34 protein-coding genes and 1 tRNA gene are annotated in these 44,169 nt (G+C 40.7%); 26 read left to right on the plus strand and 9 right to left on the minus strand.

Translation table 11 applies throughout. The features are described 5' to 3' along the window. Positions 1 to 1,294: 1,294 nt before the first annotated feature. Positions 1,295 to 2,014 carry a hypothetical protein gene (locus AACW45_RS03650; RefSeq protein WP_313933757.1) on the plus strand — a complete coding sequence of 240 codons (720 nt, stop codon included), beginning with the start codon at positions 1,295 to 1,297 and terminating at the stop codon, positions 2,012 to 2,014. A gap of 627 nt (positions 2,015 to 2,641) precedes the next feature. Continuing rightward, positions 2,642 to 3,844, plus strand: coding sequence for an FtsW/RodA/SpoVE family cell cycle protein (locus AACW45_RS03655; RefSeq protein ID WP_190631238.1), 1,203 nt, complete (start codon positions 2,642 to 2,644; stop codon positions 3,842 to 3,844). Between the two features lie 453 nt (positions 3,845 to 4,297). Here AACW45_RS03655 and AACW45_RS03660 read toward each other — a convergent pair whose 3' ends face one another. Together AACW45_RS03660 and aroB are read right to left on the minus strand one after the other, a co-directional pair. Beyond that, positions 4,298 to 4,873: a Uma2 family endonuclease gene (locus tag AACW45_RS03660; RefSeq protein ID WP_190631239.1), complete on the minus strand. Its 576-nt coding sequence runs from the start codon at positions 4,871 to 4,873 to the stop codon at positions 4,298 to 4,300. Between the two features lie 24 nt (positions 4,874 to 4,897). Next, positions 4,898 to 5,989, minus strand: coding sequence for a 3-dehydroquinate synthase (gene aroB / locus AACW45_RS03665; RefSeq protein ID WP_190631241.1), 1,092 nt, complete (start codon positions 5,987 to 5,989; stop codon positions 4,898 to 4,900). Positions 5,990 to 6,183: 194 nt separating this feature from the next. Between aroB and petL the strand changes: the two genes are divergently transcribed. Continuing rightward, positions 6,184 to 6,279: a cytochrome b6-f complex subunit PetL gene (gene petL / locus AACW45_RS03670; RefSeq protein WP_190631243.1), complete on the plus strand. Its 96-nt coding sequence runs from the start codon at positions 6,184 to 6,186 to the stop codon at positions 6,277 to 6,279. Positions 6,280 to 6,531: 252 nt separating this feature from the next. Here the strand turns inward: petL and bioB are convergent, their stop codons facing one another. After that, positions 6,532 to 7,545 carry a biotin synthase BioB gene (gene bioB / locus AACW45_RS03675; RefSeq protein WP_190631246.1) on the minus strand — a complete coding sequence of 338 codons (1,014 nt, stop codon included), beginning with the start codon at positions 7,543 to 7,545 and terminating at the stop codon, positions 6,532 to 6,534. Positions 7,546 to 7,970: 425 nt separating this feature from the next. Between bioB and rimJ the strand changes: the two genes are divergently transcribed. Then, entirely contained in the window at positions 7,971 to 8,546 is a 576-nt protein-coding gene (rimJ, locus tag AACW45_RS03680) for a ribosomal protein S5-alanine N-acetyltransferase (RefSeq protein ID WP_190631247.1), read from the plus strand. A gap of 367 nt (positions 8,547 to 8,913) precedes the next feature. Continuing rightward, positions 8,914 to 10,371, plus strand: coding sequence for a protein adenylyltransferase SelO (locus AACW45_RS03685; protein ID WP_190631249.1), 1,458 nt, complete (start codon positions 8,914 to 8,916; stop codon positions 10,369 to 10,371). Positions 10,372 to 10,469: 98 nt separating this feature from the next. Here AACW45_RS03685 and AACW45_RS03690 read toward each other — a convergent pair whose 3' ends face one another. Continuing rightward, on the minus strand, positions 10,470 to 11,501 hold the full coding sequence (locus AACW45_RS03690) for a glycerate kinase (RefSeq protein WP_190631251.1): 1,032 nt from the start codon (positions 11,499 to 11,501) through the stop codon (positions 10,470 to 10,472). Between the two features lie 197 nt (positions 11,502 to 11,698). Next, a complete protein-coding gene (locus tag AACW45_RS03695) occupies positions 11,699 to 12,031 on the minus strand; it encodes a DUF565 domain-containing protein (RefSeq protein ID WP_190631253.1) in 333 nt (110 codons plus the stop codon). A gap of 739 nt (positions 12,032 to 12,770) precedes the next feature. Here AACW45_RS03695 and AACW45_RS03700 point away from each other — a divergent pair. Then, complete coding sequence (locus AACW45_RS03700; RefSeq protein ID WP_190631255.1) at positions 12,771 to 13,397, plus strand: hypothetical protein; 627 nt, start codon at positions 12,771 to 12,773, stop codon at positions 13,395 to 13,397. A 321-nt stretch (positions 13,398 to 13,718) separates the two neighbouring features. Next, complete coding sequence (locus AACW45_RS03705) at positions 13,719 to 15,566, plus strand: ArnT family glycosyltransferase (RefSeq protein ID WP_190631257.1); 1,848 nt, start codon at positions 13,719 to 13,721, stop codon at positions 15,564 to 15,566. Positions 15,567 to 15,657: 91 nt separating this feature from the next. On the opposite strand, the gene AACW45_RS03710 is transcribed toward AACW45_RS03705, so the two are convergent. Continuing rightward, complete coding sequence (locus tag AACW45_RS03710; RefSeq protein WP_190631259.1) at positions 15,658 to 15,825, minus strand: hypothetical protein; 168 nt, start codon at positions 15,823 to 15,825, stop codon at positions 15,658 to 15,660. 65 nt (positions 15,826 to 15,890) lie between these two features. Next, the gene (locus AACW45_RS03715; protein ID WP_190631298.1) at positions 15,891 to 19,256 is read right to left on the minus strand and encodes an ATP-binding protein; all 3,366 of its coding nucleotides are present in this window, start codon (positions 19,254 to 19,256) and stop codon (positions 15,891 to 15,893) included. A 675-nt stretch (positions 19,257 to 19,931) separates the two neighbouring features. Between AACW45_RS03715 and AACW45_RS03720 the strand changes: the two genes are divergently transcribed. The 7 genes from AACW45_RS03720 (at position 19,932) to AACW45_RS03750 (ending at position 27,308) form a co-directional block, all read left to right on the plus strand. After that, complete coding sequence (locus AACW45_RS03720) at positions 19,932 to 20,519, plus strand: KaiA family protein (RefSeq protein WP_190631300.1); 588 nt, start codon at positions 19,932 to 19,934, stop codon at positions 20,517 to 20,519. Between the two features lie 104 nt (positions 20,520 to 20,623). After that, complete coding sequence (gene kaiB / locus AACW45_RS03725; RefSeq protein ID WP_096641765.1) at positions 20,624 to 20,938, plus strand: circadian clock protein KaiB; 315 nt, start codon at positions 20,624 to 20,626, stop codon at positions 20,936 to 20,938. Positions 20,939 to 21,208: 270 nt separating this feature from the next. After that, on the plus strand, positions 21,209 to 22,771 hold the full coding sequence (gene kaiC / locus AACW45_RS03730; protein WP_190631261.1) for a circadian clock protein KaiC: 1,563 nt from the start codon (positions 21,209 to 21,211) through the stop codon (positions 22,769 to 22,771). 103 nt (positions 22,772 to 22,874) lie between these two features. Continuing rightward, complete coding sequence (locus tag AACW45_RS03735; RefSeq protein WP_190631263.1) at positions 22,875 to 25,076, plus strand: TolC family protein; 2,202 nt, start codon at positions 22,875 to 22,877, stop codon at positions 25,074 to 25,076. Between the two features lie 169 nt (positions 25,077 to 25,245). Continuing rightward, a complete protein-coding gene (locus AACW45_RS03740) occupies positions 25,246 to 25,623 on the plus strand; it encodes a hypothetical protein (RefSeq protein WP_096641762.1) in 378 nt (125 codons plus the stop codon). A 184-nt stretch (positions 25,624 to 25,807) separates the two neighbouring features. Beyond that, positions 25,808 to 26,305: a hypothetical protein gene (locus AACW45_RS03745; protein WP_190550625.1), complete on the plus strand. Its 498-nt coding sequence runs from the start codon at positions 25,808 to 25,810 to the stop codon at positions 26,303 to 26,305. Positions 26,306 to 26,528: 223 nt separating this feature from the next. Beyond that, on the plus strand, positions 26,529 to 27,308 hold the full coding sequence (locus AACW45_RS03750; protein WP_190631265.1) for a photosystem II S4 domain protein: 780 nt from the start codon (positions 26,529 to 26,531) through the stop codon (positions 27,306 to 27,308). Positions 27,309 to 27,426: 118 nt separating this feature from the next. On the opposite strand, the gene AACW45_RS03755 is transcribed toward AACW45_RS03750, so the two are convergent. Next, positions 27,427 to 27,576 carry a hypothetical protein gene (locus AACW45_RS03755; protein WP_339385073.1) on the minus strand — a complete coding sequence of 50 codons (150 nt, stop codon included), beginning with the start codon at positions 27,574 to 27,576 and terminating at the stop codon, positions 27,427 to 27,429. Positions 27,577 to 27,857: 281 nt separating this feature from the next. Further along, positions 27,858 to 28,634 carry an SDR family NAD(P)-dependent oxidoreductase gene (locus AACW45_RS03760; RefSeq protein ID WP_190631266.1) on the minus strand — a complete coding sequence of 259 codons (777 nt, stop codon included), beginning with the start codon at positions 28,632 to 28,634 and terminating at the stop codon, positions 27,858 to 27,860. Positions 28,635 to 28,809: 175 nt separating this feature from the next. Here AACW45_RS03760 and AACW45_RS03765 point away from each other — a divergent pair, with 175 nt between their 5' ends. The 12 genes from AACW45_RS03765 (at position 28,810) to AACW45_RS03820 (ending at position 43,945) form a co-directional block, all read left to right on the plus strand. Beyond that, positions 28,810 to 30,303, plus strand: coding sequence for a hypothetical protein (locus AACW45_RS03765; protein ID WP_190631301.1), 1,494 nt, complete (start codon positions 28,810 to 28,812; stop codon positions 30,301 to 30,303). Between the two features lie 54 nt (positions 30,304 to 30,357). Continuing rightward, positions 30,358 to 30,431: transfer RNA gene (locus AACW45_RS03770), tRNA-Val, on the plus strand. A gap of 201 nt (positions 30,432 to 30,632) precedes the next feature. Next, entirely contained in the window at positions 30,633 to 32,486 is a 1,854-nt protein-coding gene (locus AACW45_RS03775; protein WP_190631268.1) for a response regulator, read from the plus strand. 399 nt (positions 32,487 to 32,885) lie between these two features. Further along, entirely contained in the window at positions 32,886 to 36,482 is a 3,597-nt protein-coding gene (locus AACW45_RS03780) for a PAS domain-containing protein (protein WP_199331036.1), read from the plus strand. 305 nt (positions 36,483 to 36,787) lie between these two features. Then, a complete protein-coding gene (locus AACW45_RS03785; RefSeq protein WP_190631270.1) occupies positions 36,788 to 37,165 on the plus strand; it encodes a response regulator in 378 nt (125 codons plus the stop codon). 243 nt (positions 37,166 to 37,408) lie between these two features. Continuing rightward, positions 37,409 to 37,807 carry a PAS domain S-box protein gene (locus AACW45_RS03790; protein ID WP_190631271.1) on the plus strand — a complete coding sequence of 133 codons (399 nt, stop codon included), beginning with the start codon at positions 37,409 to 37,411 and terminating at the stop codon, positions 37,805 to 37,807. A 3-nt stretch (positions 37,808 to 37,810) separates the two neighbouring features. Further along, positions 37,811 to 37,897 carry a hypothetical protein gene (locus AACW45_RS03795; protein WP_373462074.1) on the plus strand — a complete coding sequence of 29 codons (87 nt, stop codon included), beginning with the start codon at positions 37,811 to 37,813 and terminating at the stop codon, positions 37,895 to 37,897. A 55-nt stretch (positions 37,898 to 37,952) separates the two neighbouring features. Continuing rightward, the gene (locus AACW45_RS03800; protein WP_190631272.1) at positions 37,953 to 38,369 is read left to right on the plus strand and encodes a response regulator; all 417 of its coding nucleotides are present in this window, start codon (positions 37,953 to 37,955) and stop codon (positions 38,367 to 38,369) included. Between the two features lie 4 nt (positions 38,370 to 38,373). Continuing rightward, positions 38,374 to 41,355 (plus strand): ATP-binding protein, encoded by a 2,982-nt coding sequence (locus tag AACW45_RS03805; RefSeq protein WP_242045599.1) that lies wholly within the window; start codon positions 38,374 to 38,376, stop codon positions 41,353 to 41,355. Positions 41,356 to 41,362: 7 nt separating this feature from the next. Further along, on the plus strand, positions 41,363 to 42,412 hold the full coding sequence (locus tag AACW45_RS03810; protein WP_190631276.1) for a response regulator: 1,050 nt from the start codon (positions 41,363 to 41,365) through the stop codon (positions 42,410 to 42,412). Positions 42,413 to 42,957: 545 nt separating this feature from the next. After that, positions 42,958 to 43,173: a gas vesicle structural protein GvpA gene (gene gvpA / locus AACW45_RS03815; protein WP_010996411.1), complete on the plus strand. Its 216-nt coding sequence runs from the start codon at positions 42,958 to 42,960 to the stop codon at positions 43,171 to 43,173. A 604-nt stretch (positions 43,174 to 43,777) separates the two neighbouring features. Continuing rightward, positions 43,778 to 43,945 (plus strand): NblA/ycf18 family protein, encoded by a 168-nt coding sequence (locus AACW45_RS03820; RefSeq protein ID WP_096641703.1) that lies wholly within the window; start codon positions 43,778 to 43,780, stop codon positions 43,943 to 43,945. Positions 43,946 to 44,169: the final 224 nt, after the last annotated feature.

Here is a 44,169-nt window from a genome sequence, read left to right on the forward strand (position 1 = left end):
AATTGCACTTGCCAAATCGTAAAGCACAGCAGAAATAAAAATACCATTTCCCTTGAAGGAAAAGCTAATAATATCAAGCTTTTGACTTACTCGGTAGCTGTACTAGCCTATTTTAAATTTTATTCATGATGAGTATCCATGTTATAAAAACATTGCGCAATAAGCGCTTACATACTACATCAATTATCTTCATTTCAATAATTGTAAGTTTATTCCTACCTCTATATTTGTAAATATACAGCTAATTTAATGAGTCTTATTCTATAAGTAAAATTTGGTAATTAAACTAAATATAGTAATCTTTATTAATTCCACACAATACTCATAGCATAAGGAAACTCTTCCGAGAAACAGTAGACAAGGTAGCAAAATATCTACTGAATATTTGTCCCGTGAAATGGGAAGTATATAATCAGTATGCAAGTTTACATAATATCAAAAATAAATCAAACATTTTGCCATCAATTTTATTTTGCTAAAAAATTATTCTTAGTGAGTTTGAGGGCAAATTGACTTGTTAAATTGTCAGTTAATTTAATCAGTCTGATGCACTCCTACTATATATACAGCAGTTATCCAGAATTTATGCAATTCTTTGGTGTTGATATGGGAAAAAGCTTTTTCCGGATAGGAGGGAACTTGTGATGACAGTTACTACTCTTGGAAAATACCACCCAAGAGCATCTACAGATTTAATGACTGAACTGGCTGACTCAGCTTCCTAGCCAGGAATTGTCAACAAATAAAAACATTCACTAGCAGTTCTTTGTCGTCGGCAGTAAGCATTGCTCCTAGACAGTCTGCTAGATACAATAGTAAAGCATAACCATTTCTCTGTCGATAAGGAGCTAATTGTTCAGCTAAACTTTGTCCTAGAAGAACATCCTAGTAGAACAAGTAAAAAGTAAAAGGTAAAAAGTAAAAAGAAATAATACTTATAACTCAAGCTTTTTAGGCATTTTACATAGTAGGTTAATTGCCGTCGCAACATACTAGATATTTTCGCTAGCGTCAAGTGTAAGCCGAGAAAAAACAAATTAATTTGATTAAATGTAACTTGAAAAACTCATATATTTATTGCATAGTAGAGCCGCGCAATTCAAGATAGTTGGTAAAGGCTATCATTGGTCATTGCCAAGGGTTTTAATAGTATCTGATTGTACAAAAACTCTTATTCGCTCGATGTAAATATTTATTTAACAGATGAGTTATCAATAAAACTTCTGACTTAACATTCCAAAAATTAGCTTGCTATATTGTACTAAATAACTATTCTGGCAAGGTGGATAAAACTGTGCGAGATGATTTACAAGGATTGGAGATTACTGCCAAAGAACTACAAAATTTGACTAATCTGCCTGTTAAGGATGAACTCATAAATATTATTGTTCCGGTAGGGCAATTTGTAAAGCAAGTTCTAGAAAAGATTAAAGGAACTGAAGGCGCTACAGTAGTTTTTATCAGCTTTTCTATATTAGTTGGCTGTTATATAGCTTTTGATTTCATCGTCAAATTATTCGATTTGTGGCTGACAGTTCCATCTTGGTTAGTATTGATGGTTTTGGGGTTATGGCTGGGGGGAGTTACCCAAATAGGTTTATACGTAATGTGGAGAAAACGTAGTAAACTGCTAAAAGCAAACATGACACATTCTTTGCAAATTTTATTAAACGATGTCGATAGATATAATGCAATTATTAAAGCCATCGATATTAACGATCAAATAGAAGATGCTGGTAATTCAGATGTCAGCATTCGCGAACGAGAGAGAGTGTTAGCAGCACTGCGACTGACGCGAAATGATTTAGTAAGGGCGCTCAAAACCGAGAAAATTTTGCGAGAAAATAAAAACTTTATTATTAATCATAGTGATTTCTTTGCTGATAATTTGGCAACTTTAACAGCAATGCAGGTTACCGAACAGGCTACTGAACATGGCCGTATACTCAATGAAGCATTGCAGATTGCCTTAGATGTGCAGCATGAAATGAAAAAGTTGCAGAGTCAGCCTTAAAACCAATAAGCTAAATCCTGCAATCAGGTTTCAGGTTAAGCCTGAGGTGATAAGCTATTCTGCTTTTAAGTTGTACAATCCATTGTCAGAACTGTTGACTGTTGACCGTAGGGGCGGGGTTATTTATATTTTTGTTAATCAACGAGGATATCTGTGAACCCGCCCCTACAACAATGAACAGCCCTAATTAGTATTTAGACAATTTAGACGCACATTAGCTTACGAACTCAATACTATAGGGTTTCAACTAGTCCGCAGAAGCGGACTTTTTTTGTAGAATCTCATCCTTTCTAGATCTCAAGTCAACGTCAGGGACTTCCAAATACAAAATATTCCAATCATTAACTTACCAAACCCGCAACTCGTAGGGGCGGGGTTACCCCGCCCCTACAATTTGGCATAATTTATTTTTTGGAGTTCCCTAAAACCCTAATTTCATCTAGTTTCCATGCTTTGCTTGGGAGGGAAAATCCTCAGGCTCCCAAAAACTGTAAAATCAGAAACATCTATCTTCGGGTATTGGTAATTTATTCAGGGTACATATTATACAAGTTAATTACTGTTTTACCCTTCCCAAATCTAAAATATCAAATCTAAAATCTAAAAGTTCTTATACCTATACTGATTGTGAATCTAAGTCGCCTGATTCCGATTTTTGATAATTCCGTTTCCAGCTGGGCTTTGGAGGCGCGCCTGTTGCGCTGGTTAACATTGATTTGGCTGTTTGTCGGTTTAATTATCTTATTTTCAGCATCTTATACGGTTGCTGCTGTTCGTCAGAATGATGGGTTGTATTACTTTAAGCGTCAACTGCTTTGGGTGCTGGTTTCGCTAATTTTATTCAATATAATTGTCCATCTCCCCTTAAAAAAAATCTTAGGGGTCAGCCATTGGTTTTTAATATTGTTTCTCTTGTTAATTTTCTGTACACTCATACCAGGATTAGGCAAAAAAGCTTTTGATGCGGCGCGTTGGATTGCGATTGGCCCGATTCCTATTCAGCCTTCAGAACTGATTAAGCCTTTTTTAGTACTCCAAAGTGCGCGACTATTTGGTCAGTGGGAAAAGTTAAGTTGGCGGGTTCGCTTTACTTGGTTGGGTATTTTTGGGCTGGTACTTTTAGGAATTATTGCTCAACCTAACTTGAGTACTACAGCACTGTGCGGGACAACTATTTGGTTAATTGCTTTAGCAGCAGGGTTACCTTACAAGTATTTGGGGGGAACAGCTGTAGGTGGAGTTTTGTTAGCTTTATTGAGTATTAGCATTAAGGAGTACCAGCGCAAGCGGGTGATGTCGTTTATGAATCCTTGGGCTGATGCTACAGGGGATGGCTATCAATTGGTGCAAAGTTTGCTAGCTGTTGGTTCTGGTCAAACTTGGGGTTCGGGGTTTGGCTTGTCTCAACAAAAGCTGTTTTATCTCCCAATTCAGGATACTGATTTTATTTTTGCGGTGTTCGCTGAAGAATTTGGTTTTGTGGGGAGTATGGTTTTGCTGTTGATGTTGGCTATGTTCGCTACTTTGGGTTTAATGGTGGCGCTAAAGGCGAAAAATCCTGTGTCTCGATTGGTCGCGATTGGGGTGACGATTGTGATGGTAGGACAATCTTTGCTACATATTGGGGTAGCTACAGGGGCTTTACCAACTACGGGCTTACCTTTACCTATGTTTAGTTATGGTGGTAATTCGATGATTGCTAGTCTTGTCGGTGCGGCGTTACTGATTCGCGTAGCTAGAGAGAGTAGCGAGGCTGATGTAGTCCCTTTGCGTACAAATCAAAAGGAATTTCAGCGTCGGCGTCAAATGTTCAAGAAAACGAAAGTTTAATATAGTGTTTCTCGGTTGAATGCAATACAGTACGCGCTTCGGGGCATGGCAGTGCCAGTGCCCCTACAATCTGTCGCATTCACGTTTTTTTAAATTGGTATGAGATGCTTTGTGAATGATGAGCGATCGCGAAAATTCTATCACCTACCCAGAGTAGAAAGTCAATTTTGGCAATTTGCTGTATTTGCTGCGAGTGCAAGTTGTAAATCAAGTATACGATTCGTAAATCAAGTTTTCTAATTCGTAAATCAAATATACGAGTTGTAAATCAAGTATACGATTCGTAAATCAAGTTTTCTAATTCGTAAATCAAATATACAAGTTGTAAATCAAGTTTTGTAACTACAAAATCAAGTATACGATTTGTATATTAAGTTCACAATTGATAAATCCGCTAATTTAACCAAATTAGGCTATGTGTATATTTAATTCAGCTTTTAGCTCATCCCCACACTACTTTAAGGGAATTTTCGCTTTTTGAAACAATTGCTCAACGGTAAATTCCCACCCCTCAAATAAGGAATCTGTAAGTAATTCATCCCCCATAAATGTCTTGGGTGGCGCGTCTGGGTAAAACACAGTAATACTTCTGGCTTTACTGTCTACCACCCAAACCCGCAAGACTTGAGCATCTAAATAATCTTTGGCTTTAGCCGTCATTTGTCCGAAGGTTTGTCCGGGGGAAATAATCTCAATTACCAAATCGGGAGGAACAGAACAAGTTCCCTCTTCATCCCAGTCTGCGGGTAAACGTTCATTAGATATATACAACAGATCCGGCGTTGGTAGCCAATCTTTTCCTTGGCGGGTTAATGCTATAGCCAATTCTGGACAAACTTCTCCTTTACCTGCGGATAATTCCTCGATTAAATTGAGAAGGGCACGAGTTAGTTTAGAGTGAAATTTCTTTGGTGACATTTTCGCAATTGCTTGGCCATCAACAAGTTCGTAGGTGATATCTCCCTCATCTGGAGGAAGATTTAAGAACTCTTGCAAGGTCAGTTTATTATTAGCTTCAAGTTTGACCATGTTCGATTAAAGATTTGAGATTATTTACATTTTCTGCAAGACTTGACGAATAATATCTGCGGGAACTTCATCGGTAACTGTGACTACACCTATCTGTGTGGGTAGAACAAATCTGACTTTACCTGCTTTGACTTTTTTATCTAGTTGCAATGCGTCAATAATAGCTTCAATATCTAGCCCAGATGGTAATTGTGTGGGTAAACCTGCTTTTTGAATTAAGGCGTTTTGACGTTCTGTCTCTGCTGTTTGCCACATTCCCAGTTCTACCGCAATTTGTCCGGCGGCTACCATGCCAATTCCTACAGCTTCGCCATGATTAACTACACGGTAACCGGTTAAGCTTTCTACAGCATGACCGATTGTATGACCGTAATTTAAAATCGCCCTTAATCCAGCTTCTTTTTCATCTTTGCTGACGACATCGGCTTTAGCTTGACAAGACCTAATTAATATGCTTTCAATCAGTTCCGGTTTAATGTAGCGCAGTTGATTGAGGTGTTTGCTGGCTTCCATTTGGGCAAATAATTCTGCATCCCAGATGACGCCGTATTTAATTACTTCTGCCATACCGGCACGAAATTCGCGCACAGGTAGGGTTTTTAAGACTGTGGGATCGATTAATACTAGGCGTGGTTGATGAAATGCGCCAATTAAGTTTTTACCTTGGGGATGGTTAACGCCTGTTTTCCCGCCAATTGCGGAGTCTACCATTGCTAGTAATGTGGTGGGAACTTGGACGACATGAATTCCGCGCAGCCAAGTTGCGGCTGCAAAACCAGCCATATCGCCAATGACACCACCACCCAAGGCGACAATGGTGGCGGAACGTTCTAAGCGGTTTTCTAAAGCTGCATCGTAAATTTTTTGAATTGAGTTGAGGTTTTTGTAGCGTTCCCCAGGTGGCAGAATACAAGTAGAGACTGTAAATCCGGCATTTTGTAAAGATGCGATCGCTTTTTCGCCATAATGTTTAAAAATCGTCGGGTTAGAAACCAGCAGTACCTTTTTACCTAATTTGAAACTGCTCATTTTTTCACCCAGTTGTTCTAAGCTTCCAGGTGCGATCGCAATCTCATAAGATTGCTGTGGTAAATTCACGCTAATTACAGAAGTCATTGCCCAGCCCTAAAAACACGCCCGTGGGCTGTATTTTACCGCAATCTGGGATTGAGGAGGCAGGGGGGCAGGGTGCAGGGGGAAGAAGAAATAAATTTTGCCCAATGCCCAATGCCCAATGCCCAATGCCCAATGCCCAATTACCACTAACTAATGATTCAATAGATTTAGTGAAGTATTGTGGAGAAAGATAAATGTTTGCAATTGTAGCTTATATTGGTTTCTTGGCTTTGTTTATTGGCATTGCTAGCGGTCTATTGTTTGGTCTGCGTGCTGCTAAAATTCTGTAATCGTAATTACTAATTCGTAATTTACAGCAGATTTCAGGTAAATGAGGTATGCGCTTCGGGGCATGGCAGTGCCAGTGCCCCTACAATCAACGATATAATCTGTACTTCACCAACTGGCAATTATGCTGTATCTGCTTGGTTTTGTTAGGGATTTGCAAATAAAAACATCATCCCAATCGTTAACTTACCAAGCGCAAAACTCGTAAGGGCGGGGAAACCCCGCCCCTACGATTTGGCATAATTTGTTTTTAATTATCCGACAATGGCAGGTGTTGTTACTTTCGCTTCTCTTTTGGTTGGGGGACGCATTTCTAAGCCAAGCAAGTTCAACATTTCTTTGTCAGCATCGTAATCTGGACAGGGTGTTGTCACAGTTAACATTTTGTTGTCGTCGCTGGAAAAGATAGAATTGGCTCCAGCCATGAAGCATAAGGCTTGTTCAACTTGAGAAAGTCTCGCCCTACCAGCGCTAAGACGAACATCGGAGGCTGGCATAATGATTCTGGCTGTGGCAATCATTCGCACTACATCCCAAATGGGGACATCTGGCTGATTTTCTAGGGGCGTACCTGGAACTTGGGAGAGAATGTTAATCGGTACAGATTCGGGATGGGGGCTGAGATTTGCTAGAGTATGTAACATGGATACTCTATCTTCAGGGGTTTCACCTAAGCCGAGAATTCCGCCAGAACATACGGTAACATTGGTTTGACGCACATTTTCGATAGTATTTAGGCGATCGCTATATGTTCTGGTGGTAATAATAGTACTGTAATGTTCCCGCGATGTATCTAAGTTATGGTTATAAGCGTAAAGTCCCGCATCTTCTAAGCGTTTTGCTTGATCTGCGGTTAACATTCCCAAGGTACAGCAGACTTCTAAACCCATTGCTGTGACATCTTTTACCATGTCTAGCACTGTCTCAAATTGAGAATTATCCCGTACTTCCCGCCAAGCTGCACCCATGCAAATGCGGCTGACACCTGTTTGTTTAGCTTTTTCGGCTATACTAACTACTGCCTCTTTTTCTAACAGGGCTTCGGGTTTTACTTCTGTTTTGTAGCGGGAAGATTGGGCGCAATAGTTACAATCTTCTGGACAACCTCCGGTTTTAATGGAGATTAGCTTACAAACTTGAATTTGTTTTGGGTTGTGAAATTGGCGATGTACGCTAGCAGCTTGATAAATCAACTCTAGCAATGGCGTATTGTATATCGCCTGAATTTCTGCTTCTTGCCAATCGTAGCGGATTCTTCCCACGGACATCGCTTATCCTTCTTATAGTCTGGATTTACCAAGAACTGTCTTTTTGTTGAATATCCTAAGATACTGCATTTGGTAGAGCGATCGCACTTTTGTAACGCTGCCTATGTGCTTGATTGGCGATCGCTTTTCCATTGATTTGCTTATAGATATTAGAAATCAGCTTATCAAGATTTTGGTTTTACAGTAGATTAAGCGTCAATAAAGTTATCTCATCAACAGCTACGATGCTAATCTTTGGGTATAACTTCCTCAAGCTGGAAACTATACCCAGTTTGACAACTGCTAAATTTATCCATTCTGGAGGTTGCTGATTAAATTTCTGTAAATTAAATTACACTTATCTGCTTATTCATTTGTAATCGGCATTAACTAGTTAAAAAAACCTTAAATTTTGACTTAAATAATCCAGTTAATGATATTTGTCTATGAAATCAGAACTACCATTGATAACGAGCGATCGCCTGTTATTAAGAATCGGTATCCAAGAGGATATTCCCCAAATTCTCAAATTTTTTACTGAAAATAAAGATTATCTGACGCCATTTTATCCCCTATGGGCTGAAGGTTTTTTTACAGTTAAATATTGGCAGTATCAAGTTGAAGGTAATTTATTAGAATTTATTAATGATAATTCTCTAAAATTGTTTATTTATCCGAAAAAAAGCTTAACTGAAATCATCGGTACTATTAATTTCACTAATTTTGTCCGGGGTGCTGCTCATTTCTGCTATGTTGGCTATAGTCTGGCGGAAACCCAACAAGGTAAAGGCTATATGACAGAAGCACTGAAAGCCGCCACTGATTATGTATTTACCGAGTTAAATATGCATAGAATTATGGCAAATTATATGCCACACAATCAACGTAGCGGTAATGTACTTAAAAGGCTGGGCTTTGTTGTGGAAGGATATGCTAGGGACTATTTATTAATTAATGGAGAGTGGCAAGATCATATTCTTACCAGTCTCACCAATTCTCAGTGGACAAAACTCAACTCTTAGCTAAAAATTATTTTTGACAGTTGACAGTTGACAGTTGACTGTTGACTGTAATGAAAAATTTCATGGCAAATCCATACAGAATACACAACAACTCCACAATTAACTGTGATAGTAGTTAGTGTTCATACTAAGTTGCTTCAGCAACACCAGGTGATGGGGAAAAGGATCATCAAATATCCAATTCCCCGCTTTTTTTGGTGAATTATAGCCGTAGCCAGATAGATTAGGACATCAAGCTAAGATAAAATCCTGACAATAAAAGCCTTTCGAGTCAGTCAACAGTCAAAAGTCAACAGTCAACAGCTATAACTCCACAACTCGCAAAACTTGTAGTATTAAGAGAAGAATTCATCAAGCTTTACTTGTAATGACTCTGGCTGAAACTTCCAACCAAACAAATTCTCGCAATCCGTTTGTTAACCTGAAATATGAACCAGCCTTAGAATCTTTAGGCAATGACTACTATGACGAAGTCGCAGCAGCAGAATTTCCGCAACATATCCTGCGCTGGCGCAACGATGCATTACTACCCCGTTTAGGATTAAATCCTCAAACAGTCACCGATGAAGATTTTATCACCGCCTTTGGCAAATTTGCAGAGCGTCAACCATTATTAGCTCTACGTTATCATGGCTACCAATTTGGCGAATATAATTCTGGCTTGGGTGATGGTAGAGGCTTTTTGTACGGACAAGTACGCGGGATTGATGGGGAATTATACGATTTTGGTACTAAAGGTTCGGGGAGAACTCCCTATTCCCGTGGTGGTGATGGGATGCTTACACTTAAAGGTGGTGTGCGCGAAGTTTTAGCTGCGGAAGCTTTGCATTACATGGGTGTGCGCACCTCCCGTTGTTTAACTATGATTGAAACAGGTTTATCTCTATGGCGCGGTGATGAACCTTCTCCAACTCGCTCATCTGTGATGGTAAGAATGAGCAGTTCTCATATTCGCTTTGGCACTTTTGAGCGATTACATTATTTACGCCGTCCCGATTTAAGCCGAAAGTTATTAAACCATGTAATTGAGCAATATTATGCACACTTAATTACAGAGGTAGATAAATATGCGTTATTTTATGCAGAATTAGTTAAAAGAGTCGCAGAACTTGTAGCGCAATGGATGGTAGCTGGCTTTTGTCATGGAGTGTTAAATACTGACAATATGTCCATTACTGGGGAGAGTTTTGATTACGGCCCTTATGCTTTTATTCCTACCTACGATCCCTATTTTACTGCTGCATATTTTGATTATTATCGCCGCTATTGTTACAGCCATCAGCCAGGAATTTGTAAGTTAAATTTAGAAATGCTCCAGGAACCTTTAAAAGAAATCATTGATAAAGGTGTGATGGAGCAGGGATTAGCTAAGTTTGATGAATATTATCGTGCCGAATATCGTGCTTTAATGTTGAAGAGGTTAGGCTTTGAAGATTTACAAGCGCCGGAACTTGATGAACTCTTTCCCCTAACAATTGAATTCTTACAAGATAGTCGAGTCCCTTATCATCAATTCTTCGCAGAAATGGCGCGGACTTTTGCTGCAAATTGGCGCGACGATCCGGCATTTGTTTTACATGATAGTGATATTGTCCCGGCTACGGGAGCGTCAGCCATGTTTGATAATTGGTGTATTTTGTACCATAAAGCGTTAAATAATTTTGATATCGATAAAATTGATGTCATTGCTCAAAATTTACGTCGATATAATCCCAAAACGGCTTTATTAAGACCTGTGATTGAATCAATTTGGGAACCAATTACCCAAGATGATAATTGGCAACCATTTTATCAATTAATTGAGAAGATTAAATGTGGGGATTAGGGCATTGGGCATTGAAACAATTTTGGATTTTGGATTTTAGATTTTAGATTGGAATCCAAAATCGCAAATCTAAAATCTAAAATTCCTTGTCTCTCTTGTCAGTAGATTTTGCCCAAAGTGCGATCGCTATTTATCTCAATTACCAAATCAACATGGGGTGACTCGATTAGGGGTTTGAGGAATAATTCTGGATGTAGCGATCGCCAAAAGTAATTGACAAATTCTTCTATTTGTGTATCACTCATCCCCGATTTACCAGCAGCTATCATTTGCTGTTCGGCTTGTTTGCGCCATGCTAAGGAAGAATGGTAATCCCTGGGATATAACACTATTAAACTATCTAAGCGTTGCCACAGGGGTAGATAGTTCTCTAATTGACGATTCATATCGCGGGCAAATTCCCGATCCTCTGCTGTGATAATTGGTGGTGGTGGATTATCAAAAGCTTGGGGATCGATTGGTTGCACTCCCACAAACCAGCCTTCAAAGAGCAAAATATCTACATCTGTGACAATTTCTGGGGTAGTGCGATCGCCTGCGCCGTTGTAAGCTGATTTATCAAAGCGGGGAATAGTTACCGGACTTTGGGATTGATGAATTCCATCGAGTACATTTAAGCCTAAATCAATATCGTGGGTTCCTGGGGGGCCTCGCCAAATTAACCGGGGATCTTGTTGAATTAAAAGTAAGCGATCGCTATAGGTTTTGTATAAGTCATCCAATGATAAATTCAGGGTACGGTATCCCATCTGCTGCAAAATCAACGTCAGCGCTTGACACATGGTAGTTTTACCCGTTCCCTGTACGCCTAAAATTCCTTGGATGAAGGGATATCCCAATTTTTGGCGCTGTAATCTGATGTTGATTGCTAAAGGTAGCCACAAGTCCCACAGTACAGGTAACATCTGTTGGGGTCGCTTTTGCAGGGTATTTTGGCAAAATTCCCGAAAAGCTGGGAGTATAGATTCGAGTAATTGCGATCGCGTTTCGATGACTTCATCCACGTTTCTTGGGTTGATATCCCAAGCAGGCGATCGTAAATTATCAGCTAAAGCTGCTTCCTTAGCCTTTTGTCGCCAACTTTCCGAAGCTTTCCCCGTACTCAGAATTTCATCCAGCCACGAACCCATATTCTCATCCCCATAACAATTGATACCAAACTGCAATCAAAAACGTAACATTGAACCTCTCACCAGGGCGGGGAAACCCCGCCCCTACGAATAACGATCTAAAATAAACCCGCCCCCAATGCCCCAATGCCCCATGCCCAATGCCCCATGCCCAATGCCCCATGCCCAATGCCCAATGCCCCATGCCCAATGCCCAATTACGATCCCAACTTAAAGGCTTCAATAAACAGGCTGTAGATAAACCCTATTTTGAGAATATTTAGCGCTTCCACCCACAGCGATCGCTTGGAGAAAAAATTCCGGTTATAAAATATTCTGCTAGTGATTTCCGTCAAAAAGACTAGAAACGCCGCTACCACAATATCTAATTCGGCTTTTTGTCCCGCAGTGGTAGAAATTGCTGTACCCAGAAAGGTACCAAAGAAAAAACTGATTACCAGTAGAGACAATCGCCGCCAAGGGTTGAGGAACCATTGACTCAAGCGGCTAGCAATGGTATCTAGCAAGTTATTCAGCCTAGTGTTTTGCATGATTAAGACTGGAATCAAAAGTCACGAAATCTTCAAATATTCCTCTTCTTGAGGATATCGGTTATAGCTTAAGCTTATTTTAGGGAAGTACAAAAAATAAATTATTCCACTGATTAAGTTGTTAATGGTTAGCAGTCAACAGTCAACCGTCAACAGTCAACCGTCAACAATACCATTGGAATATTTGTTACTTAGAATTCCCTAAGTAGTAGCTTAATTATCTATTTGGTTGTTCAGTGGCGATCGCATTTTATACATTGTCTCATCTTTGTGAAACCAAGACGCTCAAAAAAATTTTCTGCTGTGAGGTGTTACCCCTCAACCAGAAGAGTTATCTTAAAAGATGAAGGGTGAGATATTAAGAAAAATGAAGTTCATTCCCCAGATTTATCTGAGGGTTTATCGCCATCATCTTAGTTGCGATCGCTACTTCTAAAATCAAAATTGCTCTTTGTGTTTTTACGAATAAATTTGCTAATTATGTATCATAATTATAGTTTGTATTTCCCAGGCACTCAAGAATAAAGCCTTGATTCATCAGGGTTCTACCTGATTTTTCCCGCGAAACTCAAGGTAATTCTTTTTGCTAGTATGTTTCCTGAAAATGCTACTTATGATACATAGCATGACTTGGTTTCAGGAGACTCTATAGTAGGCAGTTTCAGTACTTGCCTCTTCAAGGAATAGGCTACTATTTGGTCAAGCCTAGACAAATACTTATTTCTAATAACTAATCAAAATGAAAACGTCAGTGTATCGTAACGCTGCTGTTCTAGCCTGTTCTGTAGGACTGTTAGGGTTACTGGTGGGGTGCTTTGGTATGAGTGTTTCTTTTGAGACTACAAATCCAGATTCAGCTACTTCACCACCTAACGGAACTTCTGAGGTAGCCAGCAATGTATCTTCAGCCGTGGCTCATGAAACATTAACTTCTACTAATGTTTCCGATTCAGTAACAACCGCAAGTAACAAAGTAGAAGATAGCACTAGCCAAATTACTACCCGCCTAGCATATCGTCAAGACTCAATTGGAACTGCTAAGGATCGGGGAACTTTGCGCCTGAGTAATCAAACAAATCAGCCTGTGCGCATAGCTTTATTAGCGCGAAAGTCTCAGGGTAATTCAGCGCCAAAAAACCAACAAGAAATTCCCGCACATTGGGATTTTGCACCCCAAGAAGGAAGTGAAAAGGGGTTGTTACTATCTTTACCAACCGGGAATTTAAAGTTAGAAAAGGGAGATGTTGTAGTCGCTTTTGCGCAAGATGGTTCTCGTCGCTACTGGGGCCCTTACGTAGTAGGAGAAACATCTCTGCCTAAATGGGATTCCCAAAAGCAAGAATGGCTACTTATACTGAATCAGTAATTCAGCTAATGCGCGTCTAAATTGCATAACTACTAATAAGGGCTGTTAACTGTTGTAGGGGCGGGTTCACAGATATCCTCGTTAATCAACCAAGATCTAAATAAACCCGCCCCTACAGTCAACGGTCAACTGTCAACAGCCCTCATGATGGATTGTGCAACTTAAAAGCAGAATAGCTTACTAACTTGTAATTCGATCGCCTTTTAGATCCCCGACTTCTTCAATAAGTTGGGGATCTAAAGTTAGCAACAGCTACCAAGAACAAAATATCACCAGTCAGCGACTAAAGAATGTAGGCTATTAACCATTGACTGATTACTAATGAAGATGAAAGTGAGCTTTCCCCAAACTGTTGACCAGTGGTTCAAGAATATACTACAGCGTCCAGCCCTTGCTGTGACTGTATCAGTTCTGTGGTTGATTGTAATTGGTTGGATTGCTTATGGTTGGAATTTAGGCAACATTGGCTTAGTGGATGAAACAGAACCACTGTTTGCTGAAGCTTCCCGACAAATGTTAATTACTGGGGATTGGATCACCCCCTATTTTAATCAAGAGACGCGCTTTGATAAGCCAGCATTAATTTACTGGTGTCAGGCGATCGCTTATGCAATCATGGGTGTAAATGAGTGGGGAGCGCGGATTCCATCAGTCATCGCTGCAATGGGAACGATTGGTTTAGCCTTCTACACAGTACATTGGTCATTAACTAAACAGGATGAATTAGAACAGGTTTCTCGTCCAGCACGCCGTTACTTAACAGCAGGACTAGCAGCAACTATCATGGCGCTAACCCCAGAAATGATCGCTTGGGGTAGAATTGGCGTTTCCGATATGCTGCTAACTGGGTGTATAGCCTCAGCTTTACTTTGCTTCTTTCTCGGTTATGCAGGGAATTCGCCATCACCAGCAAATTCTAAATTACCTAATAAATGGTATTTAGCTTGTTATGTCCTTGTAGCTGGCGGAATTTTAACCAAAGGGCCTGTGGGGATTGTCTTACCAGCCATTATTATTGGTGCTTTTGTTATTTATCTGGGAAAACTCAGAGAAGTATGGCGAGAAATGAATGTATTGCTAGGGATAGGGATTATTTTACTGTTATCAGTTCCCTGGTATGCCCTAGTAATTTGGCGTAATGGCTGGAATTATATTAATTCTTTCTTTGGTTATCACAATATAGAACGCTTCACGGAAGTAGTTAACGGACACTCCGCACCTTGGTATTTTTACTTTCTGGTAGTGTTGCTAGGCTTTGCCCCATATTCAGTTTATCTGCCTGCTGCCCTGATTAGACTGAAATTTTGGCAGCGATCGCGCTGGCTATCTCAAGAACGTTCTCAGCAATTAAGTTTATTTGCTTGTGTCTGGTTTCTCAGCATTTTTATCTTTTTTACCATCGCTGTTACCAAACTACCTAGCTATGTGTTGCCATTAATGCCAGCAGCAGCGATTTTAGTCGCCCTATTATGGAGTGACTTTATCGGTGAAGGCGAGACAGAGAAGCGATCCCCAGCATCCAAATCATTTTTGGGGAGCGCTTGGGTAAATGTGGCATTTTTATCAGCACTAGCGATCGCATTGTGGCAATTAACTAAATTAGTCGGCTACGATCCCGCCGCACCCAACTTATATAACCGGATTCAAGAATTAGGTTTACCAGTCTTGGGGGGGATTATTTGGCTACTGACAGCAATTTTTATCGCCGCTTGTATTATCAATCGCAGTTGGCAAGGTATTATTAATGCCAATTTACTCGGTTTTATTGCCTTTTTTATTGTAGTTTTGATGCCTGCTTTATTAGTCATGGATCAGCAGCGTCAGCTACCTTTACGAGAATTGTCTGTCATGGTTAGTCAAGTCAAACAACCCAATGAAGAAGTCATCATGTTGGGCTTTAAAAAGCCGACGGTAGTGTTTTATAGCCATCAGCATGTTAAATATTTATCATCATCCGATGAAGTTGTAGACTATATTCACAAGGAAAATACCAAGCCAGCCAAAGCCACTTCTGTACTTTTGTTAGCCGAACAAGACAGATTTGTCGCAATGGATTTAGAACCAGATGAATATCAACATCTCAGCAGTAAAGGCGCTTATTATCTCACACGAATTGCTGTGAAGAAAATCAAAAATCAAAAGTTAGATATATCGTCAAATAGTCAGTAGTCAGTTGTCAGTAGTCAGTTGTCAGTTGTCATATTCATCAGCATTTGTTTATGTAATTTTTAATTTTCGTAGGGGCGGGGAAACCCCGCCCTTATGCGGGTTTGTACAAATGTAGGTTGGGTTGAGGAACGAAACCCAACACCCCAACGCCATGTATATGTTGGGTTTCACGAACTTCTACCCAACCTTGTATATTAGAAATACTAGAGACGGCTTGATTAAGAATCAACTCTTCAAAAAGCACTATAACAACAGTCAACCGTCAACAGTCAACCGTCAACAGTCAACCGTCAACAGTCAACAGTCAACCGTCAACCATCTCCCTCATTTATGTTGATGACTAATAACCAAAGCCTGATTAACTTCGTTTAATAAATCTTCCATTGAGATTGAGCGGGGTAAAATTTGCGCCGAAATTTCATTGGCTATACTTTCTATAGTTTCTAAGCCAGTTTTTCTCTGTTTTTCGATGACGGAACGGGTGGTTTTAGTTTGCGCGATCGCTCCATTATTATGTAATCTTTGGTCAAGGATTAAAATTGGGGGTAAATTAAACGGTAAATCTGTTAATGCTTTTAATGCTTTGAGCAATTCTGGAGAAATTGGCGATTCTCCTAAACAAATCAGCAATACATCAACGCTTTGATGGCGAATTTGTTGTAAGATTTCTGTCCAACCATTACTAATTGCAGCTTTTAACCCAGCAGTTTGTAAATACTGAATTAACGCTTGAAACCACTCAGATCCCCGTTCTGTATTTTCTCCACTAATTGCTGATGGTTTAGCACAACGCTGTCTGCGCATTTGCTTGCGTCTTACCTGGGGTAAATCTTTGAGGGTAGTAGCATCTACTACTAAAATATTTGGCGGACAGCAAATACCAGAAGCAATTTGCAGCACTGATAATAAAGCTTCGGTTTTACTATTACTGCTACTATTGTCTTTCCCCAATGGTTGTAAGCAAGGAAACACAGATAGCCCCGGTATTTGAGAAGCTGCTAAAGTAGTCCCGACATCGCAAGTCACCAGTGGTAGGGCGGCTAATCGGGGGTGCTTTGTCAGTTGTTGCAGATACATTTGGGCTGTAGGGTTCTCTACATCCAACAAAACTACATCAAATTGCCAAACTCGCGCCAACAGTTCCGCCTGATCGAGATCGTCTACTTCGATGACTCGATGTTCTCTTAATAAAGCTTGATGATTAACTGTTTCTACTTCGGAATTAACTAATCTTAAAATTCGCAATGGCGTTCTGCTGCTACTAATTTCATTACTCTCTACGCCGGATGCAGAAATTTTGGGTGTAGCACATATACTCTCTAATAATGGCGCTAATGCCTGAGACTGTACTGGTAAACTTAAAAAACCATCGGCTCGATTGGCAAATGCTTGCTCCTTTTCTGCACCGGTTGCGGTGACAATTAAGGGGATATGGCGAGTTACCGCATCAGATTTGAGCAAAGTTAGCACATCCCAACCAGACAATAACGGTAGCAAGGGATTTAAAAATACAGCTTTTGGCTGTAAGCGACGAGCTTTTTCTACTGCTTCTGTCCCCGATCGCGCTATAACTACGCGATAACCTAAAGCTTTGAGTTGGTCTGTTAAGTCTTCAATATAGCGGGCGACAGCTTCAACTATCAACACCAACCTTTGAGAAGAAACAGAATGTTGCTGTACGCTGGCGTTGAGACGCTGGGCTGTAGATGAGGAAAGTTCTCGATTACTGGTGTTATTTATTGCTTCTTCCTCTCCCATATCTTCATCAAACTCGCTAAAACCTGTTTTTGGCGGACTAGGCGGTAAAAGTAATGTAAATTGACTACCTTTACCTTCGCGAGATAAGAAGCTGACATCGCCACCGTGGAGTCTGGCTAGCGCCCTAGTTAATACTAGTCCTAAACCGGTGCCTTCAAATTGGCGCGTGAGGGGATTTTCTAGTTGTTGAAATTTTTGGAAAATTAAATGTTGCTGATGTTCGGGAATGCCAATTCCTGTATCCCAAACTGTAAATGCAATCCACCCTTCCCAACGACTTACCCGCAAGCCAATTTTACCTGAGACTTCGGTAAACTTAAAGGCATTAGAAAGCAGGTGTACCAGCATTTGCCGCAGACGTAGTTCATCAGCTACCATCTGCTCTAAGCCTGATTCAATAGCAATGGTAAATCGGCGATCGCTAGGATTATCTACAGCAGATGAACTAGGGGATTTAGTTTTGGCGACTTGGGTGTGTAAAGCGGTGGCTTCCGAGAAAGCGCGATCGCATACTGCACGAATATTCACAGGCGCTAGGGTTAATTCCATTTGTCCTGTTTCCATCCTGGTTAAATCCAAGATGTCATTCACCACACTCATCAAGTGGCGTCCGCTTTGATGAATTAACCCGGCGTACCGGGCTTGGCGTTCGTTTAATTCTCCTAATTGGCGATCTACTAGCAACCGTGATAACCCTAACACCGCCGTTAATGGCGTTTTCAGTTCATGGCTAATACAAGCTAAAAATTCATCTTTTAAGCGATTGAGTTGAATTAAATCCGCATTTTTCGCGGCTAATTCTTTATAAAGTTGTTGTTGTTCTGTGACATCAGTGGCTAACATGAGCCACAAATCTTTATTTTTCTTGGCTGAGTTGGCATTAGTTATAATTTGGGACTCAGCACTCAAATTATTTAAATCGGAAATATCTAAGGGAATTTTGGCAAATTGCCAAACTCGCTCTTGTCCATTTTGCACTTCGACAATGCAAGTACAAGTACCTATATTACTATCCCAAAAACACTGACTAGATGGACTATTGGTTGTTGGCTGTTCTGGGAGATTGTTACTCCCCAAACCACCGTTTACCCCTGTGGATGGGTGATTGTGGCTATTGTCGCCAACATAAAATTTCAGCGTTCCCGACGAGTCTGGGGCATTATATCCATTACCTGCAATTTGCGGCTGCACTTGTAAAGCTTGATAGGTGGCGTATTCTGCCTGTTTAGGCAAAATTGAGGCATATACCTGCTCTACCTGGAGTCTGACACTTTCTACATCTTTTAATCTGCCCAATTGCTCCCACCAAGCTGGATTTTGGGCGACTACTTCACCGTTAGCTGTTTCTAACATTAAAGGCCAGGGCAACCTTTCGAGCAATTGCACCAGTGGCTTATATAACGAGCCTGAACGCGGATTGGCTATCTGTGCTTGTGATTGATTGGCGATCGCCACATCTACCACACTATTACTCTGTTGGGTATATTCTTCAAAACTAGTCAGTTGTTCCTGAATTAATAATCGCAACAACCGCGAGCTATCGAGCAAACCCAAAAATTTCCCTTCCGGGTCAATCAAGGCCCAATCTAAATGATTATGGTTGATTTGACTGGGTTGATAGCGCAAAAATAAGCTAAATTGCTCTACACGTTCAGCTGCTGGTATAGTTGGGATTGGTTCAACTAAAGATGCATCAAAAATTAATAATGGCTGCTGTAAGTTAAGGCGATCGCCACCAACTGCTGCCAAAAATTTCTCGATTAACCGGGCAGAATGCAGCAACCCAATGGGAGATTGTTGCTGGTTTACCACCACCACGCGATCGCACTGCTCTTGTTCAAAAATCTCTAGCACCATTGCCAGAGTGCTTGTTTCTACGCAGATAGGTACGCTTGTTATAAAGTCATAAAGCGGGTACTGTAGCATTGACATAAAGCTTCGGGGGTGATTCTTCCGGTGAAAGCTTCTGGAGAGAGCATCACCGTTGACTTTGATGGCGCTCATGCCTGAAGCAATATCCTGTAAGAAGACTCTATATAAACAATTCTTGTGACAATTTCAATGCTATTTAAACCACGGGCTTGGCCCTCATTGACGTTTGGTTTCGTCTATAGACCTTTACAAAGGCTGTAATTACCTTTGCAGCATTGAACTTCTACCTGACATGCTGAACAATCTTTGAACTGGTGTTAAAAATCCTCCTCAACAGTAATAACTAAAAACAATTATGGCTCTAAAAATTCGCTTTAGAACCTTGAGGAATTATAATGATTTAGAATGCGAATATCTTTTAAGTTCGGTTAAGTATCTTATCAAGGAGTGAAATAATAAAATCCATATTTAGATAGATATACATTCTGTAAGTCTTATGAAAGTCATTAACTAAGTACAGCGCCCTCCATTACCAACGCCTCAACAACTGCCTCAGTCTTCTGTCTCAATAGCTGTTTTAGTTTTGATGTGTTTATCGTTTGGGCTAGCACAATTCTCCTCTGGGAGCAGATGAATTTAGTTGACTACACAGCCACCTGAGTCTAGAACCATGTCTAGCGCCAAATCAGATCGCTAAACTTGGTCACAGCGATCGAGGAGATGTATAAACCACAAATGTTATTCCCCATTTTAATTTTTATCGCCAATGTTAAAAAAAATTTATACAATCGATATGCCTTAGCCATTCCCCAACTCTTGACTAGGTGGAGCAAAAACTTGCTTTATGCAAATAGCGATCGCCAGTTTTTACCTCTACCATTGACAATAGTTGATGCTCAACATATCAATCATTATCTGATGAAGCGGGTGATTGTTAAATTACCAGAAATTCCCTCTCAAACAGATTGCTATGTATTTGCATCTTATCAGGAAAAACCCCAGGATATTTTTCAACAGATGGATGGAGACGACAGAGAAAATTTGTTGCAGCAAATTAAATCTGATTATCGGGAAATACTCATATACTACTTTACTACAGAAAAAACTTTAAAATCGAGAATTGATAAATTTATCAATGCAGTATTTTGTGCTAATATTCCTGTGCCGCAAATCATTGAAATGCACATGGAGTTAATTGAAGAGTTTGCCACACAATTGAAATTAGAAGGAAGAAGCGACGAAACACTACTTGATTATCGACTGACATTAATAGATATTCTTGCTCATCTGTGTGAAACTTATAGATGTTCGATATATAAATAAAGTAAATGTATCGAAATTCTATATGGGCAAAGCATTTGCCATGATGATCTGCCAATGCAGCAGAAATTTTTATATTTATATCCTCAAGTCTAGCCTGTACATTTATGACGCAAGCCAGAAAGACCTATGTCCTCAAGCTTTATGTAGCTGGGAACACGCCTAACTCAGTACGGGCCTTAAAAACGCTAAAAGACATATTAGACCAAGAGTTTCAAGGCGTTTATGCTTTGAAAGTCATCGATGTGCTGAAAAATCCCCAACTAGCAGAAGAAGATAAAATATTAGCCACACCAACCTTATCAAAAATTTTACCGCCTCCAGTTCGCAAAATTATCGGCGACCTTTCAGATAGAGAAAGAGTGCTAATTGGCTTAGATTTGCTCTATGAAGAAATGAATGAAGAAAACTGGGAAGAGTAAAAGCGAGGATGAAGTATCAAGGATGACGGATAAAATAACCGCACCGCTACAGCCACAAGTCCAATATGGGGCTAAGTGAGTCCGAAAGCTGCAAAAAGATGGTGTTTTCATCTCCTGACGCCATTCAGCACAGCCCTAGCCTAGACTTGAGCATTCATCCTTGAAACTTCACCCTTCTTTAGTAAAATATTTAAGCGTAAAATTGCATGAGCTACTTCAAGCATTAGTCTTAAAAAAAACTGGGGTTTCATACCTCTCGCTTAACAAACAATGATTGAAAAAGACCAGCCAGAACAAAGCAAAACACCGTTAATTGCGGGTGTAGAAAAAATCCGCACAATGATTGAGGGCTTTGACGATATTAGTCATGGTGGTCTACCTATTGGCAGAACTACCTTAGTTAGCGGTACCTCAGGAACAGGCAAAACTTTATTATCTCTACAGTTTCTTTATAACGGTATCACCTACTTTGATGAACCAGGAGTATTTGTTACCTTTGAAGAATCGCCCAGCGACATTATTAAAAATGCCCATATTTTTGGGTGGAATTTACAGCAATTAATTGATGAAGGGAAACTGTTTATCCTCGATGCTTCACCCGACCCCGAAGGTCAAGATATCGTGGGTAACTTTGACCTTTCGGCCTTGATTGAACGGTTACAATATGCCATTCGCAAATACAAGGCTAGAAGAGTCTCCATTGACTCAATTACAGCAGTATTTCAGCAGTATGAAGCGATGGGAGTCGTCCGGCGCGAGATATTTCGCCTGGTAGCCCGGCTCAAACACCTGAGTGTCACCACCGTCATTACCACCGAACGTAGCGAAGAATACGGGCCTGTAGCTTCCTTTGGGGTAGAAGAGTTTGTTTCTGATAATGTAGTCATAGTCCGCAACGTCTTAGAAGGAGAACGCCGTCGCCGCACCATTGAAATTCTCAAGTTGCGGGGGACAACCCATATGAAAGGCGAATATCCTTTTACAATTACCAACGAAGGCGTGAATATATTCCCATTGGGAGCAATGCGCTTGACTCAAAGATCTTCAAATGTCAGGGTATCTTCTGGAGTGAAAACTCTAGATGGTATGTGTGGTGGTGGTTTCTTTAAAGATTCGATTATTTTAGCCACAGGAGCCACAGGTACTGGTAAAACTTTATTAGTTAGCAAATTTATCCAAGACGGTTGTTTGAATGGGGAGCAGGCCATATTATTTGCCTATGAAGAATCTCGCGCCCAACTTTCGCGCAATGCTTCTTCTTGGGGAATTAATTTTGAGGACTTAGAAAGACAAGGTTTACTCAAAATTATCTGTACCTATCCCGAATCGACCGGATTAGAAGACCACCTACAAATTATTAAGTCAGAAATTGCCATGTTTAAGCCAGCGCGGATTGCGATTGACTCTCTTTCTGCACTTGCTAGAGGCGTGAGCAATAATGCATTTCGTCAGTTTGTCATTGGTGTGACAGGTTACGCCAAACAAGAAGAAATTACCGGATTTTTTACCAACACAACTGACCAATTTATGGGGTCGCATTCGATTACTGATTCCCATATTTCTACGATTACTGACACAATATTGATGCTACAGTATGTAGAAATTCGTGGGGAAATGTCGCGGGCGATTAATGTTTTTAAAATGCGCGGTTCTTGGCATGATAAAGGTATCCGCGAGTATAACATTACCGCCGACGGCCCAGAAATTAAAGATTCTTTCCGGAATTATGAAAGAATTGTAAGTGGTGCTCCTACCCGCGTTAGTATCGATGAAAAGGCAGAACTTTCACGTATAGTTAAAAGTTTTGAAGATAAAAAGAGTAGCGATTCCTAAATTTGGTATCGTACTATATTCTCTTTGGAATTTATTGTCGTGCTATATTCTGTGGGGAAGAAAAGTTTTCTGCCGCCAGATTGATTTTGTGTGAGGGGATGCGGTGAACGGACAGCAATTATTTCATACTTTCTTGCCTGGTGTAACAGTAGCAGTATTAACCACCCAAACAGCTTGGGCTGGTACTGCTAAAGTTAATGGGCTACAGCCTTTGTATTCTTCTAGTGTTTTGACAGCTAATAACGATCAAACATTGATTGAAAATGGCTCTAGTACTCAGTTCTACATAGCTGATCAGAGGTTACCTAGTTTAGTCCCTACTAGTAATGGGATTTTAACGCCAACAAAACCTGTAAGCGATCGCAATCTGGCAATTACTGGTAGCAATCATCCTAGTACCCTGAAGGCCAAAATCCAGCAGGGAAATCAAGGAAGATTTTCGAGTTTTTTATCTATTATTCCTACTGCTCAAAAGCTTGATATTAAACGGTTTTCTCCAGAAAATCACAAACAAAATAACTCCAGTAATTCGGAGCAGAAATTAGAGAATAGAGTTGTTCCTACTACTAACACCAAACTCTCTGCTACCGACAAGCAAAAATTGCTCATATCGGCTTTACAGCAGTCAACCAATCAAGAGCAAAAGCCGCAGACGCAATTACAAACAACTTTACCAGTGACAACAGGAAATACAGTCGCCTCCAAGTTACTGGAAATACCCAATTGCGCACAGCCACAGGGACAGTTGAACTCTGGGGTTGCTTGCTCGCAAACCATGACAGCCAAGAATCTGCTAGCTCAGAGTAATAATCAGACTACACCAGGTGTAACTATACCAACTCAGACTGCACCAGCTGGGACTGTACCAACTCAAACTGCACCAGAAACAGTAGTACCAATTCAAAATGTACCAGGCTTAGTGGGGCCAGCACCAGAGGGTAGCGTACAGATACCTGAGAACTTGATTCCTAATCCCAATCCGCTCCAATATCCCACCAATGCAGGAGAAGTTACTGTCAAAAGCGATCAGCGAATTAGCTTAGTACAAGCTTTGGAACTCGCAAGGCGCAACAACAGAGAACTACAGGTAGCACAGTTAGAATTAGAACGGAGTCGAGCAGTTTTACGCGAAGCGCAAGCAGCTTTACTACCCACCTTAGGCGTGAGTGCGGATCTTACACGTCAGCGAAGTGTGAACGAGACCTATAATGTCAAGCTCCAACAACAGCAACAAGAAAGCCTACCACCTTCATTCCGTCAACCGATCGATCCTGCTCCCAGCAATACAAACTTGAATGCGCAAGCGCAGCTTTCCTACGATCTTTACACTTCTGGTAGAAGGCAAGCAACAATCAAAGAAGCGGAAGAACGGGTAAGATTAGCGGAATTAAGTGTAGAAAGCCAATCTGAGGATATTCGCCTGAATGTAGCGACTGAATATTACAATTTACAACAAGCCGACGAGCAAGTACGTATTGCTCAGTCTGCTGTGACTAATTCTCAGGCGAGTTTGCGAGATGCAGAAGCTTTAGAACGCGCCGGGGTAGGTACGAGATTTGATGTACTGCGATCGCAAGTGAACTTAGCTAATGCACAACAAGACTTAACCAACGCGATCGCCCAGCAACAAATTGCCCGTCGTCGGTTAGCCACAAGGTTAAGTTTGCCACAGTCAGCAACTATTAGTGCAGGCGATCCAGTAAAATTAGCTGGTCTTTGGAACCAAACATTAGAACAAAGTATAGTTTTAGCTTATCAAAACCGCCCAGAACTCCAACAACAGTTAGCACAACGCAACATTAGCGAACAACAGCGAAGACAAGCACTAGCAGCGTTAGGGCCACAGGTCAGCTTAGTTGCTAGCTATGACTTCTTTGATCGGTTTAATGATAATCTCAGCGTCGCTGATGGTTATTCTGTAGGCGTTAGAGCGTCCTTGAACTTGTATGATGGTGGTGCAGCTAAAGCTAGAGCAGCACAAGCCAGAGCCAATATTGCGATCGCAGAAACTAACTTTGCAGAACAGCGCAACCAAATTAGATTTCAGGTAGAACAAGCCTATTCCAACCAGCAATCTAACTTAGAAAACGTTCAAACCGCGAATACAGCGCTAGAACAAGCTAGAGAAGCTTTACGTTTAGCACGTTTACGCTTTCAAGCAGGTGTAGGTACGCAAACTGATGTCATTAACTCCGAAAACGACTTGACAAGAGCCGAAGGTAACCGCATTCGTGCAATTTTGGATTATAATCGCGCTCTAGCTGAGTTACAACGTTCAGTCACATCAAGGGCTTTTCGTCAATAGACGCGATGAATCGCGTCTGTACAATGGTTAATGGTCAACTGTTTACCTTGCCGTTCTCTCCCTCATCTTCCTCATTAAGACTGCTTCTGGCAAAGTGGATGATGAATAATCAATCAAAATTGGAATAACATAGCTGAGTATTTAATTTACTCGGCTGTTAAAAAAATTTATGACTATAGTGACATCACAAGAAATTGCACAGTTTCGCTCTTTATTCATAGATAATCCTACAGCAATGGAAGTACTAGACTTAATTGAGGATTGTGAGGGTGATTTAGAAGATGCGGCGATGAGTCTGGCAATTAGGGCGGGACAGCAGCCAGAAAGAGCCAACTCCGAGTGGTTAGATGCTTTGGCGCGAAAATGGCGAGCTGTGATTTGCGAACAAGATTTTCGCGACGAATTACAAAATAATTCCCTGCAACGGATGATGGAATATCTTTATACCATGCCGACGTTCCCCAAAATTTTGGCAGTACCAGTTTTGCTGTATGTCCTTAAACAAGGCGTCAACAATTTTTGTGAGCCATTGGATGCACTCAAGTGAGAGCAAATTGATATTTATACATAAAAATATTCAATAGTCATTTGTTAGAGACGCGATTAATCGCGTCTGTACAATTGTCAACAATTATTTTCTCCCCCTGCCCCCTGCTCCCTACCCCCTGCCCCCTACACTGGTACGCTGTTAATAAAGGCAAAATTTTTCCAGACTATTTTTCACAAAATCAATGAATTACCTCGTTGCTGTATTACCAGACCGTATCCAAGTTGAAGCTGCTTACTTAGCTTTAGAAAAAGAGTCCATTAAAAGTACTATCCTGGGGAAGGGATATAAAACAGCAGATGAGTTTGGCTTGATTGACCCGAAAGAGCAAGCCAAGAAACAAGTAAAGCTCATGGCGTTTTGGTTAATACCATTTGGCTTTTTTGCTGGTTTCACCTTCAGCTTAATTACTGGTTTAGATACCTTTGCTTGGGCGGGAGAAATTGGTAATCACGTAGTTGGTGGACTACTGGGTGCTGTGAGTGGCGCTATGGGTAGTGTATTTGTGGGTGGTGGCGTTGGTTTGATTGCGGGTAGCGGTGATGCTTTACCCTATCGCAACCGCTTGGATGCAGGTAAATATCTGTTAGTAGTTCAAGGTTCGGAAACTCTGACTCGTCAAGCAACTCGGATCTTACGTCAGTTTGAGCCGGAAAATATTCAGGGTTATGGCGATAGTTAGTCAATGGTCAATTGTCAATAGTCAATGGTCATTTGTTACTAGAACATCCCGAAATCGCCCTGTCACTATAGAATGGTGCGGGCGTTTATTGGCATATCGACCCTATGATGTATGATTTTTGCAATTGGTTTGATTTGCAGATGGCGCTAGAATCAAACAATGCTCATGAGTAATTAGTCAATAAAGATTATTGGCTGAAACTCACAACTGGTAATTTTTGATAATGTTGCCCAGAGAAGAACTTTTAAAAACTGTTGAAAATCGAGATATTGTAGCTCGTGTCATCGATCGCGCACAAGAAGCAATCAAAACCTGGGAAGTGGTTTTGACAGATTTTCTGTCTCCCCCAGAATTAGCAGAAATTCAACGGGTGTTTAGTCGGTTAACAGAGGTGCAATTGCTGGCTTGGGGTGGATATCCGCAAGCTGAACGCCAAAGATTAGCGATCGCGCGCGCAGAAATTCCTTTAGATCAGTCTCAAGTCGCCTTAGTATTATTAGAAATTGCTGGTAATTTCTTGTTTGATACCGCAACCCACCGCGACTTTTTAGGCGCAATGTTGGGGACGGGAATCGTCCGGGAAAAAACTGGCGATATTGTTGTTCTGGGCGAACGTGGCGCACAGGTAATTGTTGCACCAGAGTTAGCAGAATTTTTAGAGATGAACCTCCAACAAGTGCGATCAGTGCCGGTGAAAACCCAGCGCATTGATCTAAGCGAGTTGAAGGTTCGCGAACCGAAGAAAAAAGAAATGACTACTGTTGAGGCTTCCTTACGGTTAGATGCGATCGCCTCTGCTGGTTTTGGGATGTCGCGCAGCAAAATGGTAGATTTAATCGATTCCGGTGATGTGCGTGTTAACTGGAAGGAAGTTTCTCAAGCTAGTTCGCAAGTGAAAACTGGTGATTTAATCGCCATTCGCGGTAAGGGACGCTTAGAAGTTGGTGAAGTTGCTGTTACCAAAAAAGATCGTTACCGGGTGCAATTGACAAGGTATATGTAGGTTGTCAGGGGACATCCAATTTTTTAAATACCCAATAATGTAGTGCGAGCAGCGTTCGACTGAGCGCTGCTCGCACTACGGAATATGGGTAATTTATTTTTTGTAAGTCCCCAGTCAGTCATACTGTATAGGGTTTAGCATTGCTCATACGTGTCAACTTAACGTGAAACCCGCTTGGTGAAAAGGTTTCGCCCTCACCCCCAGCCACTCGCTTACCCAATAAACCGCCGTCACCCTCGAAGGGTGCGGCTAATTGAACAAAGCCCACCTGCGTGGGCTAAGAAAATCTAGCCCACGCAGGTAAGCTCTTGTAGCGTTAGCCCCAGGCTTACAGCCTGTGGGCGATTTGTTGGGTAAGCCAGAGAACTTAAGTTGACACCAATGTGCCATGCTAAACCCCTACAAAGAATTTGATAATTACAATTATCCCAATTTAAAAAAAGAATGCGACAGATTGTAGGGGCATGGCAATGCCATGCCCTCTAGAATATATTGATGTGCAGCCAACACTATTTATATAAATTGGTATAACAAATTAGAAATTAAAAATTACGATTTAAAGCTTCTTGCTAACATATTCAACAAAATTTTGCGGGGAACTATTCTGGCTAATATAGTTCTAATTTGAGTTTTAACATCGCCAATCACAACGGCTGGCTGCCAATTTTCTAAAGCTTTCAGCGTTTGTTTTACTACTTCTTCACTAGTAAACATTTGCTCTGTACTTCCTGCCAAATTTGGAGGAAAGTTAGCTTCTGCAAAAAAGTTAGTTTCTATTGGGCCAGGACAGGTAACAATCACCCTAATCCCATAAGGACGATTTTCTGCCCATAATGCCTGACTAAAGCTGACAATAAAAGCTTTGCTAGCAGCATAAACAGAAAGATATGGCATAGGTTGAAATGCAGTAATTGAAGATACATTAATTATGCTGCCTGATTGACGTTGCCGCATTAAAGGTAAAAATTTATGCGTTAAATCAACCAATGCCAGAATATTTAATTGCACAATTTTGACTTGCTTTTCTCCATCAGAGCTAGCAAAGTCACCATAATCACCAATCCCAGCATTATTAATTAATAAATCTATAGTTAAACCCTTAGCTTGGATAATATCAAAAACCGCTTTAGCTGCATTATTTTCTGTTAAATCCTTAACGATAACTTCTATCTGAATTTTGTATTTTTCTTGGAGTTCTTTTGTTAATTGGTAAAGTTTTTCTTGTGAACGCGCCACTAAAACCAGATTTATATTTTGTGCTGCTAGTTGTTGGGCAAAGGCTTTACCAATACCACTAGATGCACCTGTAATTAAAGCAGTTGACATTATAGGTATTTTGATAAAAATTAAATCAGCCTATAAATATTAACCATAAGACTTAACATTTTTAACCATCTAGAGTAATATGCCAAATTGGTCATTTGTTATTTGTTTGACAATTGACTGCTAATTTTTGACTCATGGCTGGGAATACTAGAATTATAAGTTACATCTTATGTCTATGTATCGGTTAAATAAAACAGCCTTAAAAATTTTGCGTGCAGAAGTTAAAAAATGTAGTGGTAACGATCAAGTCAGCAAAATTGAACAAGAAATAGTTAGTAAGCGCTTAGAAAAACTCTCCCAAGAAAAAGGTTCGCCAGCAGAGTTAGATGAATTGCGAGATAGTGTGATTGATATATATCCCCAATTTAGCGAGAAGGTACTCAAACAAGCTGCAAAAGCTAATCAACCGTCTGGTATTTTTCGCAAAATCAAATGGGCAACTATACTTTTAGGTGGTTCAGCCGGGATACTATGGGTAATAAATTTGCCTTATCCGATGATACGCTGGCCTGTTGCGAAGACTGCGCCGATTCTATTGTTGCCTAGCTATATCAATATGGATCATCACTATCGCGAGGCAATTAAAAACTTAGAACAAGCAGATCAGTTAATTAATCAAGCTACTAGTGCTGTTGATATTGAGCAAGGTACCCTCAAAGCGAAAGCAGCACAAAAAAATTTAGATAATTTACCAGTTTGGTTTTTAGGTTACTATCCTCAAGCTTACTGTAATTTTTTTGGTTGCACTTGGAAGTTTACTGTAGATGAGTTTGAAACAGCGCGTCAGCGAGTAGCGCGGATCGAAGCTATAGCTTTTCAAGATAAAAATGCTTTGAAACCGTTGGTTCAAGCAGAACAGCTGGTAACCATAGCACGCCAGCAGTATGAAAAAGCTATTACTATTAAGGATAAAGAAAATGCGATCGCATCTTGGCAAGCCGCCATAGATCAATTAGAACAAATCCCCGACGCCACATTTGCTGGAGAAAGCGCACAAACTAAACTCAAAGCTTATCAACGCGATTTTGATAATGCACGTATCGGTACATTTATTGCAGCTGCACAAGAATTTGATTTAGAAGCAGAAAAAATTCAAGCCACCCAACCTAAAGCCGCATCAGAACTATGGGAACAAGCACTGAAGCGCCTCAACCAAATCCCCACAGAAAATCCTCGCTATTTAGAAGCACAAAGATTACTAGCTGGTTATCAAGTCAAACTCAAAACAGTTGTCGATCCGCGTAGCGATACATATATAGAAGCAGCAAAGCAATTTGCTCTAGCAGCCGCCAAAGCATCGCAAAATCCACCCCATTCTGTTGCTAAATGGGAGCAAATTGCAAAATTATGGCGCAAATCAATCGATCAGCTAGAAAACATTCGCGTTGAAGAACCTGGTTATGTCGCCGCACAAAAATTACTCGCTGAGTATCAAACTAATTTAGGCATCATCGAAACTCGCCGCACAGCCGAAAGCGAAGCACAAGCATCTTTAGCAGCCGCGAATGAGCAAATCCAAAGTTTAATTGCTTCTCCTCCCAGCGAGCCTCAGCAGTTCAAAGGTAGAATTCAAGGCATTATTAATCGCCTTAAAACTATCCAAGCTGGGACAACTGCCTACCCTGAAGCCCAAAAACTGCTAGCATCAGCCCAGAAAAAACTGCAATAATTAAATGCTTGCTTATTGTAAATAGGTATGCTAATATTGCTAATCGTGGGTTAAGGACGTATAGCTCAGTTGGTTAGAGCGCTACGTTGACATCGTAGAGGTCACTGGTTCGAATCCAGTTACGTCCATATTTGTACAGTGACAGATTATAAGGAATGCTGTGACTTTACCCATAACTTTGCCGCAACGGCAAGCTTACGGTTCCAATAGCTTTACACCGATCGCGGAAAAATTCTCGATCAGTCGTCCTCTCAATTAAGGACGATCGCCTTGGGGAAAAGTAAAATATTTGCAGACTCTTGGTATTCAGTTAACCAAGGATGCAGTTGATGAAAATTTTGCTGGTAGAGGATGACATATTACTCAGTCGAGCGCTGGTAGAGTTACTAAGTGCAAATAATTACAATATCGACATAGCCAATAACGGGCAAACCGGGTTAGATATGGCTATATTAACTGAATATCAGTTAATTTTACTCGACTGGCAAATTCCCCAATTAGATGGGATTAGTTTATGTAAGCAACTGCGATCGCAAGGTTACAACAAGCCGATTCTATTACTGAGTGCGAAGAATAGCAATGTTGATGTGGTCACGGGTTTAGATGCGGGAGCTGATGATTATGTAATCAAGCCTTACGAGCCGGAGGGATTGCTAGCAAGGATTCGCTCTTTATTGCGCCGTAGTGGAGCCATCTGCTCATCGAAGTTAAGTTGGGGAAATCTCTGTTTAGACCAAATCTCTGGTAAAGTTACTTATGAACAGGAGATAGTTCCCCTGTCGGCAATTGAATACAAGATCCTCGAATTATTTTTAGAAAATCCTAATCGCATCTTTAGTCGCCAAGTAATTCTCGATCGCCTCTGGGGATTTGATGATGCACCACTAGAAAATGTAATTACAGCCCATATTAAAGATATCCGCAAAAAACTTAAAGCTTCTGGTTTAACTACAGAGATGCTGGAAACGGTGTATGGAATTGGTTATCGGTTAAAACCTGCGCCGGAGGTTACTGTGGTGAATTCTGAGGTAATTGTTGATGAGCCGGAAAGCAAACCACCCCAAAGCCAAAATTTAGCCACAGTTAATCGGGTATTAGAAAAATTTCGTAATTCCTTTCGTAAAAGGTTGGCGGTGCTAGAGGAAGCGAAAACTGCACTGTTAAATCAGAATTGGCACGAGGATTTACAACAGCAAGCATTACAGGAAGCACACAAGCTGGCTGGAGCAATGGGATCTTTTGGTTATCCCGAAGGTTCCAAGCTGGCTCGGCAATTAGAAGAATTAATCATGCAAAAAAGTTACTATACAGATGAGGAAATTACGCAATTTTCTCATCTAGTAACGGCATTGCAACAGGAGTTAACCAAAGACCCTGTAACTGTAACTACCAAACCTGTACCCATGCGGCAAACTTATCGGGTACTGGTGATTGATGATGATACTACTTTAACTGAAGGGTTGCTGGCAGAGGCTGATGCTTGGGGATTGCAGATTAAAATTGCTCCTGATTTGGCGACTGCTCGCTCGCGCCTAGCTGTGGCAATGCCTGATGTGGTACTACTAGATTTAAGCTTTCCGGGTACAGAAGAAGATGGCTTAAGTCTACTGCGGGAATTAAAAGAGCGATCGCCTCAATTACCCATTATTGTTTTCACTGGGCGCGATAATCTCATGGATCGCTTGGCTGTGTTCCAATTAGGCGCAAGCCAATATCTGCATAAACCCGCGACAATTCAGCAAATTATGCAAGCGATCGCTCATGTGTTACCTCAACGCCCAACCTCAGAAGCGAAAATATTAATTGTTGATGACGATCCGGTAATGCTAGCTGGTTTATCAGCATTGCTAACTCCTTGGGGGCTGGAAGTGACAATTCTTTCCCAACCGCAACAATTTTGGGAAACGCTGAAAGCAAATGCTCCAGATTTAGTGATTTTAGATTTACAAATGCCGATAGTTAATGGTTTAGATTTGTGTCAAATAATTAGGCAAGATGCTGATTGGGGAAATATACCGATTTTGGTAGTGACAGCCTATTCTGATGCAGAATCTCTTCAGCAAGCTTTTGCAGCTGGAGCCGATGATTTTATCACTAAGCCGGTGCAAGAGCCGGAACTGGTGACAAGAATATTCAACCGCATTCAGCGTGTGCGTAGTCGGATGGCGGCTGCTCGTCGCTAGAAATTTGCTGAGAGAAATTCCCTTGGCGAACAAGAGCAAAGGAACAGTTTCTACATTTTCTCTACAATTATCTGTTTATCTGTTTTGCACTTTAAGCTTATATTGCATCGTTCTGCTAACCTACTCTGGGGGAATGGCTTTATTTGGGGTGTTTATCTTCCAGGGCAATGGCATATTGCCAGTAATTGAGCAGAAATGCCGAATTTTTCAGCCTCACGATCATTACTGGCTTAAAATCTTATTAAGTAATTTGTCAAGACCCTAAGGTTAGGATTTACGGATTTTATTCGTGACAGCCTATACTGATGCAACATCCCTTTAGCAAGCTTTTGCCACTGGGGGTGATGATTTTATCAGCAAGCCAATGTGAAAGTCGGTTAGAGCCAGGGGAGGTAAAGAATGATGAGATCCGATCGCCGATTATTGTCTTATACGATCGCGATTGGCTCAACGGCGATCGCGCTTTTGCTGTCACTTTGCCTAGAACCTCTGCTGTCTCAACCAGTTGGTGCTATTTTCTCTATAGCTGTCATTGCAACTACTTGGTATGGTGGTTTTCGTCCGGGCATTGTCACAGTTATCCTTTCTACACTGGCAATTGATTATTTCTGGATTCCTCCCCGGTACCACTTTTCCATCGAGCAACCGGGGGGTATATTGCGACTAGGCCTTTTATTCATAGAAGTCTTGACGATCAACCTGCTCACTGCCAATTTTCGCAAAAGTACACAGCTGAATCAAAAACTCAACCAAAAATTAGCTCAGGAAAATTCCGAGCAACTGCGCATAGCTTTATCGGCGGCGCAGATGGGAATGTGGGATTGGGATATGGTGACAGGTAAAATTAATTGGACACCAGAACATGAAGTTTTATTTGGTTTAACTGTTGGTAGTTTTGATGGTAAATATGAAACTTTTGATGCCTGTTTACATCCAGAAGATCGCTCTTTAATTTACCAGGCACTACAACAGGCAATCCAAACCCATAGCGCCTACCAGTGTGAATATCGCATAGTCTGGGCAGATGGTAGTATTCACTGGATTGAGGCACGAGGACAAGCATTTTATAACGCCGCAGGTGAGCCTGTGCGCATGAGTGGAACTGTGATGGCGATTGACGAGCGCAAACAAGCTCAAAGCCAAGAGAAACAACAATTTGAGCAACAGCGCTTAGTGATGGAAATGACTCAGCGCATTCGGAAATCGCTTAATTTACAGGAGATTTTGCAAGCGACTGTTGATGAAGTGCGGCAGTTTTTGGAGTGCGATCGCGTTATTATTTTCCAATTTTCTCCCGGCTGGGGTGGCACAACTGTTGTAGAATCGGTGGCTCCTGAATGGATGTCTATCTTACCACTTGAAATTTACGATTCTTGTATTGGCGAAGAAAACGTTGCACCCTTTAAACGCGGTTTAGTTACTGCTAAATCTGATATTTATACGGCGGGAATTAGCCCCTGTCACATTGAATTTCTCGCCAGTCTCCAGGTAAGAGCTAATTTAGTAGTTCCCATTATTTTGGGTGATGAACTGTGGGGATTATTGGCGGCGCATCACTGTGCGGCTCCCCGTGAATGGCAATCAAGCGAAATCGATTTGCTGCGACAGTTAGGCGCACAGGTAAGCATTGCCATTCAGCAAGCAGCTTTGTTTACACAGGTAGACACTGAACTGCAAGAGCGAAAAAACGCCGAAATTGCATTGCAGGAAAGAGAAGCAACTTTACAGTTATTTGTCAAGTATGCACCTGCCAGTATTGCCATGTTCGATCGCCAGATGCGTTATATCATGGCTAGTCAACGATGGGTAGAAGAGTATCATCTTGATTCCATTGAATCCCTCATCGGGCGATCGCACTACGAAATTTTTCCCGAAATTACCCAGGAATGGCGAGATGTTCACCAACGCTGTTTAGCTGGGGTAATTGAAAAATGCGATGAAGATTTGTTTGTCCGCGCAGATGGTAGCCAAAAGTGGTTATGTTGGGAAGTTCACCCTTGGCATACCACTACAGGTGAAATTGGCGGCATTATCATTTTTGGGAATGATATTACAGAACGCAAACAGGTACAAATTGCTCTGGAGCAAATGAATACCGAACTTGAGCAACGGGTATACCAGCGTACAGAGCAACTGAAACAAACAAACGATCGCCTGTTAGACACAGTAATTCAGCAGCAACAAATCCAACTCCTGCTTTTAGAACAGGCGCAACTCCTAGATTTGGCACATGACGCCATCATTAGCAGAGATTTAAACGGGGTAATTGGGTTCTGGAATGAGGGAGCCGAATTTATGTATGGCTTTAGCAAAGCTGAGGCTGTAGGGCAAATCTCCCATACTCTCTTAAAAACCCAATTTCCCCAACCATTAAGTGAAATTGAAGCAGAATTGTTAAAAACAGGTTATTGGGAAGGAGAACTAATTCATTTTTGCAAAGATGCTCAACCTGTGAATGTTGCCAGTCGTTGGGTTTTACAAAAAGATAATGCTGGTAAACCAGTCAAGATTTTAGAAATTAATAATGATATTACAGTACAAAAACAAGCCCAAGCTGCTATACAAAAGTATTTACAAGAAGTTGAGGATCTTTATCATAATGCCCCTTGTGGTTATCATTCCTTAGATGCGGATGGTAATTGTATTCGCATTAATGATACAGAACTCAAATTGCTAGGATATACCCGTGAGGAAATGTTGCACAAAAATTTTTCAGATTTCCTCACCCCCCAAAGTCAACAATTATTTTACGAAAATTTTCCTCAGTTTAAGCAACATGGTTGGATTAATAATCTGGAGTTTGAAATTTTCAAAAAAAATGGCACAACTACATGGATTAGCTTAAATGCAACAGCTATTAAAGATGAAGCTGGCAAATTTATTATGAGTCTCTCAACATTATTTGATATTAGCGAGCGCAAACATATCGAAGCCGCTTTGCGCGAAAGTGAAGAAAAATTCCGCCAGTTAGCAGAAAATATTCAAGCTGTATTTTGGATGACAGATAAAGACTATCAGCAAGTTATTTATATCAGCCAAGCCTATGAAACAATTTGGCAACGCAGTTGTGCAGAACTTTATGAAAACGTTTTTGCTTGGTTAGAAGCCGTGCATCCTGACGATCGCGATCGCGTGAAAAGAGAAATGGCAGAACAGGTAAAAACTGGGCAATTTGAGAAAAAATATCGCATTATCCTGCGTGATGGTTCGATTCGTTGGATTCGCGATCGCGCCTTCCCCATCAAAAATGAACTAGGGGAAATAGTGCGTATAGCCGGATTGGCAGAAGATATTACAGAGCAAGAAAAAATTGAGCAGATGAAAAGTGAGTTTATTGGCATTGTCAGTCATGAACTGCGTACACCTTTAACCTCAATTCGCGCCTCTATGGGCTTATTAAAAAGTGGCATCTACGCTCAAAAACCAGAAAAATCTCAACGGATGATTGAGATTGCCGCTAAAGAAAGCGATCGCTTGGTGCGCTTAGTTAATGATATTCTCGATTTAGAACGCTTAGATTCAGGTCGTGTAGTTTTAGAAAAAATTATCTGCAAAGCTGGCGATTTAATTGAACAAGCAGTAGCGGGAGTACAAGCACTCGCCAAACAACAAAATATTACCTTTGATATCCATGCTAGGGATGAGCAAGTCTGGGCAGCAAACGACGCTGTAATTCAAACGCTCACAAATCTTTTAAGTAACGCCCTCAAATTCTCCCCTGCTGATTCCACTATTACAATTAGCGTGCAACAGCAACCAGATACGGTATTGTTTAAAATTAGCGATCGCGGTAGGGGAATTCCAGCAGACAAGTTAGAAAGTATCTTTAACAGATTTCAGCAAGTAGATGCTTCCGACTCACGTACCAAAGGCGGTACAGGCTTAGGTTTAGCCATTTGTCGTACCATCATCGAGCAACACGGCGGTAAAATCTGGGTTGAAAGTACTCTTGGTGCAGGTAGTACATTTTTCTTCACCCTACCCATTGCTGTCTAGCCAAAGGGGCAGGGTGCAGGCATGGGTCATAGGTGTCAACTTAAGTTCTCTCACTTACCCGACGTACCGCCCGCAGGCTGTAAGCCTGGGGCTAACGTTACAAAGCCCACCTGCGTGGGCTAAATTTTCTTAGCCCACGCAGGTGGGCTTTGTTCAATTAGCCGCACCCTTCGAGGGTGACGGCGGTTGATTGGGTAAGCGAGGGGTTGGGGGTGAGGGCAAAAACCTTGCTACAAAGCGAGTTTCACGTTAAGTTGACACCAATGCCCAATGCCCAATGCCCAATGCCCAATGCCCAATAACAAATGACTAAAAAACTATTAATCGTTGATGACGAAGAATGTATCCTTGAGCTAGTCGAAGCTTGTTTATCAGATATCGGCGGATGGACAATATTAACGGCTAGCTGTGGGGAAGAAGCGCTCAAAATCGCCCATAATCAACCCGTAGATGGAATTCTGCTAGATGTGTCTATGCCAGAAATGGACGGTTTTGCTGTATATGAACAACTTCAGACTAATTCAGCCACTAAAACAATACCAGTAATTTTTCTCACAGCCAAATCGCAAACAAGCGATCGCCTGCGGTTTGCCCACATGGGAATTGCTGGAGTGATTATCAAACCTTTTGAACCTATGACTATTTCCCAGGAAGTAGCTGATATTTTCGGCTGGGATGAATAATTGATTGTTAAGTTTTGTAACAGAAACTGATTTTTCATAAGTTTTTCATTTTTGTCATTTATCTTTCTGCTATCAGCAAAATTTCTCAAACCGCAAATCAAAGGTGAAGTCTTTTGATTTGCGCAAAAAGTTTATTAACTGCTGACACTTATTTATTTTCAAAAAATAAATACCATCTTGTTTTTTTCAGTCTTAGCGAATTCGCTAAGACAAATTTACTGTGAATTATATCTAAAAATAAGGATGAATAATATCTGTCCAATACAAAAGAAAATGATATTAGCGAAAAAATATAGTCCTGGATATTACCCAACAAAATATGCAGTGATTGTATTTGATGAAAAATTGCATATTGCACAGATAAATCAACAAGCACAAACAATGATTGGATGGAACTTACATGAAGCAAAAGGCAAAATTCTTACCGAAATTATGCAATTTTTCGAGCAACAAACTCTGCGCAATCTAGAAAATAAAATTATTTCCACAGTTCAACAAAGAGATACCCTTTATTATCATAAAGGTATTCTTTTAATGGATAGAGATGGAAACATGACTCCCATAGCTAGTAGTATTAATTCTTTTAAAAATGACCAAGATGAACTTACAGGAGGCATAATAGTGTTTTGGGAGGAAAGATAAAATGTGAAGGCATATGTGAGAAATATTTTGAATAAGCTCAATGTGGGCGATCGCACTCAAGCTACTGTATTAGCTCTGCGATCTGGCTGATGTAGATTAATTAAATCACTTTCAGATGAAAATTTTCTTTTTGGAGACTCCGAAAATGCAGACATTAGAAGAGGTAAGTAAGTCTACCAAAACTATCTTGCTTATCGATAATGAACTATATGTGCGAGAAATTTTAGAACTGTGTTTCAAAGATTTGGCTGGTTGGAATGTAGTAGTTGCTGATTCTCTTTTAGAAGGAATCCAGAAAGCTGAAATTGAGCGTCCTGATGCGATTGTCATAGACATATGTATGCACTCTATGAATTGTTTTCAATGTATGAATGACTTTAGAAACAATCCTAAAAATCAAGCAATTCCTGTAGTGCTAATGAGTGCTGCGGTGCGATGGTTAGAGCCAGAATTTTTACGACATAATCAAATCGCAGGTGTTATCTCTAAACCCTTTAATCCTCTAGAAATCCCAGTTCAAACTGCAAAAATACTGGGTTGGGATTATGTACCAATTTGTTAAAAATATGCAATATCAAGTTGATTTAACTAACTGCGATCGCGAACCAATTCATATTCCCGGTTTAATTCAACCTCATGGCGTGCTACTGACATTACGTGAGCCACAACTAGAGATTGTGCAAGTTAGTGCGAATATCGAGCAATTATTGGGTATTACTGCTAAACAACTGCTAGGACAACCACTCAGCCGTCTATGCTCTCAAAGGAAAGTTCAGGAAATATCTCAATATCTCAAACATGAAAATTTAGAAGTATTTAGCCCTTTAGAATTAAATATTCATAGCGTTCCCAAAGTATCTAATAATCCCAAATTACCTGCGCGAAATTTCCGAGCTATTGTACATCGCAGTGATGGATTATTATTGATGGAGTTAGAACCAGGTAAAATCAGTACAAGCAAGCAGAGTCTCCAGTTTTATCATCTTTTAAAAAATGCGATCGCCAAAATTCGCCAAACCGAAAAATTCAATGATTTGCTAACAATATTAGTTGAGCAAGTCAGACAAATTACCGGATTTGATCGCGTTATGGTTTATCAGTTTGCTACAGATAACAGTGGCATTGTAGTTGCAGAAAATAAAGCCGCACATTTAGAAAGTTATCTCAATTTACATTACCCAGCTTCTGATATTCCTCAACAAGCTCGCAAACTCTATTACGAAAATTGGCTGCGCTTGATTCCCGATGTTAACTATCAACCAGCGCCGCTAATTCCGCCTCATAATCCTCTGACTCAAATACCGTTAAATTTGAGTAATGCCCATTTACGCAGTGTATCGCCTCTACATTTACAATATCTGCAAAACATGGGTGTGACAGCTTCTATGTCAATTTCTTTAATTAATGAAAAAAGACTGTGGGGATTGATTGCTTGCCATCATTACAGTCCCAAATATGTGGATTATGAAACTCGCAAAGCCTGTGAATTTTTAGGACAGTTTGCCTCGGTGGAATTGGTTTATCAACAACAGCAAGAAGTGAATCACCATCGCTTACAAGTCAAATTGATTCAAGAACAATTACGCCAAGCCTTTGCCAAAGAAGTCAGCTTTATTGAACCAGTATTGCGCCGTAACCAAGTTGAGTTATTAAATTTGGTTCATGCTCAAGGAGCCGCATTAATTATAGATAATGATATTTCACTGATAGGTGAAACACCCTCTGCTGATGAAGTTCAGACATTTATCGCTTGGCTATCAGCACAAGAACGCCAACCAATATTTTTAACTGATTCCCTATCACAAATTTACCCTCAAGCCGAGCAATTTAAAGCTGTTGCTAGTGGCGTATTAGTAATTTCCATTGTGCTGCGACAAAAATCTTATCATATTGCTTGGTTTAGACCAGAGCAAATTCACACAGTTCACTGGGCAGGCGATCCACAAAAACCTGTATCAATCTCCGCCGATGGGGAAATGAATTTGACACCCCGTAAATCTTTTGAACTGTGGAAACAAACAGTAGAAGCCACATCCCTACCTTGGCAAGAAGTAGAAATTGAAGCAGCTTGGGAAATGCGTAACACTCTGATGTTAGGAGTGCTGGAGTTTTCCCAGTTGGCTTTAGAACAAGCCGCAGAACGAGCCGCGATCGCTAATCGTGCCAAAAGTCAGTTTCTCGCCAAAATGAGCCATGAATTACGTACCCCACTCAACGCCATTTTGGGATTTACCCAATTAATGTCACGCGATCGCCATACTCCCAGCGAATTCCAGGAAAATTTGGGTATCATCAGCCGTAGCGGCGAACATTTGCTGGCGATGATTAATGACGTTTTAGAGATGTCGCGGATTGAAGCCGGACAATTGCACCTCAGCGAAAGCTATTTTGATTTACATCGCCTGTTCGCTTCCATTAACGATATGTTTGCTCTCAAAGCATCAGAGAAAGGTTTGGATCTGAGCCGTCAATGGGATGCAACTGTTCCCCATTATGTTTGTGGTGATGAAGCTAAACTGCGACAAATATTGATTAATCTTCTCGGAAACGCCATTAAATTTACTGCTACAGGTAGTATTATCCTCAGAGCTAGAGCTATTCCCTCAAGCAATGCCAAAAAAGCGATCGTACTGCATATAGAAATTGAAGATACCGGGTGTGGTATTGCCACCGCCGATCTCGAATCGATTTTTACCGCCTTTATGCAAACCGAAACAGGACGCCATGCGCAAGGTACAGGTTTAGGTTTATCCATTAGCCGTCAGTTTGCGCGGTTGATGGGTGGTGATATTACAGTGCGAAGTACTTTAAACCAGGGTTCAACCTTCACTTGCCAAGTGTTAGTAAATTTAGCAGACTCGGTAGATTTATTAGAGCCAGAAGCAAACCGCCTGGTAATTGGCTTAGAACCAGGACAAACTACTTATCGCATTCTTGTGGCTGAAGACATTATCGAAAATCGTCAACTGTTAGTCAAATTGCTAGAGTCAGTGGGGTTTGAGGTATCTGCGGTGGAAAATGGCGCAGAAGCGATCGCTCAATGGCAGCAATGGCAACCCCACCTCATCTGGATGGATCTGCAAATGCCCGTAATCAATGGCTACATAGCTACTCAGCAAATCCGCGCCACAGAGGCGGGTAAAAATGTCATAATTATTGCTCTGACTGCTTCTGCCTTTGAAGAAGACCGTTATGCTAGTATTCAGGCTGGTTGCAACGACTACCTAGCCAAACCTTTCACGGAAACAGCACTGTTTGATAAAATGGCACGCTACTTGGGAGTACGTTATCTCTACAGCCCAGAAAGCACATCCGATTTACACCGCCCAAGTTTAGCACCCCAACCTCTAACGCCGCAAAATTTGCAAGTGATGCCATCAAATTGGATTCAGCAAATGCATGAAGCGGCTTTAGATCTCAATGATGCCAAAATCTACGAGCTAATTGACCAAATACCCCAAAAGCAACAACCGCTAGCAGATTCCTTGAAATATTTAGTCGATAACTTTCAATTAGAAGCGATCGCCACTCTGACTGAGCCTAAATGAAAATTCTATGCCTAAGTTACTCAAACCCCCATCCCAAACCAATATTTTGCTGGTAGATGATACCCCCGATAATCTGCGATTATTAGCGAAAATGCTAGAGTTGCAAGGTTACATTGTCCGTAAATCTCTCAATGGCAGAATGGCATTACAAGCTATCGAGCGCGAGCCACCAGATTTAGTACTGCTGGACATTAATATGCCAGAAATGAATGGTTATGAAGTTTGTCAAAAATTGAGAACTTTACCAAGAGGAGCGAAAATTCCCCTTATTTTTATTAGCGCCCTTGATGAAATTGGGGATAAAATTCGTGCCTTTGAATTGGGCGGACAGGATTACATTACTAAACCATTTCAAGAATTAGAAGTACTAGCAAGAATTAGAAATCAATTACTAATTCAACAACAGCATCAACTGTTAATTCAGCAAAATCAACAACTACAGCAGGAAATTCAAGAACGCCAACGCGCCCAAGCCCAAATTATGCTGCTGAATGCCGAATTAGAGCGACAAGTACAACTGCGCACCATAGAATTACAACAAGCTTTAAACTTTGAAGCCACACTCAAACGGATTTCTGATAAAGTCCGAGATTCTCTCGATCCACAGGAAATCCTGCAAAATGCTGTAGAAGAATTAGCGATCGCCTTGAATGTTAAATGCTGCGATACTGTACTTTATAATCGCAATCGCCAATCCTCAGTTATCAACTACCAATATCTTAAGTCAGGTGAACCCGCAACTCAAGGTCAACTGCTATATATGGCAGATGTACCGGAAATTTACAATCAATTACAACAACAAAAATCTTATTTCGCCTTCTGCCAAATTCAGCCAACACCAATTCGCAACCATTCAGCAATTTTAGCCTGTAGCATTTTTGACGACCAAGTAGAAGAAACAGGTATTTTGGGCGATTTGTGGCTATTTAAAGACATAGATTCCATATTTACCGAGATGGAAATTCATTTAGTGCAACAAGTCGCCAACCAATGTGCGATCGCATTACGCCAAGCCCGTCTCTATGAAGCCGCGCAAGCCGAACGTAAATTGGCTTGAAACCCTTACCAATGAAAAATGACAAATGACAAATGACAGCCCTTGCCAGTTATATTTAATTGCACCGCCCTACTTACCAAGTTTTTCAAACATCAAATATTAGTCTTCTAATCCGGCTCAAGATATAGCAATAAACCAAGATTTTTCAACCGTATAATTACTTGATTTACAACCTGAGTTTTATCAAGGCATTATTAGCATTTAAATTAATGAATGTCTAGATATTTTCAAGTTTTTAACTCATATTTATACTTGATTGTAAATGAAAATATCTAAATTTAAAAAATACATTAAAGTTGACAAAAATAAACAGATTCAGCATCCAAGCTAGGGGCTAAATAAACAAATAAACTTAAAATATACAAATCAAACATTCAAGACAATCATTTCTCTGAATAAAACGCTTTTACCTGATTATTTATTTACATTTTTATGCAAGAGAAATATTTACATCTTAGGAAAGTATGTTTAATATAAATTTAGTCGAAAGCGAAGACAAAAACTTCGTTAAAGACAACAATCAACAATGAGTTAAGGTAAATACAATGGCAGTCGAAAAAACTAATTCTTCTTCAAGCTTGGCAGAAGTTATTGACCGCATTTTAGACAAAGGTATTGTTGTAGACGCTTGGGTACGTGTTTCTTTAGTAGGTATTGAATTACTAGCTATCGAAGCTCGCATCGTTATCGCTTCTGTTGAAACCTACTTGAAATATGCTGAAGCTGTAGGTCTTACTCAGTCGGCTGCTATGCCTGCTTAATTCTCCAAGGTAAGTTGTTTCTACCTGGTTTGTTAAAACTAAAAAAAGTCACTTCAGACAAAATTGAAACAAGACTTTTAGAGTTGATACTTTCAGGATGATTGTGTTTTTATAGCAGAAAATTCTTTGACATTAAGAATTTTCTGCTATTTTCAATTAATGTGGTTTTTGCACCAAAATAATCAGCTAATGTGCGTCTAAATTGCATAACTACTAATAAGGGCTATTAACAGTCAACCGCCCTGACGATGGATTATGCAACTTCAAAGCAAAATAGCTTATTTGGTGTAATTTTTTACAGATAAAATTTATACCCACAGCTTGAGAGATGGCGATCGCTATCTTTTGGCTGAGAATCCTGGATGCAAATCTCTACCCAGCCTTACCCCCAATCGATAGAGGACTCAAACCTCTGACAAAGTGTACGTTGATTACAAGAACTCTGGAACAGAAACAGAACAAGTGCCTCAAGGCATTTGTTGATTAACGCCAATATAGGCAAATTGATAAAAATGTACAATTGTCAAGTATGTGTAACTTTTGTTAATATAGATTCCAGGGAATAAATCGAGCTAATGTTGCCAAACACCGGAGAGTAAAAACTATGGATATTCCGATGGAGCTTAACTTAGAGCAGAAATTCAACCTCAAGGTTTACGAAGAGCAAATTAAGGGGTTAGACCAGGAAGAATCGCAAAAATTGCTGTTAGAGGTGCTACGACAGTTAATGGTCAAAGACAATATGATCAAGCATCTGCTCCAGCAGTCTTAGCTAACTGGGGATATTTGTTAGTTTCCTAGCGTTCACAATCAAACCCCAGCCGATATTCTTCTTTGTCGTCGTTATATATAATTTCCGTCTCTACACCAACAGGTGTGAGCATAGTCCTAATTGGTGAACTACTCAGGGTTTCGCTTCGCTACACCCTGAGCTTCTGTACTCACAGGCGAGTGCCGCAGGTGAGACTTTCGCCCCATCGTTGGTCTTACCTCCCC

This window comes from Calothrix sp. FACHB-168, assembly GCF_963889195.1.
Classification (GTDB): Bacteria; Cyanobacteriota; Cyanobacteriia; order Cyanobacteriales; family Nostocaceae; genus Aulosira; species Aulosira anomala_A.

Coding starts and splice junctions, on each gene's coding strand:
- AACW45_RS03660 (WP_190631239.1), bottom strand. CDS start 4,873: ATGGTCAAACTTGAAGCTAATAATAAACTGACCTTGCAAGAGTTCTTA.
- aroB (WP_190631241.1), bottom strand. CDS start 5,989: ATGACTTCTGTAATTAGCGTGAATTTACCACAGCAATCTTATGAGATT.
- petL (WP_190631243.1), top strand. CDS start 6,184: ATGTTTGCAATTGTAGCTTATATTGGTTTCTTGGCTTTGTTTATTGGC.
- bioB (WP_190631246.1), bottom strand. CDS start 7,545: ATGTCCGTGGGAAGAATCCGCTACGATTGGCAAGAAGCAGAAATTCAG.
- rimJ (WP_190631247.1), top strand. CDS start 7,971: ATGAAATCAGAACTACCATTGATAACGAGCGATCGCCTGTTATTAAGA.
- AACW45_RS03685 (WP_190631249.1), top strand. CDS start 8,914: ATGACTCTGGCTGAAACTTCCAACCAAACAAATTCTCGCAATCCGTTT.
- AACW45_RS03690 (WP_190631251.1), bottom strand. CDS start 11,501: ATGGGTTCGTGGCTGGATGAAATTCTGAGTACGGGGAAAGCTTCGGAA.
- AACW45_RS03695 (WP_190631253.1), bottom strand. CDS start 12,031: ATGCAAAACACTAGGCTGAATAACTTGCTAGATACCATTGCTAGCCGC.
- AACW45_RS03700 (WP_190631255.1), top strand. CDS start 12,771: ATGAAAACGTCAGTGTATCGTAACGCTGCTGTTCTAGCCTGTTCTGTA.
- AACW45_RS03705 (WP_190631257.1), top strand. CDS start 13,719: ATGAAGATGAAAGTGAGCTTTCCCCAAACTGTTGACCAGTGGTTCAAG.
- AACW45_RS03715 (WP_190631298.1), bottom strand. CDS start 19,256: ATGTCAATGCTACAGTACCCGCTTTATGACTTTATAACAAGCGTACCT.
- AACW45_RS03720 (WP_190631300.1), top strand. CDS start 19,932: ATGTTATTCCCCATTTTAATTTTTATCGCCAATGTTAAAAAAAATTTA.
- kaiB (WP_096641765.1), top strand. CDS start 20,624: ATGACGCAAGCCAGAAAGACCTATGTCCTCAAGCTTTATGTAGCTGGG.
- kaiC (WP_190631261.1), top strand. CDS start 21,209: ATGATTGAAAAAGACCAGCCAGAACAAAGCAAAACACCGTTAATTGCG.
- AACW45_RS03740 (WP_096641762.1), top strand. CDS start 25,246: ATGACTATAGTGACATCACAAGAAATTGCACAGTTTCGCTCTTTATTC.
- AACW45_RS03745 (WP_190550625.1), top strand. CDS start 25,808: ATGAATTACCTCGTTGCTGTATTACCAGACCGTATCCAAGTTGAAGCT.
- AACW45_RS03750 (WP_190631265.1), top strand. CDS start 26,529: ATGTTGCCCAGAGAAGAACTTTTAAAAACTGTTGAAAATCGAGATATT.
- AACW45_RS03760 (WP_190631266.1), bottom strand. CDS start 28,634: ATGTCAACTGCTTTAATTACAGGTGCATCTAGTGGTATTGGTAAAGCC.
- AACW45_RS03765 (WP_190631301.1), top strand. CDS start 28,810: ATGTATCGGTTAAATAAAACAGCCTTAAAAATTTTGCGTGCAGAAGTT.
- AACW45_RS03775 (WP_190631268.1), top strand. CDS start 30,633: ATGAAAATTTTGCTGGTAGAGGATGACATATTACTCAGTCGAGCGCTG.
- AACW45_RS03780 (WP_199331036.1), top strand. CDS start 32,886: ATGATGAGATCCGATCGCCGATTATTGTCTTATACGATCGCGATTGGC.
- AACW45_RS03785 (WP_190631270.1), top strand. CDS start 36,788: ATGACTAAAAAACTATTAATCGTTGATGACGAAGAATGTATCCTTGAG.
- AACW45_RS03790 (WP_190631271.1), top strand. CDS start 37,409: ATGAATAATATCTGTCCAATACAAAAGAAAATGATATTAGCGAAAAAA.
- AACW45_RS03800 (WP_190631272.1), top strand. CDS start 37,953: ATGCAGACATTAGAAGAGGTAAGTAAGTCTACCAAAACTATCTTGCTT.
- AACW45_RS03805 (WP_242045599.1), top strand. CDS start 38,374: ATGCAATATCAAGTTGATTTAACTAACTGCGATCGCGAACCAATTCAT.
- AACW45_RS03810 (WP_190631276.1), top strand. CDS start 41,363: ATGCCTAAGTTACTCAAACCCCCATCCCAAACCAATATTTTGCTGGTA.
- gvpA (WP_010996411.1), top strand. CDS start 42,958: ATGGCAGTCGAAAAAACTAATTCTTCTTCAAGCTTGGCAGAAGTTATT.
- AACW45_RS03820 (WP_096641703.1), top strand. CDS start 43,778: ATGGATATTCCGATGGAGCTTAACTTAGAGCAGAAATTCAACCTCAAG.